We start from the raw sequence: 57,287 nt of genomic DNA, 5'->3' as shown, positions 1-57,287 counted from the left end.
CAAGGACATCTCGACCCTGATCTCCTCGTCGAACATGGAGGTCGGCGAGGGCGTCAAGCTCGTCCGCCAGGCCGGCGACCAGCTCAGCCAGATCCTCGGCCATTCGAGGAAGGTCGCCGCCACCATCGCCGACATCTCGTCGGCCTCGGGCGAACAGGCCAATGGCATCGACGAGATGAGCCAGGCGGTGGCGCATCTCGACGAGATGACCCAGCAGAACGCAGCCCTCTCCGAACAGAGCGCAGCATCCGCCGCATCCCTCTCCGCCCGCATCGGACAGCTCAACGACCTCGTCGCGGCGTTCAAGACCGGGCCGGACGCCGCTTACGCAGCGCCAGCGGTGACCAGCGCGCCGGTCTCAGAGCCCGCGCGCCTGCGCCAGCTGGCGGAGGTTGCCTTTGGGAAGACCAAAGTCCCCGCACCTCGGACGCAGGCACCTCGGACCGCCGCCCCGGCGCCCCGCCCAGCACCGGCCGCGCTCGCAAAGAAGGTTGCCAACACCCGCGCCAACGACGCGGGCTGGGAAGAGTTCTGAGCCACGCCTCTTCGTCCCAAGCAAAGACGAGATCCAGGGGCCTGGACCGGACACGGTCCAGGCCCCGTTCTTTGAAAGTCAGTCCAGCCAATCCGGGCGTGTTCCCCCTACTCGCCGCAGCCTCGGAGGCCGCATAGCTGGGAAGACGTTCGCCGCCGCCGCCGCCAGCGACGAGAGGCTAGGCTGCGAGGTGAAGTATCGTCCGCGCCTGGTCGAGCGCATCGGCCGGAAGCCAGTTACCTGGGTCACTGCTGGTGAGATCAAATTCCTCGCCCTAGACGTCTTCCCGAATGCGAAGAATTTGACCCGCACCCAACACACCCGCTCGCAAGATCCTGCGCTCGATCCACGAGGGCGCTCGCGACATGGCAAGGGACATCGCGCAGACCGACGCCTATGTCACCTCGCGGCGAGAGCGGAAGAAGGTCGAGATGCTCTTCGCCCATCTCAAGCGCATCCTGAGGCTCGATCGGCTGCGACTACGCGGACCGAGCGGCGCCAGGGACGAGTTCCACCTCGCCGCCGCAGCCCAGAACCTCAGGAAGCTCGCCAAGCTTCTGCCGAACGGGCCGCAGATCAGGGCCGCGTGAAGGGCGAAAGCGCTCGCCGGCAAATCGCAGCCTGTGACCGCCTCGCTCGCAGGCCGACTTTTTCAACGATATCCGCCAGGAGCGGACATTGAGCCGTCTGCAAGAAGCGGACGCTGGTCGTGTCCGTCTGCATAGGTCGGCCGCTTAACTCTCAGCGGCTCAATCAGCAGGCCCGTGGTCGGGCTCGGCGTACCTCGTTCGCGGCCGACGGGCCCCATTGACTTGTGACGCTTCGCTATGAAACATTCGTTTCGTTCAATCTCGAACGAGAAGTCATGCGTTCCAGAACTCAAGACACCGTTGCCCTTCTCACCGCCGCGCTGCGCCGCCTGCCGCCGCAGCAGGCCGATGCGGCGCGCTTCGTGATCGGGCGCAGCTTCGAGGCGGCGACAATGCCGATGCGCGGGCTGGCGCGGGCCGCGGGCCTTCCACCTGCAACGTTTACCCGGCTGGCCCAGTCTCTGGGCCTCCCCGGTTGGGAGGAATTGCGCGCTGGTTTGATCGCCGATGCTCGCGACGACCTCGGTGCGCGGCGGCCCTTCTCAGTCCGGCCCTTGCCAGAGGGAGGACCCGAGCCGCTCGCAGGCGCGATGATCGCGGCCGATCGGGCCATCCTCGACAATCTCGACGCAGCCCGTATCGAGCAGGCGGCGACGCTGCTGGAGGCCGCGCCGCGCGTTATCGTCGCTGGCTTCCGCAGCTGCCACGCCCCGGCGCTTCTGTTTCATTACCAGTATCGGCTGTTCCGTCCGGACACCACGCTGATAGGGGGCGGCGGCGGCGTGCTCGATGTCGAGCTCGGCGGTCTCAAGTCCGGCGACGCGCTCGTGCTCTTCGGCTTCGATCCCTATTCGCGCGATGGCCTGCTCTGCGCGGAGGCTGCGGCCGATGCCGGCGCGAAGGTCGTCGCTATCGTCGACCGCCCCGACGCGCCAGTGGCCGAGGGCGCCGCGGCGGTGCTCACCTTCGGCACGGATTCGAGCGGCTTCTTTCCTTCGCTCACGGGTTGCATCGCGCTGGTGCAGGCGCTCGCCGCGACGCTCTATTCCCGCGCGGGGGATGCGGGTCGCGAGCAGTTGCGCCGCACCGAGGCGCGCATCGCCGCCCATACGCCCTATCTCGAAACCGGGCCACGCCAGCGATGACACGACTGCTGCACCGTTCACCGGCCTTGCCGCCGCCAGTCGCCGCCGAAAGCAGCGGCATCCTCATTCGCACCGCCGACGGGCGCGCGATCATCGACGCCGCCGGCGGCGCAGCGGTCTCCTGCCTGGGCCATGGCCATCCTGCGGTCATCGCGGCGGTCCGGGAACAGGTCGGCAAGCTCGCCTATGTCCATAGCGGCGCCTTCAGCAGCGCGCCGGCGGAGGAGCTGGCGGAGTGTCTCGTCGGCCACGAACCTGGTGGGCTGAGCCATGCCTATTTCGTCTCCTCAGGCTCCGAGGCCTGCGAGGGCGCCTTCAAGCTGGCGCGGCAGTATTTTCTGGAGGTCGGCCAGCCAGGCCGGACGCACTTCATCGCGCGGCGCCAGAGCTACCACGGCAATACGCTCGGTGCCTTGGCGGCGGGCGGCAATGCGGGCCGCCGGGCACCCTATGCGCCGCTGCTGCCCGAGAGCTTCAGCCATGTCTCGGCGCCCAACGCCTATCGCCGCCCGGCCGGAACCAGCGAAGCCGATTTCGTCGATGTGCTGGAGGCCGAGCTCGAAGCCGAGTTCCAGCGCCTCGGCCCCGCCAGCGTCGCCGGCTTCGTCGCCGAGACGGTGATCGGAGCGACCGCGGGTGCGATACCCGCGCCAGCCGGCTATCTCGCCATGGCCCGTCGCCTCTGCGACCGACACGGCGCGCTGCTCATCCTCGACGAGGTGATGTGCGGCATGGGCCGGACCGGGACGACACATGCCTGGGAGCAGGACGGCGCGAGTCCGGACCTCCAGACCATCGCCAAGGGGCTGGGAGGCGGCTACCAGCCGATAGCCGCCGTGCTGATGCGCGAGCCGATCTTCGCCGCGATCCGCGCCGGCAGCGGCCGTCTCTGGCACGGCCACACCTATATGAACCACCCGGTCGCCTGCGCGGCGGCGCTCGCGGTGCAGCGGACCATCGCGTCGGAAGGGTTGCTCGACCGGGTCCAGGCGATGGGCGAGTGGCTCTCGCAGCGGCTCAACGCTCGCTTCGGCAACCATCCCCATGTCGGCGACATCCGCGGCCGCGGCCTAATCCAAGCGATCGAGCTCGTTTCCGACCGCTCGGCCAAGGAACCCTTCGACCCGGCGCTCAGGCTCAACGAGCGGGTCAAGCAGGCCGCCTTCGATCTCGGCCTTGCCTGCTACCCCTCCGGCGGCACTGTCGACGGCGTCCGCGGCGACCATGTGCTGCTCGCTCCGCCCTACATCGTCACGGCCGAAGAGATCGACCGAATCGTCGAGATCCTCGGCGAAGCGGTCGATCTGGCTCTTGCTTCCTGAAGGTTATCGCTGATGCCCCGCCTCGCCGTTGCCCGGTTCTCGCATGAAGGCAATTCCTTCTCGCCGGTGATGACCGGGCTCAACGAGTTCCGGCGTGAATGGTATCAGGGCCAGGAGGCCGAGGCTGTCTACCGCGGCACCACGACCGAGGGCGGCGGCGCCGTCGCGTTCCTCGACGCCCATCCAGAATGGCGCGGCACTTTCCTGCGCATGACGGGCGCGACGCCCGCCGGCCCCGTTACCCGCGAGGCCTACGACACGATCATCGACGAGATCGTCGCCGACCTTACGCAGGGCGAATGGGATGCGGTCTTCCTCTCGCTGCATGGGGCGATGGTGGTCGAGGGCATGGACCTCGCCGATTACGAGATCGTCCGGCGCGTGCGCGAGGCGATCGGGCCTGAGATGCCTTTCGGCGTTAGCTTCGACCTGCACGCCAATCTCGACACGCGCATCGCCGATCTCGTCACCTTCGCCGCCGGGTTCAAGGAACATCCGCATATCGACATGAAGGAGACCGCCGAGCGGGTGCTCGACGTGCTCGACCGCACGGTGAAGGGCGAGGTCCGACCCGTCGGCCACATCGCCAAGCTTGACGCGATACTGCCCAGCATCAACATGCGCACGGCGGAGGGGCCGATGGCGGAGCTGGAAGCCTTCGCGCGCGGCCTCGAATTCGATCCGCGCATCCTCGATGCTTCGCCCTTCGGCGGCTTCTCCTATGGCGACACGGTTGTCGCGGGTGCCGGCGCGCTGGTTTATGCCGATGGCGACCGGGAGCTGGCGAAGCGCGCCGCCGAGCGCATCGTCGAAGAGACCCGCAAGCGGCTCGACCGCTTCTATATCGCGCTGCCCGATGCGGCGGCAGGCATCGCGCAGGCGCTCCGGCTCGGGCCGGAGGCGCAACCCGTAGCGGTGATCGATTCAGGCGACAACCCGCTCTCGGGCGGCATCGGCGACACGCCGGAGATGCTGCGCGCGCTGCTGGATGCCGCCCCTCAGGTGCCGACCGTCTTCGCCTTCTTCGCCGATCCCGCGCTGGTCGAGCGATGTGTCGCGGCAGGCGAAGGCGCTGCGATCAGCGGCACGCTCGGCGGGCGGATCAGCACCGATTTCGGCTCGCCTGTGCCGTTCTCGGGGACTGTGCTCAAACTCACGGACGGCCATTACGCTAACAGCGGCCCGATGATGCGCGGCCTGCCGATGTCGCTCGGCCCCACTGCAGTGATCGGCATCGGGCAGATCAGGGTGATCGTCACCACTGCCTGCGGCTCGGCGCATGACCCGGCCTTCTATACGCTGCACGGCGTCGACTTCGCTCAGGTCGCGCTGCTCTGCGCTAAGGCCAAGAACCATTTCCGCGCCGCCTTCACCGCGATCTGCCCTACCATGATCGACATCGACGCGCCCGGTCCCGCTGCGCTCGATATCAACCGCTTTCCGTTCCGCCTGGCCCCGCCCACCCTCTATCCGCTCCGTATCAGGGAGGCTTCGTGATGAGACGCCGTGATTTCCTCGCCGCCGCTGCCGCGACCGCAATCGCTCGTCCGGCACTCTCACAAAGCCGCCAGCGGGTCCTGAGGTTCATTCCCCAGGCCGACCTCGCCAATCCCGATCCGATCTGGACGACCACGACCGTCGCCTACAACCACGGCTTCATGGTTTGGGACACGCCTTATGCGCTCGATGCAAACTACTTGCCCAGGCCGCAGATGGTGGCGGGCCATGAACTGTCCGACGACAAGCTGACCTGGCGCTTCACCCTGCGCGACGGCCTCGTCTTCCATGATGGCGAGCCGGTGCGCTCGATCGACCTTGTCACCTCGATCCAGCGCTGGGCCAAGCGCCGGCCGCTCGGCCAACTCATGATGAGCTTTGGCGCCGAACTGACCACCGAGGGCGACAAGGTCTTCACGATCCGACTGAAGAAGCCCTTCGGGCTGATGCTGAACGCGCTCGCCGATTACTGCTTCATCATGCCCGAGCGCATCGCCAAGACCGATCCATTCAAGCAGATCTCGGAATATGTCGGCTCCGGCCCCTACCGCTTCCTGCGCGACGAATGGAAGCCCGGGGCCGGCGCGGCCTATGCCCGGCACGAGCGCTACGTGCCGCGCCAGGACGAGACGAGCCTGCTGGCCGGAGCGCGTATCGCCCATTTCGACCGGATCGAATGGCTCGTCATGCCCGATCCTGCCTCGGCAGCCGCAGCGCTCCAGACCGGCGAGGCCGACTGGCTGGAGAGCCCGCTGCCGGACCTGCTGCCGATCCTGCGCGGCAACCCTGCGACCCGCGTGTTGCGCAACGACCGTATCGGCGCCATCGGCATGGCGGCGATCAACCACCTGCATCCGCCCTTCAACAACCGCAAGCTGCTGCAGGCGGTGCTGACTGCAGTCGACCAGAAGGAATTCATGCAGGCCGCCTTCAACAACGAGCCCGAGCTCTTCGCCACCGACGTCGGGGTATTCACAAAGGGCCTGCCGATGGACAATGACGAGGGCATCGGCATCCTCAAGGCGGATGTCGCGTTGGCGAAGAAGATGGTGGCCGAAAGCGGCTACAAGGGCGAGCGCGCCGTGTTGATGGCGCCGGGCGATCAGGCTGTGCTCGGGGCCTTCGCGCCGGTGATGGCGGCGACGCTGGAGCGCATCGGCATCAATGTCGACCATGTCACTACGGATTGGGGTACGCTGGTGCAGCGCCGCTCCAGCCAGGAGCCCATCGAGAAGGGCGGCTGGTCGATGTTCTGTACCTCCTATACCGGGCTTTCGGTGATGGACCCCGCCGTGCACCTGCCACTGCGCGGCACCGGCAAGGCCGGCTGGTTCGGCTGGCCGACCGATCCTGACATGGAGAAGCTGCGCGACAGTTGGATCGATGCGCCGGACCTTGCCGCCCAGAAGCAGATCGCCCGCAGGATGCAGGCTCTCGCCTTCGAAAACGTGCCGTTCATTCCGCTCGGCCAGTATTATTTCGCGACGGCGGCGCGTGCCGACCTTACGGGCTTCGTTCCGTGGCCCACGCCGATCTTCTGGAACGTCCGCCGCAGCGGCTGAGCGCGGGCACTCCAATGCAGTGCCGCGCCGCAAAGCTCTAGGCTGTCCGTAGCAGTGAGGCGCCAGGAGCTGACATTGGACGATTACCCGAAAACGGACGTTGCCAAGGGCTCTCCTGACTTCGGCTCCCGACCCGATCCAGTCAGAGGTGCATCGCTCGACATCACCGGTCACGATCGTTGCATGTGAAGCCTGAACGGTTGCAACTATAACAGTCTGCGAACCTTCGCGCTGGCTGCTTCGCAGCAGCTCGACAACCGACAGAGGTCTCGCGGAGCAGGATGAAGACCCTCATTGATTCCACCAATGCGCTGATCGGCGGAATGGCGGCGATACGCCGGCAATTCGGCGTGCCCGCGCAGTTTCCGCCCGCGGTCCTTGCGGCTGCGGAAACGGCTGCCCATCGCGCGCCGACCGCGCATGTCGATCGCACGGACCGGCCTTTCGTCACGCTCGACCCCGCGACCTCGACCGATCTCGACCAGGCCTTCACGATCGAGCGCAGCGGCAGCGATCTGCTGCTGCATTACGCCATCGCCGATGTCGCCTGGTTCGTCGACGATGGCGACGTGGTCGACCGGGAAGCCTGGCAGCGCGGCACGACGCTCTATCTGCCGGACGGCAAGGCCGGGCTGTATCCGCCGGTTCTCGCCGAGGGCGCAGCGAGCCTCCTGCCCGCTGTCCTGCGGCCAGCCGTGATCTTCACCACCCGGATCGACGCCGCTGGCAATGCCCATCTCGACGGTGCCGAACGGGCCGTCATCCGCAGCATCGCCAAGCTCGCCTATGACGGGGTCAAGGCGGCCGATCTGCCGGTTGATTTCGATGAGTTCGCCCGCCGTATCGAGGCTGCCGAGAGCCGGCGCGGCGCAGCGCGCGTGGACCCGCCGGAACAGGAGGTCGACGCTCTCGGCGACGGCCGCTACCAATTGCTCTTCCGCCCGCGCCTGCGCGCCGAGGAGCAGAACGCCGCCCTGTCTCTGGCCAGCAATGTCGCAATCGCGGCCGCGCTGCTGGCGGCCCGGACGGGCCTGTTCCGGGTCATGCCGGAACCGGATCAAAAGGCCGTCCAGCGCCTGCGCCAGACCGCGCGTGCCCTGGGATTGTCATGGCCGGACATGCAGTCGCTCGTCCAGTTCGAGAAGACGCTGAATCCCACCGACAGCAGCCACGCCGCCTTCATGCTGGCGGTGCGGAGGGCCAGCGGCGGTGCAAGCTATGTTCCTTATCGCGACGGCATCGTGCCCTGGCATGCGCCGATGGCGGCGACCTATGCGCACGCCTCGGCACCGCTGCGCCGCCTCGCAGATCGCTATGTGGTGCGCGCTGCGCTCGCGGTCGCGAACGGCCAGCCGGTGCCGCCGGCGGTATCGGCCGCATTCGAACAATTGCCCGCGGTGATGGCGAGGGCCGATGCGCGCGACGGGCAAATCGACCGAAACGTGATCGATCTCGCCGAAGCCCTGATGCTTCAGGGCAGCGAAGGAACCACGTTCGAGGCAGTGGTGACCGATGCGGACGAGCACGGCCTGCGCATCCAGCTCTGCGAGTTGCCCGTGGTCGCGCGGGTTCACGGGCAAGGCGGCAAGCCGGGCGATCGAATCCGGGTCAAGCTGACATCCGCCGATCCCCTGCAGCACACGATCACCTTCGAGCGAGCAGGTTGAGCCACTCTCGCCCGTTGGCCGGCGGCTACGCCGGAATGCCTGACAGCAGACGTTGTCAGAGTCTGGAACGGGCCAAACGCGGAACCTGGCGTGTTGCCTGGAAGCAGACTTTCAGGTCACGCCGATTACGGCCGTTAGAGAGCTCGCACGGGCCGACATCGCCGAGACATCACGCTTTCGAGAAGCATGTTTTCAGTTTCGATAGCTGCCCGCGAACGCTGCATCCCCCCTACCCGAGGCGAGCCGTCATTTCTGAGCGTGCTTGATCAGATTGTTGCGGAGCTTGACGACCGCCTTCTGCGTCCCGGCAAACTCATCGGCCTCCATGCCGGTCGCCTTGACCAATGTCCTCTGCGCGCCCTTCTCGCGTAGGCGGCGCCCCTCCTCGGTCAGGCTGACGATGACCTGGCGCTCATCGTCAGGGTCGCGACGGCGGCGCAGATAGCCCAGCTCCTCGAGCTTCTTGAGCATTGGCGTCAGCGTGTTCGACTCGAGGAACAGCTTCTCGCCCAGGCTCTTGACGGTCTGGTTGTCCTCCTCCCACAGCGCCACGATCGCGATCCACTGGGTATAGGTGAGGCCGAGCGCCTCGAGGATCGGCTTATAGGCCCGGCCATAGGCGAGATTGGCCGAATAGACCGCAAAGCACATGAAATCGGCGAGCTTCGGCGTTGCTGGGCCAGAGGCCTTTGATGTGGTCATGTTGGATTCGGTCATGGACGTCTCCGCGCCGGCATGGGCCGGACAGGAGCAATATAGATCGCATGCGATTAAATCGGAAGGGGTTGACAATCCGGGGCGTGTCGCCCATTTGTATCGTATCCGATTGAAGCGGATACGATCAAAATAGAAAGGACACCGCCATGACCACCAAGGTCCTCTATACCGCCAAGACCCACACCACCGGCGGGCGTGAAGGCGCCGCTCGCAGCTCCGATGGCCGTCTCGACATCGCCCTCTCCTCGCCCGGTTCCTCGGGCGCCGGCACCAATCCCGAGCAGCTCTTCGCCACCGGCTGGTCCGCCTGCTTCATCGGCGCGCTCGGCCTTGCCGCCGGCGCACGCAAGATCCGGCTTCCCGCCGACACGGCCGTCGATGCCGAGATCGATCTCGCCAATACCGACGGGGCCTATTTCCTGCGCGCCCGGCTCAACGTCAGCCTGCCCGGCATCGAGCCCGAGATCGCCCAGTCGCTGGTCGAAGCCGCGCACCAGACCTGCCCCTATTCCAAGGCCACGCGCGGCAATATCGAGGTGGAGACTACCGTCCTCTGACCAGATGCACGGCTCCGGCGACCGCACTCCCATCGCGGCAAGAGTGCGCGGCAAGGGTGCGGTGGCCGCCCGGCCTTGGCTTGCAACGCCACGCCGACGCAAATCTCGCATTAAGCAAATCTCACACTGAGAAAGAGGGCACCGATGTCCCTTTTCATCCCAGCCTATCTCGCAGGCGTGCTGACGATCCTCTCGCCCTGCATCCTCCCGGTCGTGCCGTTCATCCTGGCGCGGGCGAACCAGTCCTTCCGTCGAGATGGCTTGCCGATGCTGCTGGGGCTGGCTTTTGCCTTCGCCGCGGTGGCGAGCCTTGCAGCTGTCGCCGGGGGCTGGGCTGTCCAGGCGAACCGCTTCGGCCGCGCCGTCGCCTTGGTCCTGCTCGCCGGCTTCGGTCTCAGCCTGATCTTTCCAGCGCTCGCCGCCCGCCTCTCCTCGCCGCTGGTGGGGGCTGGATCGCGGCTGGCGGCATGGGCCGAGGGCGGACGGGCCCAGGGCGGACAGGCGGGCGTGCTCTCCTCGGTCGTCCTCGGCGTGGCCACCGGACTGCTCTGGACGCCCTGCGCCGGCCCGGTGCTGGGGCTGATCCTCTCCGCCGCGGCGTTGAGCGGGCCCGGCCCGCAGACCTGCGCATTGCTGCTCGCCTACGGCCTCGGCGCCGCCACCTCGCTCGCCGCCGCCCTTCTCGCCGGGCGGCAACTCCTCGCCCGCTTGCGGCCATCGCTGCTCTGGGTCGAGCGGGCCCGCCGGCTCGCTGGGGCCACTGTGGTCGGCAGCGTGGCGCTGCTGGCACTTGGCCTCGACACCAGCCTGCTGCAGCGCCTCTCCGCCGAACAGACCTCCAGGCTGGAGAACAGGCTCATGACAGGTATCGCAAATGTCGTTGGCGGCTTCGGGCAATCCGCCGGCGCTGCCGTCCCCGATGCGCTACCTGGTCCACTCGCTGCGCTGCTCGACAGGCAGGGCTGGATCAATTCGCCACCGCTGCGCACTGAGGCGCTGCGCGGCAAGGTCGTCCTCGTCAGCTTCTGGACCTATTCCTGCATCAACTGCCTGCGCGCGCTGCCGCATCTGAAGGCCTGGGCGGACAGGTACAAGGATCAAGGGCTCGTCGTCATCGGCGTCCACGCGCCGGAATTCGCCTTCGAGCGGGACCGCGACAATGTGGCCGGGGCCAGCATGGCGCTCGGCCTGGGCTATCCGGTCGTGCCCGACAATGATTTCCGCATCTGGCGGGCTTTCGGCAATGCCGGCTGGCCAGGCATCCATATCGTCGGCGCTGACGGCCGCATCCGCCATCAGGCGACCGGCGAAGGCCGCTACGACCAGTCCGAGCAGGTCATCCGGCGCCTGCTGACAGAGGCAAATGCGATCGACAGCGCCGGCCCCAGCCAGCCTGTCGAAGGCCAGGGCACCCAGAAGCAAGCGGATTGGAGCAATCTCCGCTCGCCCGAAACCTATCTGGGCCATGACAAGGCGGAGCGCTTCGCCTCGCCCGGCTCGCTCACTCCGGACGAGCCGCGCGAATACCGACACCCCGCCGCGCTGCCGGCCAATGCCTGGAGCCTGTCGGGCAACTGGACGGTCGGCCCCGAATTCGCCGCGCTGAACCAGGCCGGAGGCGGACTGCGCTACCGCGTCCACGCCCGTGACCTGCATCTCGTGCTGGTTCCGGGCTCGCCCGACCGCCCGGTCCGGTTTCGCGTCAGGATCGACGGCGCCGAGCCGGGAGCAAGCCACGGTTCAGACATCGACGAGCAGGGTTTTGGCACGGTCCGCGACGGGCGGCTCTACCAGCTCGTGCGCCAGGCCGGCCCGGTCACGGATCGGACCGTCGAGATCGAGTTCCTCGATCCCGGCGTGCGCGCCTACGCCTTCACCTTCGGCTGAGAACGTCGTCCCGGCGCAGGCTTCAAGACAACCGGACAATCCCAGCAAGACAATCCCAGGAGAATGACAATGCAGCCTTCCCGCTTCCCCCCGGTCGACCAGACCCGCCGCCGCCTGCTGGCAAGCGCAACTGCTGCTCTCGCGGCCATGCAGCTTGACCCGATCAGCCCAGCCATCGCCCAGCCGGCGGCGGCACCGCCGCGCGCCTCCGGCTTCCCCGCCCTCAAGCAGATCGAGGCCGGCGTTCTCACGATCGGCTATGTCGATGCCGGCCCGAGCGATGGTCCCGTCGTCATCCTGCTGCATGGCTGGCCCTACGACATCCACAGCTACATTGATGTCGTGCCCGTGCTGGCGGCCCGAGGTTACCGCGTGATCGTGCCGCATCTGCGTGGCTACGGGACGACCCGGTTCCTGTCGGATGCGACGCCGCGCAACGGACAGCAAGCGGCGCTCGCAGTCGACGTGATCGCGTTGATGGACGCACTCAAGATCGAGAAGGCCGTGCTCGGCGGCTATGACTGGGGCGCGCGGACAGCCAACATCGTCGCGGCGCTCTGGCCACAGCGCGTCAAGGCGATGGTCTCGGTCAGCGGCTATCTGATCGGCAGCCAGAGCGCCAACCGGATGCCGCTGCCGCCGAAGGCCGAGCAGGACTGGTGGTACCAGTACTATTTTGCGACCGAGCGCGGCCGGCTCGGCTATCAGCAGAACACGCATGATTTCGCGCGGTTGATCTGGCAGACCGCATCGCCGCGCTGGGCCTTCGACGACGCCACCTTCGCGCGCAGCGCGGCCTCTCTCGACAATCCCGATCACGTCTCCATCACGATCCACAACTACCGCTGGCGGCTCGGCCTGGTGGAGGGCGAGGCGCGCTATGACGATCTGGAGCAGCGGCTCGCCCAGGCTCCCAGCATCGCCGTGCCGACCATCACGCTGGAAGGCGACGCCAACGGCGCACCGCACCCGGACCCGGCGGCTTATGCCAGGAAGTTCTCGGGTTGGTATCAGCACAGGACCCTCTCCGGCGGGGTCGGGCACAACCCGCCGCAGGAGGCGCCCGCAGCCTTCGCAGAGGCGATCATCGCGGTCGATCGCGCTTGAACCCGGTTGGGGCCTTAAGCATTTTCGAGCGAAGTGGACACCGGTTTGCGTGAAGACAAGGCGATAAAACAAGGAGCTGGAGCATTTCCGCGCTTCGGAGAAGCGCAGGACATGCTCTGGTCTCGCCGGCGTCCCGACCCCATCATGTCTGCGGCACAGCCTTGAAGGAAACCGCCATGACCACGTCAAGCCAGACGCGACTGCTCGAGCTTCTCGGCATCGAGCTTCCGATCATCCAGGCGCCGATGGCGGGTTCCTCGACGCCGGAGATGGCGATCGCGGTCAGCGAGGCCGGCGGGCTCGGCTCCCTGCCGAGCGCCCAATATGACGAAAGCGGGCTGCGGGCGGCGCTGGACCGGGTGCGGGCCGGCACGCGCCGTCCAATCAATCTCAATTTCTTCAGCCACAGCAATCCGGCCGATGATCCCGGGCGCCAGGCCGCCTGGCTCAAGCGCCTCGCCGGCTATTATGGCGAGGCCGGGCTCGACCCCGACATGCCCAAGCCCGCCACGGGGCGCACACCCTTCGACGCGACGGCGGCAGGCGTGGTCGAGGATTACAGGCCGGAGGTCGTCAGCTTCCATTTCGGGCTGCCCCCAGCCGATCTGCTCGAACGCGTCAAGCGCAGCGGAGCGAAGATCCTCTCCTCCGCGACCACGGTCGCCGAGGCGCGCTGGCTCGCCGAGCGCGGCGTCGATGCGATCATCGCCATGGGCGCCGAGGCTGGCGGCCATCGCGGCAGCTTCCTGACCGATGAGATGTCGGAGCAGATCGGTACCTTCGCGCTGGTGCCGCAGGTCGTCGATGCCGTCTCCGTCCCGGTGATCGCGGCCGGCGGCATTTCCGACCGGCGCGGCGTCATAGCCGCCTTCGCGCTCGGCGCTGCCGCCGTGCAGGTCGGCACGGCCTATCTGTTCACGCCCGAGGCGAAGATCTCGCCGGTCTACCGCAAGGCACTCGGCATGGGCGAGCGGCCGACCGCGCTCACCAACCTGTTCACCGGCCGGCCGGCGCGCGGCATCGTCAACCGCGCCATGGCGGAGCTTGGACCGCTCAGCGATCTCGCACCGCCCTTCCCGACCGCCGGCACAATGCTGGGGCCGCTGCGCGGCGCCGCGGAAGCCGCGGGCCGCGACGACTTCAGCCCGCTCTGGGCCGGCCAATCCTTCCCGCTCGCCCGGCCGATGCCGGCGGCAGCATTGACCAGAATGCTCGCGGGCGTGGAGGTCTGAAGGGCCGTGCATGGGACCCGGCAGCCGGGCCGCGGCCCGCCGGCCGATCGTCCCGCTCGCTCGATGACGGCCCGGAAGCGGCTTTTGCCAAAGCCAGCTAGGCGCCATTTCCGGACATTGAGCGATTTCCTGCAAGCGGACACTCAGTTCAGCGCCATCCTATCGGTGTAGTGAAGTGACGGAGCCTGCGGGCCAAATCGCGAATGACAGCGAGTTGCGCTGTGCAATTGTTTCGCTCAGATGTTGATGATGCTTGGAAACGCCTCTCTGATTCCCCCACCTGCCGACGTCACCCAAGCGATTGCGCTTGCCTATTTTGAAGGTCTCGAAGCGATAAAAGGACGCTCAGCTCCTGCTGGCTTGCTGTACCATTATTGTGACGCGAATGCCCTGCTTAGCATCTTTCAGCATCGTCAAGTCTGGGCGACCGACGCGCGATATTTGAATGACAGCAAAGAACTGGTTTCGCTGTTCGGCAATGTCGCCCGGCATCTCGAATTGGCGAGTAGTGAAACTGAACGCTACGTTCGCACCCAGTTGATGAATGTCGCCGACTTCGCCCCAAAATTCGGTGTGAATGTCATTGGACTGAGTAGCTATGCCGCGTGCTTCTCCGAAGATGGCGACGTGTTGAGCCAGTGGCGCGCGTACGGCTCCGACGGCATGGGTTTCGCCATTGGTTTTGAGCCTCGCGAACTCGGGGCGCTATGCGATGGAGGCACCGGATCGCTCAAGCGCATGATTTACGGAGGGGTGGCCGAAGAGCAGATCATTACTGACTATTTCGGCAAGATCGTAAGGGCGCTCACGCCGATCGAAGGGGCCTTTGCTCGTTATGGCTATCCATCGATGACATTTGACGCTTGGCTTCAACTTCGAATGAGCGAGTTTCTCCACGAAGTGGCCTTTGAGTGCAAACATCCCGCTTTCCACGAGGAGCGCGAATGGCGAATTTTGGCTTCTGGCGGAGATATCCGCTTTCGTGCGTCGAATAATCGGATCGCACCCTATAAGTCGCTCGACATGTCGAGTAGCGTTACCCCCTCCCTTATGCCAGTAAAGCAAATCGTGATCGGCCCCCGTGCCGACAAAGTCGAGAGTCTAAAGGCACTTACTTTTCTGTCGGATGCGCTTGGATACGGCCACAGCGGCATTGCCATTCGTTATTCGTCGGCACCCTACCGCTAGAATGCAGCGTGTGCAGGTCCGGATGTTTCAATCTTGTCATTGCGCCAAGAACGGACCTTGGCCCAATGCCTAGAGCCGGACGTACGATGGCATACTTGCGAGAAGCTTCCTGGCACCTTACGTCGATATCTCCCGCCTCCGTGTTTTGATTGCCTTTATGACGGCGGCCTAAAACGACATCTCAGTATAGTGGAGCAAGCCGTTTGCCCCGAATAATTTAGGCTGTAGCCATGAGCTCGCCGACTTCCGAAAGGCATTTCCAGGCCCTCTGGCGCAGGGCCCAGAGCGCCCCTTCACTCAAAGATCTCACACCCGAAATCATGTTTTCTTGGGCCAGAGAACGCGGCCTTGAGGGGGCAATTGTGGAGGCGCGCCCGGTTGGCGCCTTCAGTCCGATCGACGGGGTCATTCTAACACTTGGTGCGAGGAAGGCGTTCTTCCCGCGAATCTCCCCGAGCGAGGACCCAACTTGGCTTGTTCGTCGCCAAACCGCAGATGCCGACGCAGCATTGTGGGAAAAGGTTGAATGGTTCACGCCTTTTTGGGTGCCGATGGGCGAGGCGCGGAAGGTGGTGGAGTCCGCGCGTCACGTCCCAAAGACTAGAGCGATCGAGCTCTTCAACTATCACATGTCGACGAGCTATACCTTGGCCTTTCAAGCCGTGTGCATTGCACAGCTCATGCCGAAGGCGCGCAGTCTCGAAGCCGCTTGTCCCCTCGCGCGCGAAGCCTATCTCGCGTTCTACAGCGGCTACCGCGCGTCGAGCATCGCGGCGCTTATCCCAGCAATCGAAGGCGCGATCACACGGATTTTGCCGGACGGCGGCGGCTCGCTTGCGGTCGCAGACAAGGTCGATCGCGCCATTGATCGCGCCATTGCGACTGCAGCCGGTCTGCATTTCGAGGGGATGTGGACGCCGGTCGAGTATCGGACCAAGGAATTTCTGTTCGGGCAGGATGAACGCGTCTTCGGGTTCGAGACCTTTCGACGTTGGCTTCACAGGTCGTTTTTCCGAAAGACCGGAGAGTATGACGGGATCACTTGGCTGAATCGCCATCTGTTCGCCCATGGCGGCACAACCGAGTGGCAACAGTCGTCAAACTTCAGCCGACTGGTCGTCGCTCTGGCGACTGTTGGCCTGATCGAGTCCTGGCACGACGAGTCACACCAGGTCTCGCTATTCCTCCCGGAGATGAACGCCGACAGCACCCTCTTGCATCAGCAGGCGCAACTGCGCGCCCAGACGCAGATGGCCGTGCAGCTCATAGAACAACAGCGCTATCAAGAGCACGGGCGCCTCGTCCCTGAAATGCCCACTGATGACGGTGCTATGCTTCGAAGGGCGATCCTCTCGGAAGATTGCATCAAAGACCTTGTCCGACCCTTGCGCGATGCCGGGTGGAGCGTGAAGGTCAGCGATCCAGAGGCGACGGGGCTCTACATGACAGTCGTCGCGACAGCAGACGGTCAAAGCCTCGGCGCAGCGCTGCTCTATAGCTGCGCGACGTCGAACGATATCTACCGGCAGCTCGCAGAGACCTGCTCAGTTATTCTATATCGCGGCGCACCATACCATGAAGATCAATACGCTTACGGGATCACCGCGCACGTCGGGTCCATCACAGGCTGGCAACCTCCTCTGGCCCCGGATCGAACTCGGCGAGTGCCACAAACCGTCAGTTGACATGTTGTAGGGACGCAGGGCGATCCCAGCTCTTCCCGAGCCAGCTTCAAATCCACCCCAAAACCAAACATTGGATCGACACCGGAAAGCAGACATTAGCCGCGGCTCCGACCAGTCCAACGGCGCGCTTCTCATCGGCAGTCACTGCTAGGCCGCTAATTCGAGTTCCTTGGCGGCGATGTTTCGCACCGCTTCGGTGTTTCGGCATCGACCTCGTCTCTCCACAACCGACTGGCGATTATCCGCGCCGGACGATGCTTCCTTAGCCCGCAAGGGCTTGGGCTTCGCCCTGGCGACTGGCTTAGGTTTTGGCCGCGGCCTTCTTCGCAGACGTCTTTTTGGGCGGCTTCGGCAATTGGGTTGGCCGCGACAAGTCGAGCACGACCACGTTAACCCGCGCCTTCAGCTCATCTGTCATCTTATCGACGATGCGCGCCTTCAGATCGCCGGCCGACGTGACGCTCGCATCAACCAGACCGTTGACCTTTTCGCCGTTGCCAAACCACAGCGCGAGATAGACGCCCTGACGCGCAGCGTCGGGATGAATCGCGTATCGCTGATCCAGCTGTGCGGCGGCAGCCGTATACAGCTCGTCGTTCCACTGGCCCTTCACCTCTGTCACGAGAAGGCGATTGCGTCCTTCCAGAATGGCGGACGCGGTGATGTCACAGCGATTGCCGCCTGCCATGTGACGCTCGATCACGATCGACAGGCCAAGGGCCTTCATCTGCCCTTGCAGTTGATCCACGATCCTATTGCGAGCGTTGTTTTCATCGACGCGCTTGTCGTCGTCATAGAAGGCATCGAGCGGATCGGTCTCCGAGCCGTTGAGCCAACGCTGTAGTTCTTCCAGCTGCTCGACCATCAAGGCCCGAAGGTCCTCGACCGACGCCACGTCGTTTTCTTCGAGAATCTTGCTGATCTCCGACGGACGCGGCGCTCTGAAATCCTGAAGCGCGAGTTTTCGCTGGGCTTCGGCCCGCATCGTCAGCATCGCCTCGCGGTAGTCCTCGAAACGCGCATCGGGAAGCATGCGGTCGAGCACCTCGATCCTGCGCTCCGGCGCATCCTCCGCGATCTTCCAGATGCAATCACGCAGGAAACGATATGCCGCCTGGTCTTCGGGATCTCCTGTGCCCCAGCTGCTCGACAGAGGAACCTTCGCCCAAAAGGGCACGAACGCATCCATGACCTCGTAGATGGTCTCCGCCGCTATCGGCGGATGGTCGTCGTCCTCCCGCTCGTACATTCGACCAAGGCGGCCTTCGAAACCGAAGATTGCCTTCGGATCAGTCTTGAGTTCCTGCCACGCGGCGTCATGATCGGGCGTCCGATAAAGCACGGCATTGAGGTGCCAGAATTTCCGGCAACCGCGTGCGCGTGTGTCGTCCTCTGTGTTCTTGCCGCTATCGAGAAGAGGATCGCCGCAACGCCTATCGATGAGCGCAATCAGATCTTCCCGCCGCCCGTACTTCGACGCCATACCGAACAACGGCCGCATCGCCTCCTCGGGCATCTGCGGGAAGCGCTCCAGCCATTCCATCGGGAGCCTCGCGCGCAAATCGTGGAACGCGGGCTTGTTGTCTGACCAATAGACACGCTGCGGCGCGTTCTCGGGCTGGGCCAGCTGAGGCTCGATGTAGGCGCGTAAGAACGTTTCCGCCGATCCCGACTCCTTGAACAGCGCTGCGTCGAGCGCCGCCTCGAACGCTTCGCCGTCGGCCTCACTGTCCTTGAACACAGGATAGGACGATGTTGCTTCGGTCTTCGCCGCCGCCAGCATACGCGGATCGAGGGTCGTTAGGTCGACACCGTCGCGATACAGGACAATCAGGGCCGCGAGCAAAATCTCGGCAATGTTGGTACTCTTGCTCTGGCCCAGCCGTTCGACGGTGGGGATGTGCGGCTCGACGAAAGGGAAACAGTTTCGGAGCGCGCGCAGCGGCGTTTCCGGATCGTCGACCATGCCCTCGAGTTCATGCGGGTGATAGAGAAAAGCGCGGGTAAATTCCGTGAGCCACCATCCATGTCGTCCCGCCTCGATTTCCGCGAGGTTGGCGCGAAGATGAGCACGGTTATTGGCCTCGACTGCCGCTTCCTTGTCCGCCCGTTTCTTCCGGCCGCGTATGTGGTTCAAGCGACGCTCGTCGCGCGAGTATTCGCGTCGAGCCCGCTCTCGTCTCGCCCACAGTCGCATGAAATCGGGCGAGAACTTGCTTTGCGCACGCTGCGTCGCGCGAAGCGCGTTCGGCCCTTTCTCCTTGCCCCAGAAGTTATGGCCGGAGAGCAGCGAACCCCAAACATCCACCGTGTGGTGGTCAAAAGCGTACTGGCTGAGCGCGTCCGGGTCGCCGACATACATATGCAGGCCGGAGTGCCCGTGGCTCGAATATAGGTCGCTCACCGCCTCCTGTGCCTGGTTGCCGCGTAAGCCTTTGACGGCGCGCCGCTGCAGCTCGCGCCTTAGCTTGTCATTGGCGACGAGATGCTTGACCGACGCGCTCCGCTCGGTCGATGCGTTGCCTTGGAAATGGAGCGATCTAATCCACTGCCAGATGCGAACCGGGTCGTGCGGTCCCGCTTCCGCCAGCTCGAAATACCGATCGAGAAGCCGACCGAGGATTTTGCTTTTCCCGTATCGGCACGTACACGCATAGGCGTGCTTGGGCGCACAGGTGCAGGCGAAGCCCGTCGTCAGGGCATCGAGAAAGTTCGTGACTTCGGCGAGTGTGAAAGACCGCACTAGGACGTCGATGAAATAGCGCGACGTCCCGTCGAGATGCCTGCGGTTTGGCGTGCCGTACAGCCTCGATAACTTTTCCAGAAGGCCTACAATCTTGTCCGCGCCGATCGATTCAACGCCGCGCTTGGTAACCCATCGCGCCACGATCTCAAGCGACGTCGCCGAGCCCTCCGCGAACAGTGCGTTGAACTCGACCGCAGGCTCAAAGGTGCCAGCGGCCAGCAGGATCGCACCGACCCACTTCCGGGTATCGCTATCGGTTGCCGTATCACGGACCAATAACGACAGTTCCGGTACCAGACTGTCCGAAGCGTCTGTGTCGATCAGCAGCTCAAGGACAAGCGTGCGAAACTGCCCGGGTTTCCTTAGGATCGCGCGAACCGGATCGAAAATGTCGGACGTAAAAAACTGACCGACATTAAAGCGTCGCCACGTGTCGCTGCGACGGAACAGCGGCTCCAAATCCGTGAGCTTGTCCAAGGCCGACAGCAGAGCGCGCTTCGCCGCCGTCGTCAGCTGGCTTGGATCGCCGTTCGCCAGCACCGCATAGGGATCAAGCTCGATCAGGCGCAACTGTAACGGCTGATGTCCCAGCGCCGCCATCCAGCCGACCATGCCGCGCAATTCGTCGCGGGTCACGCCATTCGGTGCGACGACGGCAAGGACCCTTTCCAAGGAAAGACGGTCCTTAGGATCTTCGATCCGACCCGCCAGATACGACGCCGCACAATATTCGGCGACGATGCGGTGAACGGGTTCGTGCTCTTCCGGATCGCCCGAGGGTCTCAGCAAACGCGTGTCGATCAGGAAGGGCGCGTTCGATGCGTCGCGGCACAAGCTGTTGATGTAGGGGAAATCGCGGTTGCCTAAACTTTCGACCGTGGCGATGCCCGTCGCGCCGGACAAGAGAAGCTTGGCGAACACCTCGCCTGCGACTGCGATGATGGCGTCAAGCGGCGGCTTCGATTTTGGCTTGGGCCGTTCGGTGTTCGCCTCGTGCGCGAGACGACGTATGGCGTCCGCGAAGATCTTCGCCTTCGACGTGAAGACGCACCCGCTCTCGATGTAGGCCTCGCCGAACAGGATCAGAAACTGTGGGTTGCCAAGCAACGGGCCTACCCCAAACCGATGAACCTCCGCCGCGAACGCCTCGAAGTCCTCGCGGGGAAACTTGCTCTCGAAGAGCTGGCGCCGCTCGTCCTCGTTGAAGGGCTGCAGATGCACGACGACGGGCTTGGCACCAAAGCACTGCTCGACGTAGGTCGTGCGGCTGCGGTCCCACTCCGCCGACCGGCCCGCGAAGACGACCGTCGCTGCCTGAGCCTCGCTCGCCATCGCGATGATCTTGTCTGTCGCGATGGTGTCGATTCGCGCAACCTCGTCCATCGCGTCGATAACTAGCGGGCCTTTTCCCGCGAGCTCCGGCTTGTTCTGGAAGATGCTGGCGCGAATCCGATTTGCCTGGAGCATTCCGGCGAGCGCCTTAAGCAGCTCGGTCTTGCCGGCACCCGGTTCTGCTAAGACGACGAATACCGTACCCACCTGAAGTAGCTCTTCTTCAGTGTAGGTCTTTTCGTCTACAATGAGGGCGCGGGAAATATAAACTGTTAACGCTCCCCGATGGTCGAATTGCGGGACCAACAGTACACTCGACCACCGCCCAATCTAAGGATTTGTGCTGGATCTCGCAAAAACGACCAGAAAAGAACAAGCGACCGACGCGCCGGCCACCTAGCCAAGCGATCACTGTGAAATTGGCCCCGATAGCGTGTTGCATCGCCGCATCGGTGACGAGCAATGGTCGATGGCAGGAAATGCATGCTGCGAACAGTTGGACAAAGGTTATACGGTGAGCACCTCAGAAAAGCAGGGATGAATTCTCGAGCCTGACGGCAGCATTCACGAAATCCAAAACGCGCTCCGAATGGCGGCAATGAGGGCGCAAAGCAAGCTTTGCGAAAAGAGCATTCGAAAGGCAGGTATGGGCCAGCTTCGAGCGCGGCATTGCCGAGCAAATTGGATCGCCGGAAAGCAGACGTTCAAGACGTCAGCTCCCGGCCAGGAGACGACGTTCCCGGGCCGTTACCGCAATCTGTGCTGATAAGCAACGATGCCTTCCTAGTCCATCCGCTCCATGATCGAGGCGGCGCGGTTGTCGCCGATCTGGAGGCGGTGCTGGATAGAGGAGGTCGAGGCCTTCTTGTCGCGCAGCACCTCCGCCACCGCCTGGTCGTATGGGCCGCCGATCTCGCCAGGAAACCTGGATCGCCCCGATCAGCTCAGCAGGATCGTGCGGATCTCCTGCCAGCTTTCCGCATCGGGGGCGCAGAGCAGGCCGAGCGTCGGCTGGGCCGGCCGATAAGGCTCTCCGTCCAGCATGCGGACATGGCCGCCGGCCTCGGCATAGATCAGCGATCCCGGCGCGTGATCCCAGGGGCTGAGCCGGCCATAGAGCAGGAAGTGGCCATTGCCCGCGGCGGCGAGCCGGTATTCATGGCCGCAGCAGCGCAGCGACGAGACATTGGCGAAGGCCGGCATGTGGCCGGGCAGCTTGCTGCGCAGCGGCTCCGGAAAATACTGCCAGCTCATCATGCCGGTCATCTCGCGCGCAGCCGCGGCCGGCGCCACCCGCAGGTCGCGGCTCTTGCCGGCGGCGGAGCCGAGCCAGGCGCCCTCGCCGCGCAGCGCCATCGCACTGTCCTCGACGATGGGATCGTGGATCACCGCTGCGACGACCTCGCCCCTGACCAGCACCGCGGCCATGACGGCGAAGAGCGGCAGGTCGGAGGCGTAGTTGAGGGTGCCGTCGATCGGGTCGATGACGACGGCGAGTTCGGCGTCGCCGAGACGCTCGACCAGCGCCGGATCGGCGGCGACCGCCTCCTCGCCGATCAGCACGGCGCCAGGAAAGGCCCGGGCGAGCTCGGCGCTGATGAAGCGCTCCGCCGCCTCGTCGGCCTCGGTGACGAGATCGGTCGCCGAGCGCTTCTCGCGGATCTCGCCCTCGGCCAGGTTGCGGAAGCGCGGCATGACCTCGCGGCGGCCGGCCTCGGCGAGGATCCCCGCGAGCGTCTCATGGTCCTGGCGTGTGAAGATCATCGTGGTCCAGTCGGTTAGAGCGTTTTGGATCTGAGTGAAACACGGACCCGTCATTGCGAGAAGCGAAGCGACGAAGCAATCCAGGAGGACGCAGAGCTCTGCCGTTCCTGGATTGCTTCGCTGCGCTCGCAATGACGGTTCAGTCAGATCGAAAACAGCTCACATCTAGAGCGTTTTCGAGCGAAGTGGATACCGGTTCGCGTGAAGACAATGTGATCAAATAAGGAGGTAGCCCGGCGCGGCGATCAGTCGAACTCGACGAGGATCGGCTGGTGATCGGAGACTTTCGTCTCGACATCGCAGGTGACGGTGCGGGCGCGCGCCGCGAGATCGGGCGTCGCCAGCACATAGTCGAGGCAGCTGGGCTCGCCATAAATCTGGTCGAACAGGTTCGCGGTCGGCGGATGCGGCGCCTCGCCCCTCACCGCGGCCCAGAGGTCGATGAGCGGCGGCTCGCCGCCGTCGAACGGCGCCAGCAATCGCGCCAGCACCGGATCATCCGGGCGCATGTTGAAGTCGCCGGTCAGCACGGCGCCCGCCGCGCTCGGCGTCATCCGGTAGGTGTGCGGCCCGGCCTCGCGCGGCCTGGCGTGGCGGGCGAACGCCATGCGATGGGCCTCGCGAATGCCGTCGACCTGCGCGGCACGCAGCCGCGATGACGAGTATTCGAGATGCGTCGTCATCAGCCGGACCGGGCCGAGCGGGGTCAGCGCCACCGCCTCGATCAGCATGCGCGGCATGTTGCGGGTCTCGGCCGCCTCCCAGGGCAAGAGATGGCGCAGCGCCTGGGCGACTGGATAGCGCGTCAGCACGAGATTGCCGAAGCGGCTGCGGCCGCCCCTGCCGTCATCGACATCGACGCCGATGCCCTCGATCGCGGTGAAGCCCGGCAGCAATTCGGCGAAGCGGCCGAACTGGTTGGTCTCGTCATTGCCGTCGAGCTCGGGGAAATTATCCGCGACCTCCTGCAGGCAGAGCACGTCGAAATCCGCCATCTGCCGGGCATGCGCGACGACGCGCGCCGGATCGACGCGGTTGTCCATGCCGCGGGCCCACTGAATGTTCCAGGTGATCAGCCGCATCTCACTTGATTCCCGCACGCATGAAGCTCTGTACGAACTGGCGCTGGAACAGCAGGAAGCCGACCAGCAACGGTGCCGAGGTCATCAGCGTCGCAGCGCAGATCACGGCCCAGTCGATGCCCTGATCGCTCGACGAGAAGACCTGGAGGCCGACCGTCAGCGGCCGCGACTCCACTGAATTGGTGACCAGCAGCGGCCAGAGGAAGTTGTTCCAGTGATAGCTCACCGAGACCAGCCCGTAGGCGATATAGGTCGGCCTGGCGAGCGGCACATAGACCTTCATCAACACCTGCAGCGGGCTTGCGCCCTCGACGCGGGCCGCGTCGTCGAGCTCCTTGGGCACAGTCTTGAAGGTCTGACGCAGCAGGAAGATGCCGAAGGCCGAGGCGATATAGGGCAAGGCGATGGCCGGGATGGTGTCGATCAGATTGACCCTGGCGAGGGTGCGGTAATTCTCGACGATCAGCGCGTCCGGCATGATCATCAGCTGCGCCAGGATCAACGCGAAGGCGAGGTCCCTGCCCCAGAAATCCTGCCGCGCCAGCGCATAGGCCGCCAATGTCCCCAGCACGAGCTGGAAGGCGAGGATCATGGTGACGAGGATGAAGGTGTTGAGGAAATAGCGTGCGAAGGGCGCGGCTGCCCAGGCGCGGGCGAAGTTGTCCAGCGTCAGCGGCGCGCTCAGCACGAAACGGGTCGTGTACTCGGCTGGATGAATCGCGGCCCAGACGGCATAGGCCAGGGGCAGCACCCAGATCAGAGCGAGCAGGATCGCGCCTGTCGATTCAAGCGTCAGCGCCAGGCCCTTGGGCGCATAAGGGTCGGGACGGGTGGTGGCCACCGGCTGCGGTTGAGGCGCGCCGCTCATTGATAATGCGTCCTGCGTTCGAGCCAGCCATATTGCACGAAGGCGACCAGCGCGAGCAGCAAGAGGAGCACGCAGGTCAGCGCCGCCGCATAGCTCGTATCCCAGAAGCCGAAGCCGACCTGGTAGATGTAGAACAGCAGCAGCGTCGTCGCATTGTCGGGGCCGCCGCGCGTCATCACGAAGATATGGTCGATCATGCGGAAGGCGTTGATCACCGCATTGATCAGCACGAACAGTGTCGTCGGCATCAAGAGCGGGAACTGGACACGCCGGAAGAACGTCCAGCGCGAGGCACCCTCGATCGCCGCAGCCTCTCCGAGGCTGGGCGGGATCGCCTGCAGCGCCGCGAGGTAGAAGATCATGAAGAAGCCGGCCTCCTTCCAGATCGCAACGATGGTGACGGCGTAGAGCGCGGTGTCCTGCGATCCCAGCCAGTTGGTGCTGCGCCCGCCGAAGGCAGCGACGATCTGCTCGAGCAGGCCGTATTGCGGGGTGAAGAAGAACAGCCAGATATTGGCGACCGCGATCATCGGCAGGATGGTCGGGGTGAAATAGGCCATCCGGACCAAAGTGCGGCCGGCGATCTTGTCGTTGACCCAGACCGCCATCAGCAAAGCGAGCGCGATCGAGGCCGGGATCGTGCCAGTGGCGAACCAGAGATTATTCGCCATCGCCTTCCAGAAGATCGGATCGGCCAGCATCTGCTGGTAATTGTCGAGCCCGACGAAACGCGCCGGGCGGCGCGCCCGCGGGGTCGACATGAAGCTGTCGACGAAACTCGCGAGCGCGGGCCAATGCGTGAACAGGGCCAGGCAAGCCATGGCCGGCAGCAGCAGCAGCCAGCCATGGATCGTTGCGGTCGCGCGGTTGTTCATCGGCTCAGCGATAGGCCTTCAGGATGCGCTCGGCTTCCGCCTGGGCGTCTGCCATCGCCTGCGCCGGCTGCTTCGTGCCGGTGAGGACCGCCTGCAGGCCGTCATTCAGCGCCTTGGCGACGCGCTGGTTCTCATGGGTCGAGAGCTCGGCGACGGCGGTCGGCAACTGGTCGCGGGCGACGAGGGCCTGGGGGAAATCGGCGACGTATTTCTTCATCGCCTCGGTCTCGTAGGCTGCCGGCGTCACCGCGACATAGCCGGTATCGGCGCTCCATTGCGCGGCCCGCTCCGGCGTGGTGATCCAGCGCACGAATTTGAACGCGGCCTCCTGCTCGGCCGGGCTCGCCTTCTTGGAGAGATAGAAATTGCCGCCGCCGGTCGGGCTGCCCGGCTTCTTGCCGGCGGGCAGCACGCCGACGCCGAAGGGAAACTTGGCGTTGGCCCTGACATTGGTCAGGTTGCCGGTGGTGGTCCACATCATCGCGACCTTCTTCTCGAAGAAGTCGCGCGGCGTGGTGCCCCATTCGACGATGCCGGGCGGGTGGACCTTGTACTTCTGCGCCAGGTCGACCCAGTACTGCAGCGCCTCGACGACGCCGGGATTGGCATAGTCGGTCTTGTCGCCGGCCGCATTGGCGAGAATGGCGCCGGCCTGCGTGGTCAGCCCCTGGAAGAGCCAATAAGGGAAGCCGGAAGACGGGATCTGGATGCCCCACTGGCTGGTGTTGCCGGCAGCATCGCGCTTGGTCAGCTTCTGCGCGAATTCGAGTTGCTGCGCCCAATTGGTCGGCGGCTTCTCGGGATCGAGCCCGGCCTCCTTGAACAGCTCTTTGTTCCAGTAGAGCACCACCGTCGAGCGCTGGAACGGAATGCCCCAGGTCTTCCCGCCCGTCTGGCTGTTCTCCATGAAGCCGGGAAAGAAGCCCGACAGCCACTTCTTGTCATCCTCGGTCTTGATGAAGGGGTCGAAGGGAACAATCGCTTCCTCGTCGATCAGGGTGAACATGTCGGTCGAGAGCAGGACCGAGAGCACCGGCGGCGTGCCGCTCTTATGCGCGGTCAGCGCCTTGACGATCGTCTCCTGATAGGTGCCGGCATAGATCGGCTTGACCTTGATGGTCGGGTTTTCCTTCTCGAAACCGGCGGCGTAGCTGTCGATCAGCTTGGTGATCGGCCCACCCACGGCGACCGGATAGAAGAAGGACAGCTCGGCCGATTGGGCCAGCGCCGGTTGCGCCACCGCAAGCGAGCCGGCCAGGGCGGCGGTGCCGCCAATGAATTCACGCCTGTCCATCTCTCTCATACTCCCCTTTGTACGGCGTCTTGAACGCCTTGGTTGTTCAGTCGTCAGCCGAGGACGAGCCTTTGCTCGGTCTTCAGGTCGAACCAGTGCACCGCCGCCTGTGACAACTTGATGTGCACCCGCTCGCCCGCCGCGGCGCGGACCTTGCCGGGCCGGCGCACGATGAAGGGCTGGCCGTCGATGCGGGTCTCGACCAGCGTGTCGGCGCCGAGATACTCGACCGCCACGACATCGGCCGCGATGCCGGCATCGCTGAGTTCGGTCATCTCGGGCCGGATGCCGACCGCGAGCCGGCTCGGCTCGGCATGGGCGGGGGCTGAGAGGCCGGTGTCGCCGCCGCCCGCCAGGACCGAGGCGAGCGGGATGACGTTCATCGGCGGCGTACCGACGAAGCGCGCGACGAAGATCGTCGCCGGATTCTCGTAGAGCTCGTCGGGTGGAGCATCCTGCTCGATCCGCCCGTTGCGCATCAGCACGACCTGGTCGGCCATCGTCATCGCCTCGACCTGATCATGCGTGACATAGACCATGGTGATGCCGAGGCGCTGCTGCAGCTCGCGGATCTCGCGCCGCATCTCGACGCGCAATTGTGCGTCGAGATTGGAGAGCGGCTCGTCCATCAGGCAGACCGGGGCTTCCGCGACGATCGCCCGGCCGAGCGCGACGCGCTGCTGCTGGCCGCCGGACAGCTGCGAGGGCTTGCGCTCGAGCAGGGTGGTGAGCCCCAGGATCGAGGCGGCGCGAGCGAGCCGCTCGTCGCGATCCGCGCGCGACACCTTCCGCACCCTCAACCCGAACAGGATATTCTCCGCCACGGACAGATGCGGGAACAGCGCATAATTCTGGAACACCATGGCGATGCCACGTTGCGAGGGCGCCGCGCGGGTGACGTCGCGCCCGCCAATCGCGATCGAACCATTGCTGCTGTCCTCCAGCCCCGCGATCAGCCTCAGCGTGGTCGACTTGCCGCAGCCGGACGGGCCGAGCAGTGCCACGAGCTTGCCGCCCTCGACGGTGAAGCTGACGTCATCGACGGCGGCGGCCCCGCCCCAGCTCTTCGAGACGGCTTTGAGTTCTACCGAAACCATTCGCGACCCGGCCCCCAAGCAAGGCGTCGTGAGCAGGACGCTTGCCTGCCGGTTACGAGCCGAGGCACGAGCATGATGCTAAAATTTGTGCCGAGACAAGAGCGTGCCGGTACAGCTTCGTCGAGCTCCAGTGCGATATTCGGCAAGCGGTCCACCTTCCTCCGCGCCGGTCCCTCACGCACACCCGAAACCCGCATGTCGCGAAGAGCCGGAATCGGCGTCATACGGATGGATCGAACGCGATGCCAAACGGACTGCGCGGAAGCTGACGTCAAGCGGTCGCCGGAAAGCGGACATCGAGCCCACGGCCTTCGGCTTGACGCTCCCGAGGCGAGGTTGAGTATTGTCCTGCCGCTAGAATGGCCTGTCATCTTTTGTCGGCGTTCAGTTCGGTGACAATGCCGGCCACTTCGCGCCAGATTTCAGACCGCGCCTGATCCCGGACGACCTGCTCGGTCGGATCAACTCGGCCTATCGGTTCTTCGCATGGGGAGCGATGCCGTTCGGTGCCCTCGGCGCGGGTGCCTTGGTCTCCTTGCTAGAGCCTACTGTCGGTCGCGCGGCGGTCCTTCATGGCCCTTACCTGTTTGGGACGATGGTGTGCGGTGGGCTACTCGTTTACGGGGTTCTCCGGCTGCGCTTCGATCGCTGACCCTCGCATCGGGTCCGCTTCTCACTTTCCAGCGACCTTCCTAACGTCTGCAAACGGGGTAGGACCGCGCCGCTCTTCCCCGAGCCGTGAGGACGCTCTGGCGGGTACCAAGCGTCCGATTCAATCCACTAGCGCGCAGGAGATGCGTGGCGATTACGCTTCGTGGCCGTGGCCTCAGCGATGCCCCGATGGCCGGCTATTCGCTGCGTGATCACGTGAGCGATATTGCCGCCGCGAGAGCGACGTTTGACCGCGAACAATCTGCCTTATGGCCTTTTCCCGAGGCGTCGCTTACGGGCCTACACCCCATCCGGGACACAGGCCCTACCGCAGAAGTTCCGCCAAGTGTGTGATGATGCGATCAGGGCGGATTTCGTTTCCCGCAGGCAGGCCGCGGCGAAGATGGTCGTGCCAAATGCCATAAATGCCGAGGCGCTGAGGAGCCGCTACTTCCCATTCGAGATTGTCGCCTACCATCCATGTTTCGCTCGGCTCAACCTCAAGGACCTGCATGGCATGCATGTAGGCTATTTCTTCGGGTTTGCCGAAGCCGTGCTCGCCTTCGATTTGGATATGGTTGAACAGAACGGCGAGATTGAAGCGGGCGATTTTGGCTCGCTGTATGTCAGTCGCGCCATTCGTAACGAGCGCCAACAGCACGCCTGCGGCTTTGAGACTTTCTATGGTTTCTCTTGCTCCTGGGAATATCCCCGTATTTCTTGCCCGGAGATCAGAGAAACGATGGCAAAACTGAACCGCAATGTCGGGCATACCCGTCAGGCCCAGAATCTGGAACGTCTGGGCAATGATCGATTCCCTGGCCTGTCGTATTCCGAACCCGGCCTTTCCCAATCGCGCTGCCTTTGCGCTCGATGTGCTTGACCAAAAAGCCTGCAATGCGGCATCGAGCCGATCGGCGACATCGGACGGGGGATGCGGCTTCAATGCCGCGGCGAACTCCTCAGCCACTTCCAACAGAATGGCCAGCCGATCACCTTCTGTAATGATCGTATCGTCGAGATCGAGAAGAATAGCCTTCGGCAACCGCATCGCAATAACTTCCTCCGAAGGCGAGAGCGATAGACGTAGATAGCCTGCGTCAATCCGCTAACCTTGGCTATGGCAGCGCGGTGGTCCGCGCCGAGTGTCCACTCTCTGGAAAGCCGCCAACGGGGAAGTTCGACCCATTGCAGACCAAGCGCTTGCTCGTTAGGCAGCATGAGCGGGGCGCCGCGTTGCTAACGGACAGGCGACGAACTTGATTGATATCGATAGTGTCAAAGCGGTTGCGCAAAAGGCAGCAATTGATGCTGGTCATGCGGTCGTAAGGCATTGGAATTCTTATCAACAAGACGTGCGTGACAAGGGCAAAACTGACGTGGTCAGCGCAGCCGACCTCGAAGCAGATCGCGTCATCTCGGCAGCTATACGCACCGCATTTCCGGATCACCGCATCCTTTCAGAAGAAGGCGCCCAAACCCATAGCTTCGACTACTCTGGTCCATTGTGGATCATTGACCCAATCGATGGCACAGCAAACTACGTCAGAGGCCACCCCTATTTTGGGATCTCCGTCGCTTTTGCGCTCGACGGCGTGGTCGTGGCAGGATGCGTCCATGCACCGGCACTAGCTGAGACTTTCGTGGCGACGAAACATGGTGGCGCGACCCTCAATGGCACGATCATCAGCCCATCTTCGCCGAATGGGCTCATCAGGTCCGTGGTCAGCACCGGCTTTCCCCATGACAAATCCGATATCGAGAAGCCGTTGCGACGCGTCAGAGCGCTCTTGGAGAGCTGCCAGGATATTCGCCGCTCCGCTTCGCCCGTGCTCGACATTGCCTACGTCGCAATGGGACGTTTAGACGCCCATACCGAGACTCTGTTTGCATGGGACGTCGCAGCAGCAGGCCTCATCGCGACCGAAGCTGGAGCGCAGCGGGGCAATCTTGAGGCCGTTCCGATCAACGTTCCGGTCGATCTCTTTGGAGGCGAAGTCGTATTCAGTGCTCCCTCCATCTTTCAGGAACTGATGGCGCAGTTGGCGTGAGCGTTATCGAGCGCAGGGCGGATGCCTGAAAGCCACCCACCGGCGACCTTCCGAGCGTCTGCAAACGGGGTAGGACCGCGCCGCTCGTCACCGAGCCGTGAGGACGCTCTGGCGGGTACCAAGCGTCCGATTCGATCCACTAGAACAATCGAACGATCCAGCTCGATCGGAAATTGCTCTGGCGGTAGCCTGGGCTGACCTGCCGGCGAGGAGACCGCTCCCTGAAAAGCAGGTTGAAGAGATAACCCTGTTCCCACCCAGGCCGGCCTGCACGCCTGTCACGCGCCAGGCTTCGCAAGCCCGACCGAATTGCGCAGGACGAGCTCGAAGGGCAGGATTTTCTGCACAGGTGCGGCCGCCTTGCCCTCGATCAGGTCGATCAGGATCAGCGCGATCTCTTCGCCGGCGCCCCGGATCGACGTCGCCGTCGCGGTGAGCGGCGGCGAGAGATCCATGGCGCTGCAACCCCTGACGCCATCATCATGGCAGGCGACGGAGATATCGCGCCCGACCACCAGCCCGTGCTGGGCGAGCGCGCGATAGACGCCGCGCGCCTGAAACACCGAGCCGCACAGAAAGGCCGTGGGCGGCGCGGGATCGCCCAGCCGCCGCATCGCGGTCTCGTAGCCGGTCGCCTCGGTCATGGAGACGAACTCGATGGCGCCGGGCGGCGGGGCAAGCCCACGCGCGGCGAAAGCGCGCTCGAAAGCGGCAGCCCTGGCGGCGACATAGCGAAACTGGGCGAGGCCGTTGATCACGACGATGCGGCGATGGCCGTAATCGAGCAGCAGGTCCGTCAACCGCTCGAAGGCGTTGTCGTTGTCGGTGTCGACGAAGGAGAAAGGCTCCTGCGCCTCCGTGCGGCCATGGACCACGAAGGGCAGGCGCAACGCATTGAGCAGGGCGATGCGCGGATCCCTGACCAGGGGGCGGGTGATGATCACGCCGTCGACCGATTTGGACGAGGCGAGCTTGCGCAGGACGCTGGCCTCGTCATCCTCGAAAGGCGACAGCAGCAGGTTGTAGTTGCGCGCGGTGACGGCCGTCGAGATTCCAGCCAGGACATCGACGAAGTTCGTTTCCGGGAGCTGGAGGCGCTGCAGCGGGAAGACCAGGCCGATGGTCTCCGTCCGGCCCGTCGCGAGGCCGCGCGCACGCGCATTGGGACGATAGCCCGCCGCCTCCGCCGCCGCGATCACGCGGCGGCGCGTCGCTTCGGGGATGCCGGGATGCGCGCGCAGGGCACGGCTGATGGTCGATTGCGAGAGGCCGAGCGCAAGGGCCAGGCTCTTCAGATCGGCGGTATCCTGATGCAAGCGCTTGCCTTTCGTCATCGCAAGGTTGGGCATCGAGAAGCCAAACCCCTGTGTTCAACGGCAAATCTAGCTTGAAATTACCACAATTGACAAATGCTATCGGCGCCTTATCATGCAAGCGCTTGCACAATACACTGGCCAACAGTGAAGCCTGGGAGGAATTCTGATGAGGTTTGCGACGATCGCCCGCCTGTGGCTGCGCCGGCCGCTGCTTGCCGCGACGATTGCGCTCGGCATCCTGTCCTCGGGCGCCAGCGGCGCCCGGGCGGTCGAGATTCAGTACTGGCAATATGTCTTCGACACCCGCGTCCAGGCGATGAGCGAGGTGATCAAGCAGTTCGAGGCCGAAAATCCCGGGATCACGGTCAAGCAGGTCACCTTTCCCTATGCCGACTATCAGACGCGCCTGATCGCGGCGAAGGCAGCGGGCCGCGGACCAGACGTGATGCAGCTCTTCTATGGCTGGCTGGACACCTTCATCGCCGGCAAGCTGGTGCAGCCTTTGCCGAAGGCCAGCTTCAAGGATGCCGAGATCGAGCGCGACTTCTTCCCGATCGTCTCGGCGATGAAGCGCGGCGGGCAGTATTACGGCCTGCCGACGGCGGTGCGCAGCATGGCGCTGTTCTACAACAAGGACCTGTTCCAGAAGGCGGGGCTCGATCCGGACAAGCCGCCGCAGACGCTGGACGAACTGGTGGCGGCCGCCAAGGCGATCACCAGGCGCGATGCGGCAGGTAACTTCCAGCAAGTCGGCATGGCGCTCGATATCGCACGCCAGGACCACAACTGGTGGCGCGAGATTCTCGTTCGCCAATATGGCGGCGAATCCTACAGCGCTGACGGCAGCAAGGTCGCCTACAACAGCGAGGCCGGCGCCAAATCGCTCGAATTCTACACCGGACTGCAGAAGCTCCATCGCATCGGGCAGGAAGGCTTCATGGATGAAGGCCAGGCCGCCTTCCGCGGCGGGCTCGCCGGCATGGTGATCGACGGCACCTTCCGCATCGCCTCCTACAAGACGATCCAGGGCTTCAAATGGGGCGTCGCGGAGCTGCCGACGCAGGACGGCAGGAAGGCGAATTTCGGCAGTTATTTCGCCAACGCCATCGGCGCTTCGGCGACCGGCGAGAAGCTCGCCGCCGCCGAGAAGTTCCTGGCTTTCGTCTCGTCGGAGAAGGCGATGACGGTCTGGCTCGACAAGGTCGGCGAATTGCCGGCCCGCCGCGCTGTGGCGCTGACGGAGGCCAACATCAAGGACCCGATCTATGGCCCGTTCATCCGCGGCCTGGAGTATGCCGCGACGCCACCGATGGTGGACGAGGCGGCCCAGCGCCAGGTCTCGATCGACATGATCAACGCCGTGCTCCTGAAGAATACGCCGATCAAGGAGGCGCTCTCGGCGGCCGCCACGCGCGAGCAGGCGATCCTCGACAAGTTCAAGGGCAAGTAAGGGGCCGATCGATCCGCGAGCAACAGGAGGACCGCGCATGACCGCGCTGCCATCGCCCCGGAGCGCCGGCCTCAGTGGCCCCTGGGGAAGGCTGTCGATCGCGACGAAGCAGATCGTCTGGGCCTGGACGTTCCTCGCCCTGCCCGTCCTGTTCTTCGCCGCCGTTCGCTTCTACCCGACGCTGCAGGGGTTCTATCTCTCGCTGACCGATTGGGACCTGCTCAACGAGGCCCGCTTCATCGGGCTCGACAATTACCGCAAGCTCTTCGCCGATCCCGTTTTTTGGCAGGTGTTCCGCAACACCTTCGCCTATCTCGTTTTCGGCACGCCGATCGCGATCGTCCTCTCCTTCGTCATCGCCTATTATCTCGACCGCGTCACCGTCCTGCACGGGCTGATCCGCGCGCTGTATTTCCTGCCCTATCTGACGACCGCCGCGGCGATGGCCTGGGTCTGGCGCTGGTTCTACCAGCCCCCGCCGATCGGCGTGATCAACAGCATCCTGGGCTCGCTCGGCCTCCCGGCCCAGCCCTTCCTGCGCTCGATCGAGCAGGCCCTGCCAGCGATCATGCTGACCGCGATCTGGGCGCATCTCGGCTTCCAGATCATCATCTTCATGGCGGGGCTGCGCGCCATCCCGACGAGCTATTACGAGGCCGCGCGCATCGACGGGCTGGGCGAAGGCGCGATCCTGCGGCGCATCACCATTCCGCTGCTGAAGCCGACGACGGTGTTCCTCGTCGTGTTCTCGTCGATCGGCTTCCTGCGGATCTTCGACCAGGTCTACAACATGACCAGCAACGATCCCGGCGGGCCGCTCAATTCGACCAAGCCGCTGGTGCTGATGATCTATCAGACCGCCTTTTCCTCCTACCAGATGGGCTATGCCGCGGCGCAGACCGTGGTGCTGTTCGTGATCCTGTTCTCGATCTCGATGGCGCAGCTCTGGATCCTGAGGAGCCGCTGAGATGAGCACGCAGACGCAGCCCCTGCAGGCCTATGGCAATCTGCGCCCCGGCCGCATCGTCGCCTGGACGATCCTGTTCCTCGGCGGCGTGGTCATGATCACGCCGCTGCTCTTCATGTTCTCGACCTCGCTGAAATCGGCCGGCCAAGTCTACGATTTGCGCCTGATCCCGGACCAGCCGACGCTTGCCAACTACGTCAAGGTGCTGTCCGACGGGCGCTTCGTGCGCTGGTTCGCGAACTCGACGATCATCGCCACCGTCGTCACCCTGTCCTGCCTGTTCTTCGACAGCCTCGTCGCCTACACCCTCGCCAAATTCGCGTTTCCGGGCCGGCGCCTCGTCTTCCTGGCGATCCTGTCGACGCTGATGATCCCGACCGAGATGCTCGTCATCCCGTGGTATCTGATGGCCAGCAAGCTCGGCTGGATCGACAGCTATCTGGGCATCATGTTCCCGGGCCTGGTCACCGCCTTCGGCGTCTTCCTGATGCGGCAGTTCTTCGAGACCGTGCCGAACGATTTCCTGGAGGCGGCGCGGGTCGACGGGCTCAACGAGTTCGCGATCTGGTGGAAAGTGGCGCTGCCGCTGGTCACGCCCGCGCTCTCGGCGCTGGCGATCTTCACCTTCCTCGGCAACTGGACGGCCTTCTTCTGGCCGCTGATCGTGACGACCGATCCCTCGCTCTACACGCTGCCGGTCGGCCTCTCCAGCTTCGCGGTCGAGCAGTCGATTCAGTGGGAGCTGATCATGACCGGCGCGGCGCTCGCCACCCTGCCGACGCTGGCGATCTTCCTGTTCTTCCAACGCTACATCGTGCGCGGCGTCATGCTCGCCGGAGTCAAGGGCTGATCCATGGGTTCACTGCAGATCAACGACCACTCGCGCTTTCCCGATCCGGTCTATCGCGAGACGGTGCTGAAGCCGCTCTTCGACGGCGCCCGCCATTTCCACGCGCAGGCGCTGCGCCGCATCGATCGCGCGCATCTCGTCATGCTGGTCGAAACCAGTATCCTCGATGCAAACCAGGGCGCGGCGATCGCGCGTGCGCTGCAGGCGATGGAGCGGGAGATCGATCCGGCCGCCCTCGCCTATGGCGGCGATGTCGAGGACTACTTTTTCTACATGGAGCGCGAGCTCAAGCAGCGCACTGGGGCCGATATCGGCGGCCGGCTGCACACCGCCCGCTCGCGCAACGACATCGACCACTGTTTTCTCAAGCTCGACCTGAAGCCGCGCATCGACGGCTTGCTCGCTGCATGCCGCCGCCTGCTGGCGGGGCTGGTCGCGGTGGCGACACGCGACCGCGACGTCCTGATCGTGGCCTATACCCATGGGCAGCCGGCCCAACCCACGACCTATGGACATTATCTCGGCGCGATCATCGAGGTGCTGATCCGCGATATCGAGCGGATCGAGGCGGCGCGCGCGATCGTCGATCTGAGCCCGATGGGCGCGGCCGCGATCACAACGTCGGGCTTCCCGATCGACCGGCATCGCGTGGCCTGGCTGCTCGGCTTCGCCGCTCCGCTGCAGAATGCCTATTCCTGCATCGCGGCCACCGACTACCTGACCTCGACCTACAGCGCCATCGGGCTCCTGTTCCTGCATCTGGGCCGGCCGATCCAGGATTTCCAGTTCTGGTCGAGCTTCGAGGTCGGCCAGCTCTATCTGCCCAACGCCTTCGTGCAGATCTCCTCGATCATGCCGCAGAAGCGCAATCCGGTGCCGTTCGAGCATTTGCGCCATCTCGCGAGCCAGACCTGCGGCCGTGCGCGCGCCGTCGTCGACGTGATGCACAACACGCCCTTCACGGACATGACCGACAGCGAGGCCGAAACCCATGAGATGGGCTACCAGGCTATAGACGCCGGGCTGCGCGTGCTCGACCTGATGACCGCGACGATCGAGGCGGGGCGGATCGACCCCGACCGGGTCGCCGTCAATCTCAGCCGGTCCTGTGCCACGATCACGGAGCTGGCGGATTGGCTGGTGCGCAGCGAAGGGCTGTCCTTCCGGCTCGGCCATGAGATCGCCGCCGATGTCGCGCGCGCCGTCGTGGCGATGGCGGGCGACCTTCCCACCGACGGCTTTGGCGCCTTCAAGACGGCCTTCGAGCATCATGTCGGCCGCTCGCCTTCCGCCGATGCGGCGCAATTCGCGCGGATGGTCTCGCCCGAGCATTTCGTCGCGGTGCGGGACCGTTTCGGCGGTCCCGCACCCGCAGCGCTCGACCGCGCGCTCGACGGTTATCGCGCGGCGTTAGTGGGTTTCGAGACAAAAGCCCAACAAATCGCCGCGCGTGAGGCGCAAGCCGCAGCCGAGCTCGACCGCCGCACATTCGAGATTGCGGAGGGTGCATGATGGCACGCATCGAGCTGCAACAGATCGTCAAGCGCTACGGCACCGTCACCACCGTCCGCGGCATCGACCTCACCATCGAGGACGGCGAATTCGTCGTTCTCGTCGGCCCCTCCGGCTGCGGCAAATCGACGACGCTGCGGATGATCGCGGGGCTGGAGCCGATTTCGGGCGGCACGCTGCGCATTGGCGGCGAGGTGGTCAACAACCACGAGCCGAAGCACCGCAACATCGCGATGGTGTTCCAGAACTACGCGATCTACCCGCATCTGACGGTGGCGCAGAATATCGGCTTCGGGCTCTACACGTCGAAGCTCTCCAAGGCGCAGAAGCAGGCCCGCATTCGCGAGACTGCCCGCACGCTCAGCCTCGAGCCTTATCTCGACCGGCGGCCGGCTGCGCTATCGGGCGGGCAGAGGCAGCGCGTCGCCATCGGCCGCGCCATGGTGCGCGATCCCGTGGCCTTCCTGTTCGACGAGCCGCTGTCCAATCTCGACGCCCAATTGCGCGGGCAGATGCGCCTGGAAATCAAGCAGCTGCATCAGCGCCTGGGCAGCACGATCGTCTTCGTCACGCATGATCAGGTCGAGGCCATGTCGCTGGCCGACCGCATCGTCGTCATGCGCGACGGCTCCATCCTGCAGGTCGGTTCGCCGATGGAGCTCTACAACCGGCCGGCGGACATCTTCACCGCGCGCTTCATCGGCACGCCCGAGATGAACATGATCGACGCCGTCGCGACGGGTGGCGGGCTTACGCCCGAGGCCAACGGCGCCGCAGTCGATCTCTCCCGCGTCACGGGGCTGCCGCCGCTCGCGCCCGGCCAGACCGTCATCCTCGGCATCAGGCCCCACGAGCTGCAGCTGCTGTCCGGGGGCGAGGCCCCCTTCCCCATCCGCATCGAAGGCAAGGTGCGGGTCTGCGAGCCGCATGGCCCGGAGACCTTCGTGCTGCTGGACCTGCCGCAGGGCAGCGTGGTGGCGCGCGCGCCGGCGACGGCCTCCTTCAGGCCCGGCGAGACAGTCGCCTTCGGAGCCCAGACGGCAGCCTTGCGTCTCTTCGACAAGCAGACCGGGATGCGGATCGGCAGCGCCTAGAGGCTTCTGTCCCGACCACCCATGCACCATCATTCCGGGCGCAGCCCTCGGGTCCGGAATGACGGCGCGGGCGATAGTGCGCGATCGGAAATCTTTGATATCGCTCGGTTCATTTGAGGCCAGGCTCCTCAGGATGAGGGCGGGCTCTAACCATCTCCGGCGTCAGCCCAGTGGTTGCCCAGGGCCAGCTCGCGTGATGATTTGCAGCTCGCACGATAGCTTGCCTGAAAAGCCGGCTTGCCCGATGCCGGCGATGCGCCACAACCAGACACTGGAAGATCGCCCGAAACCGGACATTCCTTGTGTGCCGCCGAAGGTCAGCTCCCGACCCATCTGGGACTGCGGCGAGGTCCGCTTCCAGGCGGGCCGATCGACCCGAAAGGTGAGGCCGCGACTGGACCGTCCGCTTGCCGGCGGATGTCCCGAAAAGCGGGATGATCTTCGGAGCGGCTGTTGCCGATCGTGTTACTTCGTCGGCAGAGTGCGCGCGGTGAGCTTGTTTCCGTCCGGATCGCGAAGATAGGCGACGAAGGCTCCGTTCGGGCGCTCGCTGGGTGGGCTCTCGATCGCCATCCCACCCTGCGTGGTGCCGGCCTTATGCCATGCGAGAACATGGTCACGGCTCGCAGCGGCGATACCGATAGTCCCACCGTTGGCCGCGGTCGCTGGATTGCCGTCGATCGGCTTCGTGATCATCAGCCGACCGCCCTTGTGGACATAGATCAGCCTGCCTCTGGCATCGATCTCGCCAGGCTCGCCTCCTAACGCGGCAAATGTCGCGTCGTAGAAATCTCGAGCCCGCTCCAGGTCGTTGCTGCCGATCATGACGTGAGTGAACATAGTTTTATCTCCAAAGAGGGCCTGTGCGAGATCATCGAGCGCGGAGACGAGCGGCTGACCGCATGGCTAGGCGGTCCATCCGCCGTCGATGGTCAGGCTAGCGCCGGTCATGTAGCCGGCTCCACGGCCCGTCAGCCAAGCGACCAAGTCGGCGATTTCATCCGGCTTGCCGATGCGGCCCAGCGGCAGCTTGGGAACGATATACGCCATCAGGTCAGCGGTCATATCCGTTTCCACCGGGCCGGGCTGAACGTTGTTGATGGTGATCTGGCGGGGTGCGAAGTCGAGCGCGGCGCCGCGCACCAACTGGGCCACGGCGGCCTTGGTCATGGCGTAGACGCTGGAACCGGGCGAGCCGATCCGGTCGGCGGTGTTGCTCCCGATGGTGACGATACGCCTCCCCTGCAACAGGTGGGGGGCAGCGTAGCGGATCGCGGCGAACACCCCGCGCACATTGATTGCCAGCATGCGGTCGAAGTCGTCCATGGCGAACTGATCGATGGCGCCGCCCATCAGCATGCCGGCGTTGACGACCAGCACCTCTGGCTTGCCGAAGCGCTCGACAGCGGCCTCGACCGCCAGGCGCACGGCCTCGGGATCAGCACTGTCAGCCCGAATGGCAAGCGCCGTCCCGCCGCCCGCTTCGATGTCCTGGATCAGCGCGGCGGCTCGATCCGGCGCGCTGACATAGGTGAAGGCGACGGGGCGTCCCTCGGCGGCGAGGCGACGCACGATGGCGGCGCCTATGCCGCGCGCGCCGCCGAAAATCAGGGCTGGCGCGGAGGGGGAGAAAGTGGCGGTCAAGTGCGATCCCCATTATTGACTGATTGGTCCTAAATTCATCCTTCATTCCGGACCGTTCAGTCAAGGGCATTCTGGACTGATCGATCAAAATTGGTAGAATGCGACCATGGCCAGACCTACCGAGTTCGATCGAGACGAGGCGATCGCCAGCGCGATCAAGGTGTTCGCGCGCCAGGGGTTCGAGGCGGCCTCGACCAGCGACTTGCTCGAAGGTATGGGCATCGCCCGGCAAAGCCTCTACGGCGCCTTCGGAGACAAGCGCGGCCTGTTCCTGGAGGCCCTGCGCCGCTACGCGGCCGGCTCAGTTGCGCAGATGCGCGAGGCCCTTGCGGAAGGGACGGCGGCCGAAGGCATCGAGGCGGCCCTGCTGGTCGGGTTGGGCTCCAGCGACGATGTCGAAAGCGGCTGCCTGGGGGTGGGGTCGGTTGTCGAGTTCAGCCGCTCGGACCCGGAGATCAACGCCCTCAATGACGCCGCCGGCGAGACGGTAGTCGCGGCCTTCTCTGCCAGAGTTCGCGATGGTGTCGAGGCCGGCGAACTTGACGCGGGGCTCGACACCGACGCTGTCGGCCGGATGCTGCTGGTCCTGCGTTCGGGCCTCAAGGTGGCGGCGCGTGGCGGCGCCAGCGAGTCTGAACTCCGCGACGCCGCCCGTCTGGCGCTGCGCGGCCTGACCTCAATAAGATCTAGCAGCGAGTGTCGCTCTCCACCCTAACTCGGCCCTTGGACGCGCGCTTCGGCGGCAGTCGGCCCTACGCCAACAGCGAAAGCTGGGCGATTGCCGCGAAGCGGACATGTGCATGCTGCACGCAGCTGCCGTTTACGAGAGCGATTGCTCCTCGCCGCCACGACAGCGCTGTACTTTACGCGCAGCTCGATTTCATCATCTCGGCCAGTCGCGCTACATCGGCCTGCACGGTTGCCGGCGCGACGCGCGATATGCCGAAAACCAGCCCCGGCCGCGCCGGCCCCAGATGGAAGCGCGACATCGGCTGCATCGCGAACCCATTTGCCTTCAAAATCTGTGCAAGAGCCTGATCGTCGACATCCGGGTCGCGGAACCACGCCGCCAATTGGAGCCCGCCGGATCCGTCGCTGATATGCAAGGCATCGCCGCAATGGTGCCGAAGGGCCGCGACGCTCGCCGCCATGCGAACGGCGTAAAGGGCTTTCATCTTGCGAATATGGCTACGCAGGCGGCCGTCGCGAATGAAGTCCGCCAGTGCCGCCTGGACATGGATCGGCACGACGGCGCCTCGAAGCTGCAAGGCGGCTGAAACCTCCCGCAGCAACCGCGGCGGGACGATCGCATAGGCAACCCGCACTCCAGGAGCCAAAATCTTCGAGAAGGTGCCTAGATAGACCACGATGCCGTTGCGATCGATACCCTGCAGCGCTGCGATCGGTCGCGAGCCATACTGGAACTCGCTATCGTAATCGTCCTCGATCACGATAGCGCTGCTTGCTTGCGCGACCTCCAGCAGGGCGAGGCGTCTCTGCAGGCTCATCGTCACGCCCGTCGGATATTGATGCGAAGGCGTCACATAGATCAGCCGTGGCGGCGGCCCGAGCGCCCTGGCGACGTCGATCCCGGCATCGTCGCAAGGGACTGGCACCATCTCTGCCCCGGCACTGCGCAGCAGCGCCTGTGCCGTGGGATAACCCGGCTCCTCCATCCAGGCCACGCTGCCGTTCGCCTCTCCGGGCCGCAGCAGAATGCAGGCCAACAGGTCAATGGCGGCGCGGGTCGAGGGCACGATCATGACCTGCTCAGGCCGCGCAACGACGCCCCGCGTATGGGCGACGTGCTCGAGGATAGCCTTCTGCAGTTCCCGGACGCCGTTCGCATCGCCATATCCGAGGTCGTGAATTCTCAGTGAGCGCGCGCGTGCCCCGAGATAGCGCGCCCAGCTCGCATGCGGGAAATCGGCCAGGTCGGGAACGCCGGGCTCGAAAAGCCTGGAAAGCGCAGGCTCGTTGGCTGTCTCGGACAGGCTCGGCGCCGGCTGTAGCGCGTGCGGGAGTGGTGCCGTCCCGACCTCGGCGACACGCGTTGCCGAGCCCGTCTGCGCCACGAGATAGCCGTCCGCCTTCAGGCGCTCATAGGCTTGAACCACGGTCGAGCGGGCGACGCCAAGCGTGCGGGCCAGAGTGCGCGAGGACGGCAGGCCCTGCCCCGCCCGCATGGTGCTGTCGAGGATGCGTTCCCGGATCCTGCGATAGAGCTGCCCTTCGAGGTCGCCCGCCGCTTTGTCCAGGGCCTGCCAGGCCAGGGCGTTTGCCGACACCGTTCAATCCCAAAGTGGTCTGACAAGAATGAGAGAAGTGGCAGTGTACGCCATACCATGCCACCGGCCAATGGTAGCTCGATGCGCTTTCGCCGCATTTGCAAACCCACTCGCGAAATCAGGACGTCACCATGGATCTGTCGGATTGGAAGGGCGTTCCCCGCCCCCAGAGGATTGTGCTGGAAGGGCGCTATGCGCGGCTCGAACCGCTCAATCCCGCCACGCATGGCGACGACCTGCTCGCCTCCGCCCGCGAGCCGGGTGCCGACGACCGTTTCCGCTACCTGTTCGAGGAGACACCCGTGGACATGGCCTCCTTCGGCGCCTGGCTCGAAAAGGCCTCGACCTCAACCGATCCGCTGTTCTTTGCGGTCATCGACAAAAAGACGGGACGGGCAGAGGGGCGGCAGGCATTGATGCGGATCGATGCCGTGAACGGCGTCATCGAGATCGGCAATATCTTGTGGGGGCCGGCGATCGCCCGCAGCCGCGTCGCGACGGAGGCGCTCCATCTTTTCGCGCGCTATGCCTTCGAGACGCTGGGATATCGGCGGTTCGAATGGAAGTGCAACAATCACAATGAGCCTTCGAAGCGCGCGGCCCAGCGCTTCGGCTTCACGGCCGAGGGTGTCTTCCGGCAGCATATGGTGCAGAAGGGCAAGAACCGTGACACCGCGTGGTTCGCGATGATCGACATCGACTGGCCACGTCTCAAGGCCGGCTACGAAGCGTGGTTGGCGCCCGAGAATTTCGATGAGAATGGCCAGCAGCGCACCAGGCTCAGTCTCGATTGAGAGCAGGGCAGCAAGACTGCCTGCGCTAGAGCCGGATGATTTCAGACGGCGTCACTTCGTGATCCCGTCTGAAATCTGAATCCGTCTCTCATCAATGAATTAGAGCAGGATCGATTGCGAAAAACCGGTTCCCACTTTTTCGCATCCTCCTCTAGCGGCTGACCAAAGTCGCTGGCGGGCGGCGGCGGCCATTGCTCGGTTGGGCAGCCTTCGACGCGGAAGGCCTGCTGGCTAGGCTGGCGCTCTGACGGCGCCCGGAACCGGGCCGCCTGGAGCATTTCCGCATTTCTGCGAATCGCGGAAATGCTCTAGCTCCTTGTTTTAACGCGTTTTCTCCGCGAAAACGCTCTAGCTCGTCGAGGCAGGACAGCGCGATGTTTCTTTTCGACGGTCCCGACCAGGCGGCTGTGACGATCCTCCTGGCGCATGGGGCCGGAGCTCCGATGGACACGCCATCGATGACGGCGACCGCAAAGGCGCTGGCCGAAGCGGGCTTTCGCGTTGCCCGCTTCGAGTTCGATTATATGGCGGCACGGCGGGCCGGAGATGGTCGCAGGCCACCGCCACGAGCTGAAAAGCTGAATCCGCAGTATATCGCCGCTGTCGACGCGCTCGGCGCCAAGGGGGCGCTCGTCATCGGTGGCAAATCGATGGGTGGCCGCGTCGCGAGCATGGTGGCTGATGCGCTGTTCCAGAAGGGCCGGATCCGCGGCCTTCTTTGCCTCGGCTATCCCTTCCATCCGCCTGGCAAGCCGGAGCAGTTGCGAACCGGGCACCTGGCCGATCTGAAGACGCCGACTCTCATCGTGCAGGGAACGCGCGATGAGTTCGGCACCCGGGAGGAGGTATCGACCTATAGGCTTTCGCCGCTCATCGACGTCCTATGGCTCGAGGATGGCGATCACGATCTGAAGCCGCGCAAGCGGATTTCCGGCTTTTCGACCGCTGACCATCTCAGGACCATGGCCGAGGCAGCTATCGCCTGGACTGAGCGCCCAACGCGTCACTCAGCGACCCGGTAGCCGGTCGCAAGCCGCGCAAAAATGACGCGCGGACCGGCCCCGTCATCGCCAAGCTTCGCACACCGAAGGTCGAAGGCAGCCCGCTGGAATGCGTGTCATCGAGATGCGCCAGACCCTCGATCGTCGCTGGCAGCTGGCGAGGGAACGCGAGCTTGCTCGCGAGCAGCGGCAGCAGAGCACCAGGAGCGGACATTGGCGCGCCAGCCTGAAGCGGACATTCAAACGAGCGCGCCTTGAGAGTGGTCAAGACGCGGTGTTAGAATTCGTGGAGCGATTTCTTGACGGAAAAGCGCGGGATCGAATGGAGCTGCACATCAGCATTTCCGGACGGGTTCAGGGAGTTGGCTACCGGCAATGGTTCCGCGGCCGCGCCCTCACAGCTGGCATAAGCGGTTGGGTGCGCAACTGCGTAGACGGCACCGTGGAAGCAGCGCTTTCCGGTCCAGCCGAAAGTGTCGAGCGATTAGTTCTTGAGGCGCGGCAAGGCCCTCGCGGCGCAGATGTCGAGGATGTTCGTCGCCTAGAAGCAGCACCGCCGCGGTTGGATGGCGGCGGCCAGACCTTCTTCATTGCCGCAACCGATAGCTTTCCACGACAAGGGCGCGATACTCCTCATTCGCCTTAGCCAGCCGCCCTTGAAGTCCGGAGAGTTCGAGGAATTCGCCGACCCTGTAGGGCAGGGCCTCGATGCGCCATAAGCGGACGTTGGCTTCTCGCCCGAAAGCGGAACTCACAAGCGCGACCGCGGCATCACCGAAGCCGACCCAAACCGTAACTCAACTGGAAAACGCGATGTCCAGAATCAACAGCTCTCGCGAGTGGCTAGCTCTGCTATCGTCCGGCCTCTGCTGGAGGGTTGACCTTGGACGAGCGCCCCACTCTCAATAATCCTGACGACGATCCACGCCTTTGGCTCGAAGGCGTCGAGGATCCGCGCGCAACCGCCTTCGCCGATCGTGAAACCCAGCGGACGCTGGCGGATTTCGGCGATCGGGTCTTCGAGCAGGACCGGGATGCGCTCGCTGCCATTTTCGATCGCGACGATCGATTGCCACTGGCAAACAGGCGCGGCGGGCTTCTCTACAATCTCTGGCAGGATCGCGACCATCCACGCGGGCTATGGCGGCGCACGACGTTGAACTCCTATCGTTCGGCTCGGCCGGATTGGGAGCTCCTGCTCGATCTCGATGCGCTGGCGGCTTCTGAGAGTGAGGATTGGGTTTGGCAGCACGCTGCCGCGGCTCCGGGAACGTCGATGCGTGTCCTGATAGGTCTGTCGCGCGGTGGCTCCGACGCCTGCGTTCTACGGGAATTCGACACTGCGGAAAAAGCCTTTGTCGAAGGCGGCTTTCACCTGCCCGAAGCGAAGCAGAGTGCCTCCTGGCTCGACAAGGACAGCTTGCTCGTCGCCTCGGCCCTCGGCGAGGGGCAGTCGACGAGCTCCGGCTATGCCCGCGCGATCAGGCTCTGGCAGAGGGGGCAGGACATCGCTCAGGCGAAGACTGTCTTCACCGTTCCAGAGAACCATATGCTCGCCTTCGCCTGGATCGACCGCACGGCGTCGCCCACGCGCGTGATCTATGGTGACCAGCGCGCCTTCTTCGAGGCAGAGGCACATCTTGGCGATGCCGAGGGGCCGCAGCGCCCCATTCCGATCCCGAAGGATTGCTGGTGGCTCGTGCGCAACGACCATGTCGTGATCAAGCCACGCACGGAATGGTCCGTCGCCGGGCACAACTATCCAGCGGATACGGTTCTGGCCGGGCAGTTCGGGGATCTGCTCGCCAATTCCTTCAAACCGGTCGTGCTATTCAAACCGGGGCTGCGGCGAACGCTGAAGGGCATGTTCTGGGCGGGAGACCGCTTGTTCCTGTCGATCCTCGACGAGCTCGTCCCGAAATTCCAGGCCTATCGGCCGACGGCGAAGGGATGGCTCCGAACCGATCCCGAAGCCATGCCGCGGCATCGGGTGGTCGATGTCTGGCGCGTCGACCTACGCGCCGAGGAAACGAATGGCGACGTATTCGTCTCGGCTCAGGACCCGGTCACGCCGCCGAGCCTGTTCTACATTGCGGAGGGCCGGCCGCCGGAGCGGTTGAAGCGAGCCTCGGCGAGTTTCGACGCGACCGGCCTACAAGTCTCCCATCACGAGGCGCAGGCCCTCGACAGAGAGCGGATCCCCTATCTTCAGATCGGCCCCCGGAACGCGCGGGGCGACGCACCGACGCTGATGTATGGCTATGGCGGTTTCGGCCATGCGCAGATGCCGTCTTACAACAGCGCGGTCGGTAAGCTCTGGCTGGAACGCGGCGGCACCTATGTGCTCGCCCAGATCCGCGGCGGCGGCGAGTTCGGCTCGCCCTGGCACCATGCCGGAATCCGCGAACACAAAGCGCGGTCACACGACGATTTCGCCGCAGTCGCCGGCGATCTGGTCGAGCGAGGCCTCACCCGGCCCGGGCGGATCGCCGCCGAGGGCGGCTCGAACGGCGGCCTGCTGATCGCCAACATGCTGACCCGATATCCCGAGCGCTTCGGCGCGCTGTTCTGCACGATCCCCCTGATCGACATGCGCCGCTACAGCAAGCTGCTCGCCGGCGCGAGCTGGATCGCGGAATACGGCGATCCCGACCTGCCGGAGGATTGGGCCTTCCTCCAGCACGTCTCGGCCTATCACGCCCTGTCGGCTGGCAAACCGCGCCCGCCCATCCTGATCGCGACGACGCGGCGGGATGACCGGGTCCATCCTGGCCACGCCCGAAAGATGTTCGCCAAACTGCGCGACTTGGGCCACGACGCCTGGCTCTACGAGCCGGTGGCGGGCGGCCATGGCTATGGCAAGGACAGTCGGGAGCGCGCCGCTTTCATTGCCCTCGGATATCGTTTCCTGCGCCAGAAGATCGGCTGGATGGAGTAAGATGCGCCAATTGCCGACATTCGAAAGCACCCAAAAAGCAGGCGCAGGTGAAACGCGCGGAACCACTTTCCAGGCGCACGGCCTGCCGAATAGCCTTTTTCATCTCAGCGACGGCTGCTCGAAACCCGCCCCTGATGCCCACTGGACAGGAACTGCATGAAAGCCGGCGGGAGCTCAATGAAGTCGAGCGCCTCCTGACGGATATCGAACTCCGCGATAGCCTCGGTCAGCATCTCGAATTCCCGCTCTCCGTCAGAATTCCTCGGTGACGAGATCAGCTGTGCAGCTCGCAGCACAGCAGCCTTCCGCTGCTCATAAGACGAGATCATCACGGCGTCGGCGTTGGGCATGACACCACCTCATCGCTACGCAACCTCACATCAACTAAGCTAGTGACCCAAGCGCTGGAATACGAGTCGCTTGTACGAGGTCGCTCGGTATCCGGCCCCTCCCCCTGGTGTCGCCGAGAGTGGCCGCACCGCCGCAATGACCGTGCGCCCCGCGTCCTACCCGCTCATCGGCGAGCACGCGTGATGATTTGCAGCTCGCGCCAGGATTTGCCTGAAAGCCGACTTGCCCGATGCCCGCGAAGCGCAGCCGACCTTGGATGATCGCTTACAAGCGGTCATTCGTGCGAGGCAGGCAAATCTCATGCGGCGCTATCGGCCCATTTCGGACTGGATGCCTGACCTGGCAAAGGTCCGAAAAGGGCCTTCACAAAAGCGGAAGCTCGCGAACTGCACGCAACCAGCCATTCAACAATTGGCTCTCAGCGGCTAGTCGAGCCATGTTTTAAGAGCTTTGATCGCTCGCGCCATATGCTTCTGACGGAAGCTTCACTAGCCGGTTGATGCGGAAGCAGTCCGGCAGTGCCCCCTCAATATACCCTGAATCTGCTTATTCGCTCTTAGGCATTGTGTGGCCATGTTGCCGGGGCGTGGAGGCCCAGACGCGGTAGCGCTCGGACGGCTCGACCTGTCCGCTGGCCATCAGTTCGGTCCAAACGCCGCAGGCGTCGAGGAAATGATTCACGCCGACGGGCCACATGATCAGGCTCAGCGCCTCGACCAACTGGTCCTCCGAGGCACGCTGGTTGTAGAGCGCCTTGATGTGGGCCGTGAGCCCCCAATGCCTGCCAAGCGTCGCCTGCAAGGCCGCGATGGCGAGGTGCGAAAGCGCACGAGGCAGCACCGCCTCATCGAGCAGGGCCTCGAAGGCGGCGAGATAGGCGCCCTCGCCGGCCAGGCCCGGAAACGACGCGCTCCAGTGGCGATCCATGAAGGCGAAGGCTTCCGCACCCAGCGCGAAGGCGCAGAGCCGGGTCAACAGTTCAGCCTGGGCTTGCGTCCCGGCCGCCTTGAAGAACAACTCGACGTGATGCGTGCCGATCGCTTCCTTGGCCGCGATCAGGATAGCGAGCCAGACGACTTCGCGCTCGAAGGGCGTCAGGTGCCGGTCCGTCTGGGTCAGGGCCGCATACATGCGGAAATAGGCATCCTGCAGATCGGGCGCCGCTACCGCCATGGCGCCGTGATGCGGCAGCAGGAAGCCGCGCGTCTTGCGCAACGCCTCGATCCGCTCCCGCAAGGCGGCGGGAACGCTATCGTCGTCCATGCTCATCGCGTTTCGATACCTCTTCCAAAGCCCCGCGCGTCAGGCCCGCCAGCGCAGCAGCCAGCCTTCGGTCGCCTTCAGGATGCTGTTGATGATGGCGCCGACCACGGCCAGGATGATGATCCCCGCGAAGACCGAATTGGTGTCGAACAGCCCCGTCGCCTGGGCGATGATGAAACCGATGCCGCGATTGGACGACATGAACTCGCCGATCACCGTGCCGACCAGCGCATAGGGCACCGAGACCTTCAGCCCGGTGATGACCCAGGCGGTGGCCGAGGGGATGATCACCGTGCGCATCACGCCCCATTGCGATGCACCCATGATCTGGGTGGCGTGGATGTAGATCGGGTTGACCTCACGCACGCCCGAAAAGGTGTTCAGGAACACGACGAAGAACACGATCGAAGCCGAAACCGCGATCTTCGACTCGATGCCGATGCCGAACCAGATGATGAAGAGCGGCGCGAGTGCCAGCTTTGGAATGCTGTAGAGCGCGGTGATGTAGGGGTCCAAAACCTCGGCCAGGAAGGCGAATTTGCCGAAAAGCAGGCCCATCGCAAAGCCGATCGTCGAGCCGATGATGAACCCGATCGCGGTCGCATAGAGCGTGATCGAGAGATGGCGGTAAAGCTCGCCATTCATCAGCCAAGTATAGAGCTTGCCGAAGACGGCGCTTGGCGAGGACACGAAGAACGGATCGATCAGCCGTCCCGACGCCCATTGCCAGAATGCCAGAAAGACGATGCCGAAGACCGCCTGGCAGACATAGACCATGACCTTGCGACGGACGAGGCCCGCTTCGAAGTCGCGAACCGCCCGGGATGGCGCGCCCGTGCCGACCGCCGCGCTTTCATCGACTTGCATGACGCTTCCACCGCTCACAGGTCTTCCCCTTTGGCGATCTCGGGGGAGAGTTCACGCCACAGATTATCGTAGGCGGTCTCGAATTCGCGCAGGAAGCGGACTTTGAAGACGTCGCGCGGATAGGGGATCTTGATCTCCTCGACATATTTGATCTTGCCCGGCCGGCCCGAGAACACGATGACGCGCGAAGCCAGCGCGATCGCTTCGGCCAGATCATGCGTCACGAAGACGATCGTCTTCTTCTGCTCCTGCCAGATCCGCAGCAATTGCTGCTGCATCACCAGCTTGAGCTGGGCGTCGAGCGCGCCGAACGGCTCGTCCATCAACAGCGTGTCGGGGCCATAGGCCAGCATCTGGGCCAGCGCGACGCGCTTGCGCATGCCGCCCGAGAGCTCCTTCGGGAAGGCCTTGTCGAAACCCTTGAGATCGACGAGCGCGAGCATCTCGGCCACGCGCTTCTGGCGCTGCGCCGCCGGCATGCCGCGATATTCCAGCGGCAGGCCGACATTCTGCTCGACGGTCCGCCAGGGCAGCACGCTGTCGGCCTGCGTCAGGTAGCCGACATGCCGGTTGATGGCGGTGACCTTGCGGCCCTCATGCATGATCGAGCCGGACGTCATCGGGATGATGCCCGCGATCATGTTGAGCAGGGTCGATTTCCCGCAGCCGGAAGGACCGACGAAGGCGACGAATTCGCCCTCCTCGATCTCCAGCGAGACATGGTCGAGCGCGACGACCTCGCGGCCGCGCCCGATATAGCGCTTGTCGACGCCGTCGATGCTGATCGCCGCGCCGGCCATCACAGGCCCTTCATGGCCGCGGCCGCGATCGAGGGATCGCTGACGTTTGCGAAGGTCAGGGTATCCTGTAGCGGGGCCGCGCCCATCTGCTTGTTCACCGTGTTGATGAAGGCGATGTTGCCGTCGAGCAGCGCCTGCTTCGGGGTTGGATCGTCGAAATAGATCGCGCCGTTATTGGCGAAGGCGAGCTCGAAGGTCTCGGGCTCCAATCCTTCAAACCAGTCCTTGGCCCAGGCCTTGAACTTTTGCGGCTCGGATTTGATCGAGCGCAGCGCCAGGGCGATGCCGCGTGCATAGCGCTCCAGCGCGTCGCGCTTGCTGGCGATCGTCGCCTCGCCGGAGGAGGCGACGATGTACTGCACCTCCTTGAGCTGTGTCGGCGGGTTCAACGCCATCTGAAAGAGATAGCCGCAATTCTGCCGCTGCACCGCCATGTCGGCTGTCGGCGACGACAGGCAGAAGCCTTCGATGACACCCTGCTGCAGCGCCGCCAGGATCGCGGGCCCACCGCCCTGGATCGGCACGAGCTGGAAGTCGCGATTGGCGTCCATGCCCGCCAGCGAGGCGAGATAGCGGAACAGCGCGTCAGGCGCTGCGCCCGGGCCCGTGGTGCCGAGCTTCAGGCCCTTCAGCGCCTCGATCTTCTTGGCCTCGGGCGACTTCTCGTCGACGCCGCGCTTGGACAGGATGTCGTTCTTCAGCATGACATGGCTGGCATAGCGGCTGACCGTCGCGATGAAGGTGCGGATCTGCAGGTTCTGCGCCCGCGCCCGTAGCACCTCGCCGGGATCGCCCAGCACGATGTCGACGCCGCCGCCCTGCAGGGCCGCGACATTGGTGCCGCGATTGGAGGCGTTGGAATTCACCTTGACCCGCGCTTCGGTGAAGAACGCAGCCGAGCTCGCATAGTCCTCCGCCGCCCAGAGCCAGGATTTGGAGGTCGAGCGCAATGTCGTCAGCTCCGGCATCGAAGCCTGGGCATGGACGATTTTGGGAAGGAAGGCGCCGGCGGTGGCGCCCGAGGCTGCCACGAGCAGCGAACGGCGGGAGAAAGCGGTCTTGTCGGTCATGATCCTGTTCCCCGGTTTTTTAGATCTATGATTATTCGGCTTCGACGATGGCGCGGACGCCCGCCATGATCAGGCTGTGGTCGTCCTCATGCGGCAGCCCTGAGACCGCCAGCGCGCCGACGACCTGGCCATGCGCGAACAACGGCACGCCGCCGCCGACATCGACGACCGCGCGCGGATCGGCCCAGGCGACATCGGCGAGCGTCCGCCCCGTGCCGCGCAGGTGATGATGCCACCACAGCGAGCTATGGCCGCAATTGAAGACCGTATTGATCTTGAGGTCGAGGAAGCGCTCATTGTCGATGCTGGTGCCGGCGCCGGCCAGGAGCAGAACCGTCCGCCGCCCCAGCACGATTTTCACGGCAAGCGGCGCGGGGCTGTTGGCCAGGAGGTCGCGGCCGAGCGCGTGCAACGTCGTGGTATCGAGCGGCAACCGGGCCAGGACCTGCTCGTTGGCCTCGATGGCCTTCTTGGCGGCTGCGTGATCCATCGTCGCTGCGCCCGTTTCACTCATGCCGCAAGTCGCTCATGCTGCAAGTCGCTCATGCTGCAAGTCACTCATGCCGCAAGAACGATGCCGCCGGTGACGTTCAGGATCGTCCCGGTCATGTAGGATGAATCCGGACCGCACAGGAACCGCACCGGCCCCGCCACATCCTCCGCCGTACCGACCCGGCGCAGCGGGATTGTAGTCGGATCCGGCTTCGAAAACGCCGCCGTCATCTCCGTGGCGATCACGCCCGGCGCCACGGCATTGCACAGGATGCCGTGCTGGCCGCCATTGCGGGCGATATGCCGCGCCATCGCGACGACCGCGCCTTTCGTGGCGGAGTATTCCGTCCCGACGATCACGCCGCCCTGATAATAAGCCATGGAGCTCACCAGCACGATCCGGCCATAGCGACGCTCGACCATGTGACCCCAGACGGCGGCGACGCAGTGCTGGGTGCCGTGAAGATTGACATCGATCACGCGGTCCCACTGCGCCCAGTCACCCGCCACGGTTCCAGGCGGGCAGATGCCGGCATTGCAGATCAGGATATCGAGCCGGCCTGAACTGGCGATGATCTCATCGGCGAGCGCCTTGCAGGCGGAGCGGTCGGTCACGTCGAGGACGCGGCCATGAGCGGTTCCCCCCGCTGCCACAATGCCGTCAACGGTTTCGTCGCAAGCCAGGATGTCGGCGACATGGATCCTCGCGCCATCGGCTGCCAGCGCCCGGCAGATCGCGGCGCCGATCCCGCGCGCACCACCTGTCACCAGGGCGACCTGCCCCGAAAGCGGCCGAGCGGCCGGGCTTGCCTGCATCGCGACTCTCCCCCGCGCCGGCAAGTGGAGCTTCTTTGTCCCCAAATTACCGCTAGGCTTTCATCTTATGATCTGGTTGTTATAAACAAAGTACAAGTTAGCTGTCAAACGAGGTAAGCGCTTGGAATTCGACTTTATCATCGTCGGAGCAGGCTCTGCAGGCTGCGTTTTGGCCAATCGCCTCTCGGCCGATCCGGCCCTCAAGGTCCTGCTTCTGGAGGCTGGCGGCCCGGATTGGAATCCGCTCTTCCGGGTGCCTCTGATGACAGGCGTGCTGCTGCGCAGCCGCTACGCCAACTGGTTCTATCGCACCGAACCCGAGCCGCATCTGCAGGGCCGGCGTCTGTTCTGGCCGCGCGGCCGTGTACTCGGCGGCTCCTCCGCGATCAACGGCATGGTCTACACCCGCGGCACGCCGATGGATTATGACGGCTGGAGCCAGATGGGCCTGCCCGACTGGTCCTTCGACAAAGTGCTGCCCGCCTTCAAGCGCAGCGAAAGCTATCAGCCGGGCGGCAACGGCTTGCGCGGCGGCAACGGCCCGCTGCCGGTCTCGCGTCCCAATACGCCAAACCCGCTGTTCGATGCCTTCGTGGAAGCGGGCCAGCAGGCCGGCTATCCGTATAATCCCGATTTCAACGGCGCGACCCAGGAAGGGTTTGGCCGCTACGACTTCACCACCAAGGACGGAGAGCGCTGGAGCGCGGCACGCTCCTTCCTCGATCCCGTTCGCAACCGCCCCAATCTGACGATCAAGACCAAGGCACGCCTGCTGCGCGTCGCATTCGAGGGCGAGCGCGCGACGGGCGTGGAGATCGTGAGCGGCACCGGGCGCGAGACGATCAAGGCTTCACGCGAGATCATCCTGTCCTGCGGGACCGTCAATTCACCTGCGGCATTGCTGCATTCCGGCATCGGCGACGCCGATCTGCTGCGCCGTTACGGCATTCCGGTCATTGCCGATCTCAAGGGCGTCGGCAAGAATCTGCAGGATCATCTGCTCGCCCGCGTCGAGCATGCCTGTCTCGAACCGATCACGCTCTACGGCACACTGCGCGGCGACCGGGCCGTGCTCGCGCTGCTGCAGGCGATAGCCCTCAAACGCGGCCCTGCCGCCTCCTTCCCGCTCGAAGCCGGCGCCTTCTTCAAATCGGACCCGGCACTCGACGAGCCCGACCTGCAGTCGCATTTCCTGCCGGGCCTCTCGACGGCGGCGCTGCGCCTGCCTTTCCTGGCGCGCGCCGGGAACCGCTATGAGGGGCATGGCTTCTTCGCCAATGTCTATCAGCTGCGTCCCCACAGCACCGGCGAGATCTCGATCGGCAGCGCCGATCCGCTCGCGGCGCCGCTGATCCGGCCGAACTACCTGTCCGACCCGACCGATCTCAGGGTTCTGCGCGAGGGCGTGAAAGCGCTGCGCCGCGTCTTCGCGCAGCCCGCCTTCGATCGCTATCGCGGTCCCGAACTCTCGCCCGGTCCCGAGGTCGTCACGGACGCCGAGATCGAGGCCTGGCTGCGCGCCACGGCCGACACGGTGTTCCACCCGGTCGGCAGTTGCAGGATGGGGACCGACACCATGGCGGTCGTCGATCAGCACCTGCGCGTTCGCGGTCTCGCGGGCTTGCGCGTGGTCGATGCCTCGGTGATGCCGCGCATGCCCTCGTCGAACACGCACGCACCGACGATGATGGTCGCGGAGCGCGCGGCCGAATTCATCCTCGGGGCAGCGGCATGATGCGCCGCCGGCCCCAGCGGATGCGAGCCTCCTCAGCGTTTCGCGCGGCTGGCTTCGTCGAAGCCGCCCTGGCCCGACAGGTTCGCCCAGTCCAGGAAAGGTTGGGAGGCGGAAACTTTTCCAGCCACGATCAGTTCGCGCCAGACCCGCGCAGCCTCGACGAAATGCGGCACGCTGCCGGGGAACATGGCCAGCGAGATCGCCTCGGCAAGTTCGAGTTCCGGCACGGCGTCGTCATAGGCCGCCACGATCTGCAGCGCGAGCGCGTCCCAGCCCGCCTTGCAGACGAAGACGGAGGCGACGGCCATGTTGACGAGGCGCATCGGCACATCGCCGGCGCTCTTGCGCAAGGCGCGCAGATAGATCGCCTGCGGGTCGCAGTCCGGCAAGTGACCGAGCCAGTTCCTGGCGACGAAGCGATAGGATTCGAAGCCCAGCGCGAGCGCCGTGATCGTCAGGATGACCTCGAGTTCGGCATCGGTGCCCCCAGCCGCCTTGAACTTGGCGATGTGATGGGTCGCGATCGCCTCATCGGTGGCGATCAGGATCGCCAGCCAGACGAATTCGCGGTCATGATGGCTCAGCACGCGATCGGCGAGCGCGATCTGGGTATAGGCTGCGTCATAGGCATCCAGCAGCGCCGGCGAGGTGATCGCCATCAGCCCGTGATGCGGCAGCAGATAGCCGCGCTTGGCGCGGACGCCGGCAAGCAGCTCAACCAGGTTCGGGGGCGTGGTCATCGAGACAGATCTCCTGGGCTCAGGTCACGCCAAGGATTGCAGATATGACAAGTAATACAAGTTTGGCCGGCCGCCGCCTGCTGGTGACGGGAGCCGGATCGGGAATCGGGCTGGCCTTCCTCAAGCTCGCTCTCGCCGATGGCGCCGCCTGCTTCGCCCTGGTGCGCGACGAGCGCGAACGCGAGGCTCTGCTGCGTGAGGTCGATGGGACGCTCGGCAACACCATCGCAGCCGCCGATCTGACCGATTTCGCGCGCTCGGCGGAGCGGGTGGAGGCTGCACGCGCGCAGCTCGGCGGCCTCGACGGACTGGTCTCCAGCGCCGGCATCTTCGACCATCGGCCGGGCCTCGAAACAGGCCTCGCCGATTGGCAACGCGTGCTCGACATCAACCTGACCGCCGGCTTCTCGCTCGCTCGCGATTCTGCACTCGCAATGGCTCCGGGCGGGGCCATCACCTTCGTATCGAGCCAGATCGGCATCGTCGGGCATCCACGTGCTGCCGCTTATGCGGCTTCCAAGGCCGGGCTCAACGGCCTGACCAAGGCACTGGCGCTTGAACTGGCGCCGCGTGGCATCAGGGTCAATGCGGTGGCGCCGGGGCCGATCGCGACACCGATGACTGCTGTCGCACGCGCCGATGCAGAGCGGGCCGAGCGGCTTGTCACCAGCATTCCGCTCGGGCGTTTCGGCGAACCCGGCGAAGTCGCCGAAGTCCTGCGCTTCCTGACCTCGCAGGCGGCCTCTTTCATCACCGGGCAGGTGCTGTGCGTCGATGGCGGCGTCACCGCCGCTTGAATGACCCGGATGGCTAATGTTGCGCGCGGGAATCGCTGTATCGAGATTGAGCGGGCCGGCAGCGGCGGCGGGCAAAGCAGTGACGAGCGGAGTTGAAGGATGATGACGATCGGCATGAGCAGGCGAGGCGGCGAGGTGCGCCAGGAGATCGCGGCGCCGCTGCATCATCAGGTCTATGTCGTCCTGCGCCAGCAGATCATCGATGGCCAGTACCAGCCCGGCAAGGCGCTGCCCTCGGAACACAAGCTCGAGGAGCTGTTCAAGGTCTCGCGCATCACCGTGCGCCGCGCACTCGACCGGCTGGCCTCGGAGGGCCTCGTGGTACGTCGGCATGGCAAAGGCAATTTCGCCCAGCCGGTGATCACGCCGCCGCCGATCGACACCAATCTGCGCGGCATGCTCGAAAATCTGCTCGCCATGGGGCTGCGTACGCGCGTCGACCTGATCGAGTTCGACTATGTTCCAGCCTCGCCCGAAGTCGCGACGCGGCTGGAATTGCAGCAAGGCGCCATCGTCCAGCGTGTCGTGCGCGTCCGGCACCATGAGAACACACCGTTCTCCTTCCTGACGACCTATGTGCCGGAAACGGTCGGCCGCACCTACGGTCCCAACGATCTCCTGGAGCGGCCGTTGCTCAGCCTGTTTGAGAAAGCCGGCATCAAGGTCGCGAGGGCCGATCAGACCATCACGGCCAAGCTCGCCGATACCCGCGTCGCCCCCCTGCTGGAGGTCGAGATCGGCGCTGCGCTGCTCGGCATCCGCCGGCTCGTCCGCGACGAGAAGGGTCGGCCGGTGGAACTGCTCGAAGCTCTTTATCGCCCTGACATCTACGAATACCAGATGGCGATGACCCGCAAAGGCAAGAAGCCCGAGTTCATCTGGTCGGACAGTTCAACGATGACGCGCTGACTGAGGTCTAGGCGCCGCTCTGATTGAAGGCCCACACGATCAGTGAAACCAAGTTTAGCGCCCGCATCTGCGGTGCAGGTACAGCACCAGCGACCTTCCAAACCTTTCGCCCTCCGTCCGACATCCCGACTGACGAAGGCGGGGCAAACCGCCTCGCGCTTCCCCGTTCGTATGAACCACGTGCCTGCAGGCCGGCGCGACAACCAGACCGTCCAGAAGCAGACTTATTGGAAGTCCGCATTGGGCCTATTCCGGTGAAAAAGTCGTCGTTGCTGCGGCTGTGAAGTCCTGATTCAGTCGTCCTTGGATGGCGGGCAGCGCGATGATGGGCGAGCGGCAGGTGGCGCAGGAGGCGTTGTTCTACGAGTTCAGCCTGGAGCGCCACGTGCCGGCCGATCATTGGGTGCGCGCCATCCGTGGCCGCCCCCTTCTGCGTCTGCCCCATGGCGATCAGAGAGGGCAGGCAGGGGCCGCGACAAGCAGCAGACCACGCAGGCGGCACATCGCATGTAATCCCATATCGGCAGCGAGCCTCTATTAACGCCCGGAGGAACACATTTGAGCCATTCCGCCACCACCGCCGAAGCAGATATAGGCTTGATCGAAGCGCGGATCCGCATTGACCATGCCGGCGCCGGGATCCAGCGTAGCAAAGACGGGCTTGGCGGCATCCGGCAAGGCCGGCGGATCGAACCCGTCGATCGCGGTCCTGTTCACCGGCCGGGCAGGCTCGACGCTCGGAGCGGCCGTCACAGTCCAGATGCCGGCGATGCGCGTGGTAACGGTGTAGTTCGGATTGCTCAACACGCCGACGACGGTCAACATATACGGACTGTCGGCAACACTTGAGGAGCTGGTGATGCCGAACGAGTTCGAAAGCCCCGTCAGCACGCCGACATTCTCGCCGTTTTGCAGGCCCGTTGCCGAAAGCCCAGGATTTGCCGGTTGTGATCCATACACCGAGGTTCCGCCCATCGCAGTAACGATGATGGCGGCCGGATTGATTTGCACGGTCCCGCTGCCGCCAGTCACGGTGTAGTTACTGTTGCTGACCGACAGGCCCGCCAGGTTCAGCGCCTGCGCTCCAGCGCTGACATTCGCCGAGGCGACCGAGCCCGCCCCGGCGAGCCCGATCGAGGCCG

The 57,287-nt window shown here is 64.6% G+C and carries 48 protein-coding genes and 2 pseudogenes (1 of these 50 running past the window's edge); 27 read left to right on the top strand and 23 right to left on the bottom strand.

Annotation, left to right across the window (positions count from 1 at the left end):
• The 7 genes and pseudogenes from BMZ97_RS26370 to BMZ97_RS26340 all read left to right on the top strand — a co-directional run.
• Window positions 1–535: the end of a methyl-accepting chemotaxis protein gene (locus BMZ97_RS26370; RefSeq protein ID WP_092176990.1), read on the top strand. The gene continues 1,967 nt to the left of window position 1, outside the view; the window shows 535 of its 2,502 coding nt (coding positions 1,968–2,502); its start codon lies off the left edge, out of view; the stop codon is at window positions 533–535.
• Between the two features lie 311 nt (window positions 536–846).
• Window positions 847–1,125, top strand: a pseudogene (locus BMZ97_RS26365) (transposase); the annotation flags it as partial.
• 275 nt (window positions 1,126–1,400) lie between these two features.
• Complete coding sequence (locus BMZ97_RS26360) at window positions 1,401–2,270, top strand: MurR/RpiR family transcriptional regulator (protein ID WP_092176987.1); 870 nt, start codon at window positions 1,401–1,403, stop codon at window positions 2,268–2,270.
• A complete protein-coding gene (locus BMZ97_RS26355) occupies window positions 2,267–3,592 on the top strand; it encodes an aspartate aminotransferase family protein (RefSeq protein WP_092176984.1) in 1,326 nt (441 codons plus the stop codon). The genes BMZ97_RS26360 and BMZ97_RS26355 overlap by 4 nt, the downstream gene beginning before the upstream one ends.
• Window positions 3,593–3,604: 12 nt before the next feature.
• Window positions 3,605–5,089 (top strand): M81 family metallopeptidase, encoded by a 1,485-nt coding sequence (locus tag BMZ97_RS26350; RefSeq protein ID WP_092176981.1) that lies wholly within the window; start codon window positions 3,605–3,607, stop codon window positions 5,087–5,089.
• Window positions 5,089–6,651, top strand: a complete 1,563-nt coding sequence (locus BMZ97_RS26345; protein WP_092176978.1) for an ABC transporter substrate-binding protein — start codon at window positions 5,089–5,091, stop codon at window positions 6,649–6,651. Before BMZ97_RS26350 ends, BMZ97_RS26345 begins: the two co-directional genes overlap by 1 nt.
• A gap of 281 nt (window positions 6,652–6,932) precedes the next feature.
• Window positions 6,933–8,318 (top strand): RNB domain-containing ribonuclease, encoded by a 1,386-nt coding sequence (locus BMZ97_RS26340; RefSeq protein WP_092176974.1) that lies wholly within the window; start codon window positions 6,933–6,935, stop codon window positions 8,316–8,318.
• 246 nt (window positions 8,319–8,564) lie between these two features.
• Here the strand turns inward: BMZ97_RS26340 and BMZ97_RS26335 are convergent, their stop codons facing one another.
• Window positions 8,565–9,035 carry a MarR family winged helix-turn-helix transcriptional regulator gene (locus tag BMZ97_RS26335; RefSeq protein WP_210188340.1) on the bottom strand — a complete coding sequence of 157 codons (471 nt, stop codon included), beginning with the start codon at window positions 9,033–9,035 and terminating at the stop codon, window positions 8,565–8,567.
• A gap of 146 nt (window positions 9,036–9,181) precedes the next feature.
• Here BMZ97_RS26335 and BMZ97_RS26330 point away from each other — a divergent pair, with 146 nt between their 5' ends.
• The 6 genes from BMZ97_RS26330 to BMZ97_RS26305 all read left to right on the top strand — a co-directional run bounded on the left by BMZ97_RS26330 (window position 9,182) and on the right by BMZ97_RS26305 (window position 16,691).
• Entirely contained in the window at window positions 9,182–9,592 is a 411-nt protein-coding gene (locus tag BMZ97_RS26330) for an organic hydroperoxide resistance protein (protein ID WP_092176971.1), read from the top strand.
• A gap of 144 nt (window positions 9,593–9,736) precedes the next feature.
• On the top strand, window positions 9,737–11,479 hold the full coding sequence (locus BMZ97_RS26325) for a redoxin domain-containing protein (protein ID WP_092176968.1): 1,743 nt from the start codon (window positions 9,737–9,739) through the stop codon (window positions 11,477–11,479).
• 69 nt (window positions 11,480–11,548) lie between these two features.
• On the top strand, window positions 11,549–12,586 hold the full coding sequence (locus BMZ97_RS26320) for an alpha/beta fold hydrolase (RefSeq protein WP_092176965.1): 1,038 nt from the start codon (window positions 11,549–11,551) through the stop codon (window positions 12,584–12,586).
• A gap of 176 nt (window positions 12,587–12,762) precedes the next feature.
• Window positions 12,763–13,818: an NAD(P)H-dependent flavin oxidoreductase gene (locus tag BMZ97_RS26315; RefSeq protein ID WP_092176963.1), complete on the top strand. Its 1,056-nt coding sequence runs from the start codon at window positions 12,763–12,765 to the stop codon at window positions 13,816–13,818.
• A gap of 249 nt (window positions 13,819–14,067) precedes the next feature.
• The gene (locus tag BMZ97_RS26310) at window positions 14,068–15,006 is read left to right on the top strand and encodes a DUF2971 domain-containing protein (protein ID WP_175525752.1); all 939 of its coding nucleotides are present in this window, start codon (window positions 14,068–14,070) and stop codon (window positions 15,004–15,006) included.
• 230 nt (window positions 15,007–15,236) lie between these two features.
• Window positions 15,237–16,691: a hypothetical protein gene (locus tag BMZ97_RS26305; RefSeq protein ID WP_092176957.1), complete on the top strand. Its 1,455-nt coding sequence runs from the start codon at window positions 15,237–15,239 to the stop codon at window positions 16,689–16,691.
• Between the two features lie 301 nt (window positions 16,692–16,992).
• Here BMZ97_RS26305 and BMZ97_RS26300 read toward each other — a convergent pair whose 3' ends face one another.
• The 9 genes and pseudogenes from BMZ97_RS26300 to BMZ97_RS26255 form a co-directional block, all read right to left on the bottom strand.
• Window positions 16,993–21,075, bottom strand: a complete 4,083-nt coding sequence (locus BMZ97_RS26300) for an NACHT domain-containing protein (protein WP_244546602.1) — start codon at window positions 21,073–21,075, stop codon at window positions 16,993–16,995.
• Window positions 21,076–21,552: 477 nt separating this feature from the next.
• Window positions 21,553–21,687: pseudogene (locus tag BMZ97_RS26295) on the bottom strand (DNA translocase FtsK); the annotation flags it as partial.
• A 21-nt stretch (window positions 21,688–21,708) separates the two neighbouring features.
• Complete coding sequence (locus BMZ97_RS26290; protein ID WP_092176954.1) at window positions 21,709–22,533, bottom strand: inositol monophosphatase family protein; 825 nt, start codon at window positions 22,531–22,533, stop codon at window positions 21,709–21,711.
• Window positions 22,534–22,778: 245 nt separating this feature from the next.
• Complete coding sequence (locus BMZ97_RS26285) at window positions 22,779–23,615, bottom strand: endonuclease/exonuclease/phosphatase family protein (protein ID WP_092176951.1); 837 nt, start codon at window positions 23,613–23,615, stop codon at window positions 22,779–22,781.
• 1 nt (window position 23,616) lies between these two features.
• Window positions 23,617–24,483, bottom strand: coding sequence for a carbohydrate ABC transporter permease (locus BMZ97_RS26280; RefSeq protein WP_210188339.1), 867 nt, complete (start codon window positions 24,481–24,483; stop codon window positions 23,617–23,619).
• Complete coding sequence (locus BMZ97_RS26275; RefSeq protein ID WP_092176947.1) at window positions 24,480–25,358, bottom strand: carbohydrate ABC transporter permease; 879 nt, start codon at window positions 25,356–25,358, stop codon at window positions 24,480–24,482. The genes BMZ97_RS26280 and BMZ97_RS26275 overlap by 4 nt, the downstream gene beginning before the upstream one ends.
• A gap of 4 nt (window positions 25,359–25,362) precedes the next feature.
• Window positions 25,363–26,652 (bottom strand): ABC transporter substrate-binding protein, encoded by a 1,290-nt coding sequence (locus tag BMZ97_RS26270; RefSeq protein WP_092176944.1) that lies wholly within the window; start codon window positions 26,650–26,652, stop codon window positions 25,363–25,365.
• Window positions 26,653–26,705: 53 nt separating this feature from the next.
• Complete coding sequence (locus BMZ97_RS26265) at window positions 26,706–27,749, bottom strand: ABC transporter ATP-binding protein (protein ID WP_092176941.1); 1,044 nt, start codon at window positions 27,747–27,749, stop codon at window positions 26,706–26,708.
• A gap of 976 nt (window positions 27,750–28,725) precedes the next feature.
• Window positions 28,726–29,451 carry an HAD family hydrolase gene (locus BMZ97_RS26255; protein ID WP_092176938.1) on the bottom strand — a complete coding sequence of 242 codons (726 nt, stop codon included), beginning with the start codon at window positions 29,449–29,451 and terminating at the stop codon, window positions 28,726–28,728.
• A gap of 208 nt (window positions 29,452–29,659) precedes the next feature.
• Here BMZ97_RS26255 and BMZ97_RS26250 point away from each other — a divergent pair, with 208 nt between their 5' ends.
• On the top strand, window positions 29,660–30,451 hold the full coding sequence (locus tag BMZ97_RS26250; protein WP_092176935.1) for an inositol monophosphatase family protein: 792 nt from the start codon (window positions 29,660–29,662) through the stop codon (window positions 30,449–30,451).
• Window positions 30,452–30,729: 278 nt separating this feature from the next.
• Here the strand turns inward: BMZ97_RS26250 and BMZ97_RS26245 are convergent, their stop codons facing one another.
• Window positions 30,730–31,800 (bottom strand): substrate-binding domain-containing protein, encoded by a 1,071-nt coding sequence (locus tag BMZ97_RS26245; RefSeq protein WP_092176932.1) that lies wholly within the window; start codon window positions 31,798–31,800, stop codon window positions 30,730–30,732.
• 133 nt (window positions 31,801–31,933) lie between these two features.
• Between BMZ97_RS26245 and BMZ97_RS26240 the strand changes: the two genes are divergently transcribed.
• From BMZ97_RS26240 to ugpC, 5 genes are read left to right on the top strand one after another with little or no spacing between them, the layout of a single operon-like run.
• Window positions 31,934–33,217, top strand: coding sequence for an extracellular solute-binding protein (locus BMZ97_RS26240; protein WP_092176929.1), 1,284 nt, complete (start codon window positions 31,934–31,936; stop codon window positions 33,215–33,217).
• A 37-nt stretch (window positions 33,218–33,254) separates the two neighbouring features.
• Window positions 33,255–34,184, top strand: a complete 930-nt coding sequence (locus BMZ97_RS26235) for a carbohydrate ABC transporter permease (RefSeq protein ID WP_092176926.1) — start codon at window positions 33,255–33,257, stop codon at window positions 34,182–34,184.
• 1 nt (window position 34,185) lies between these two features.
• On the top strand, window positions 34,186–35,034 hold the full coding sequence (locus BMZ97_RS26230; protein WP_092176923.1) for a carbohydrate ABC transporter permease: 849 nt from the start codon (window positions 34,186–34,188) through the stop codon (window positions 35,032–35,034).
• 3 nt (window positions 35,035–35,037) lie between these two features.
• On the top strand, window positions 35,038–36,546 hold the full coding sequence (locus BMZ97_RS26225; RefSeq protein WP_092176920.1) for an argininosuccinate lyase: 1,509 nt from the start codon (window positions 35,038–35,040) through the stop codon (window positions 36,544–36,546).
• Window positions 36,546–37,640: an ABC transporter ATP-binding protein gene (ugpC, locus tag BMZ97_RS26220; protein WP_092177172.1), complete on the top strand. Its 1,095-nt coding sequence runs from the start codon at window positions 36,546–36,548 to the stop codon at window positions 37,638–37,640. Before BMZ97_RS26225 ends, ugpC begins: the two co-directional genes overlap by 1 nt.
• 465 nt (window positions 37,641–38,105) lie before the next feature.
• Here the strand turns inward: ugpC and BMZ97_RS26215 are convergent, their stop codons facing one another.
• Together BMZ97_RS26215 and BMZ97_RS26210 are read right to left on the bottom strand one after the other, a co-directional pair.
• Window positions 38,106–38,480 (bottom strand): VOC family protein, encoded by a 375-nt coding sequence (locus tag BMZ97_RS26215; RefSeq protein WP_092176917.1) that lies wholly within the window; start codon window positions 38,478–38,480, stop codon window positions 38,106–38,108.
• Window positions 38,481–38,546: 66 nt separating this feature from the next.
• On the bottom strand, window positions 38,547–39,284 hold the full coding sequence (locus BMZ97_RS26210; protein ID WP_210188338.1) for an SDR family NAD(P)-dependent oxidoreductase: 738 nt from the start codon (window positions 39,282–39,284) through the stop codon (window positions 38,547–38,549).
• A gap of 106 nt (window positions 39,285–39,390) precedes the next feature.
• Between BMZ97_RS26210 and BMZ97_RS26205 the strand changes: the two genes are divergently transcribed.
• Window positions 39,391–39,999, top strand: coding sequence for a TetR/AcrR family transcriptional regulator (locus tag BMZ97_RS26205; protein ID WP_092176913.1), 609 nt, complete (start codon window positions 39,391–39,393; stop codon window positions 39,997–39,999).
• Between the two features lie 148 nt (window positions 40,000–40,147).
• Here the strand turns inward: BMZ97_RS26205 and BMZ97_RS26200 are convergent, their stop codons facing one another.
• Window positions 40,148–41,572: a MocR-like pyridoxine biosynthesis transcription factor PdxR gene (locus BMZ97_RS26200; RefSeq protein WP_092176910.1), complete on the bottom strand. Its 1,425-nt coding sequence runs from the start codon at window positions 41,570–41,572 to the stop codon at window positions 40,148–40,150.
• A gap of 131 nt (window positions 41,573–41,703) precedes the next feature.
• Here BMZ97_RS26200 and BMZ97_RS26195 point away from each other — a divergent pair, with 131 nt between their 5' ends.
• The 4 genes from BMZ97_RS26195 (at window position 41,704) to BMZ97_RS26180 (ending at window position 46,305) form a co-directional block, all read left to right on the top strand.
• On the top strand, window positions 41,704–42,366 hold the full coding sequence (locus BMZ97_RS26195) for a GNAT family N-acetyltransferase (protein ID WP_092176908.1): 663 nt from the start codon (window positions 41,704–41,706) through the stop codon (window positions 42,364–42,366).
• A gap of 374 nt (window positions 42,367–42,740) precedes the next feature.
• Window positions 42,741–43,388, top strand: a complete 648-nt coding sequence (locus BMZ97_RS26190) for an alpha/beta hydrolase family protein (RefSeq protein ID WP_092176905.1) — start codon at window positions 42,741–42,743, stop codon at window positions 43,386–43,388.
• Window positions 43,389–43,476: 88 nt separating this feature from the next.
• Entirely contained in the window at window positions 43,477–44,013 is a 537-nt protein-coding gene (locus BMZ97_RS31650) for an acylphosphatase (protein ID WP_244546601.1), read from the top strand.
• 231 nt (window positions 44,014–44,244) lie between these two features.
• Window positions 44,245–46,305, top strand: a complete 2,061-nt coding sequence (locus BMZ97_RS26180; RefSeq protein ID WP_092176902.1) for a prolyl oligopeptidase family serine peptidase — start codon at window positions 44,245–44,247, stop codon at window positions 46,303–46,305.
• A gap of 104 nt (window positions 46,306–46,409) precedes the next feature.
• Here the strand turns inward: BMZ97_RS26180 and BMZ97_RS26175 are convergent, their stop codons facing one another.
• From BMZ97_RS26175 to BMZ97_RS26145, 7 genes are all read right to left on the bottom strand, one after another.
• Window positions 46,410–46,655, bottom strand: coding sequence for a hypothetical protein (locus BMZ97_RS26175; protein ID WP_092176900.1), 246 nt, complete (start codon window positions 46,653–46,655; stop codon window positions 46,410–46,412).
• A 547-nt stretch (window positions 46,656–47,202) separates the two neighbouring features.
• Window positions 47,203–47,919, bottom strand: coding sequence for a carboxymuconolactone decarboxylase family protein (locus BMZ97_RS26170; protein ID WP_175525751.1), 717 nt, complete (start codon window positions 47,917–47,919; stop codon window positions 47,203–47,205).
• A 39-nt stretch (window positions 47,920–47,958) separates the two neighbouring features.
• On the bottom strand, window positions 47,959–48,786 hold the full coding sequence (locus BMZ97_RS26165) for an ABC transporter permease (protein WP_092176895.1): 828 nt from the start codon (window positions 48,784–48,786) through the stop codon (window positions 47,959–47,961).
• A gap of 14 nt (window positions 48,787–48,800) precedes the next feature.
• Window positions 48,801–49,586, bottom strand: a complete 786-nt coding sequence (locus tag BMZ97_RS26160) for an ABC transporter ATP-binding protein (RefSeq protein WP_092176892.1) — start codon at window positions 49,584–49,586, stop codon at window positions 48,801–48,803.
• Entirely contained in the window at window positions 49,586–50,656 is a 1,071-nt protein-coding gene (locus BMZ97_RS26155; RefSeq protein WP_092176889.1) for an ABC transporter substrate-binding protein, read from the bottom strand. Before BMZ97_RS26155 ends, BMZ97_RS26160 begins: the two co-directional genes overlap by 1 nt.
• Window positions 50,657–50,687: 31 nt before the next feature.
• Complete coding sequence (locus BMZ97_RS26150) at window positions 50,688–51,170, bottom strand: heme-binding protein (protein WP_092176886.1); 483 nt, start codon at window positions 51,168–51,170, stop codon at window positions 50,688–50,690.
• Window positions 51,171–51,214: 44 nt separating this feature from the next.
• Window positions 51,215–51,964 (bottom strand): SDR family NAD(P)-dependent oxidoreductase, encoded by a 750-nt coding sequence (locus BMZ97_RS26145; protein WP_092176883.1) that lies wholly within the window; start codon window positions 51,962–51,964, stop codon window positions 51,215–51,217.
• A gap of 121 nt (window positions 51,965–52,085) precedes the next feature.
• Between BMZ97_RS26145 and BMZ97_RS26140 the strand changes: the two genes are divergently transcribed.
• Window positions 52,086–53,699 (top strand): GMC family oxidoreductase, encoded by a 1,614-nt coding sequence (locus BMZ97_RS26140; RefSeq protein ID WP_092176880.1) that lies wholly within the window; start codon window positions 52,086–52,088, stop codon window positions 53,697–53,699.
• Window positions 53,700–53,731: 32 nt separating this feature from the next.
• Here the strand turns inward: BMZ97_RS26140 and BMZ97_RS26135 are convergent, their stop codons facing one another.
• Complete coding sequence (locus BMZ97_RS26135; protein WP_092176877.1) at window positions 53,732–54,439, bottom strand: carboxymuconolactone decarboxylase family protein; 708 nt, start codon at window positions 54,437–54,439, stop codon at window positions 53,732–53,734.
• 44 nt (window positions 54,440–54,483) lie between these two features.
• Between BMZ97_RS26135 and BMZ97_RS26130 the strand changes: the two genes are divergently transcribed.
• Both BMZ97_RS26130 and BMZ97_RS26125 read left to right on the top strand, forming a co-directional pair.
• Entirely contained in the window at window positions 54,484–55,236 is a 753-nt protein-coding gene (locus BMZ97_RS26130; protein WP_092176874.1) for an SDR family NAD(P)-dependent oxidoreductase, read from the top strand.
• Window positions 55,237–55,350: 114 nt separating this feature from the next.
• Complete coding sequence (locus tag BMZ97_RS26125; RefSeq protein WP_175525750.1) at window positions 55,351–56,145, top strand: GntR family transcriptional regulator; 795 nt, start codon at window positions 55,351–55,353, stop codon at window positions 56,143–56,145.
• Window positions 56,146–56,682: 537 nt separating this feature from the next.
• On the opposite strand, the gene BMZ97_RS31405 is transcribed toward BMZ97_RS26125, so the two are convergent.
• Window positions 56,683–57,287, bottom strand: a 605-nt coding sequence (locus tag BMZ97_RS31405; protein WP_210188337.1) for an MBG domain-containing protein, incomplete at its 5' end; no start/stop codon positions are given.

It is taken from the genome of Allobosea sp. OK403 (assembly GCF_900113835.1).
GTDB lineage: Bacteria > Pseudomonadota > Alphaproteobacteria > Rhizobiales > Beijerinckiaceae > Allobosea.
This window is presented reverse-complemented; position numbering and strand designations above follow the sequence as displayed.

Coding starts and splice junctions, on each gene's coding strand:
- BMZ97_RS26350 (WP_092176981.1), top strand. CDS start 3,605: ATGCCCCGCCTCGCCGTTGCCCGGTTCTCGCATGAAGGCAATTCCTTC.
- BMZ97_RS26225 (WP_092176920.1), top strand. CDS start 35,038: ATGGGTTCACTGCAGATCAACGACCACTCGCGCTTTCCCGATCCGGTC.
- BMZ97_RS26230 (WP_092176923.1), top strand. CDS start 34,186: ATGAGCACGCAGACGCAGCCCCTGCAGGCCTATGGCAATCTGCGCCCC.
- BMZ97_RS26335 (WP_210188340.1), bottom strand. CDS start 9,035: ATGACCGAATCCAACATGACCACATCAAAGGCCTCTGGCCCAGCAACG.
- BMZ97_RS26190 (WP_092176905.1), top strand. CDS start 42,741: ATGTTTCTTTTCGACGGTCCCGACCAGGCGGCTGTGACGATCCTCCTG.
- BMZ97_RS26205 (WP_092176913.1), top strand. CDS start 39,391: ATGGCCAGACCTACCGAGTTCGATCGAGACGAGGCGATCGCCAGCGCG.
- BMZ97_RS26240 (WP_092176929.1), top strand. CDS start 31,934: ATGAGGTTTGCGACGATCGCCCGCCTGTGGCTGCGCCGGCCGCTGCTT.
- BMZ97_RS26175 (WP_092176900.1), bottom strand. CDS start 46,655: ATGCCCAACGCCGACGCCGTGATGATCTCGTCTTATGAGCAGCGGAAG.
- BMZ97_RS26270 (WP_092176944.1), bottom strand. CDS start 26,652: ATGGACAGGCGTGAATTCATTGGCGGCACCGCCGCCCTGGCCGGCTCG.
- BMZ97_RS26265 (WP_092176941.1), bottom strand. CDS start 27,749: ATGGTTTCGGTAGAACTCAAAGCCGTCTCGAAGAGCTGGGGCGGGGCC.
- BMZ97_RS26150 (WP_092176886.1), bottom strand. CDS start 51,170: ATGAGTGAAACGGGCGCAGCGACGATGGATCACGCAGCCGCCAAGAAG.
- BMZ97_RS26165 (WP_092176895.1), bottom strand. CDS start 48,786: ATGCAAGTCGATGAAAGCGCGGCGGTCGGCACGGGCGCGCCATCCCGG.
- BMZ97_RS26215 (WP_092176917.1), bottom strand. CDS start 38,480: ATGTTCACTCACGTCATGATCGGCAGCAACGACCTGGAGCGGGCTCGA.
- BMZ97_RS26360 (WP_092176987.1), top strand. CDS start 1,401: ATGCGTTCCAGAACTCAAGACACCGTTGCCCTTCTCACCGCCGCGCTG.
- BMZ97_RS26160 (WP_092176892.1), bottom strand. CDS start 49,586: ATGGCCGGCGCGGCGATCAGCATCGACGGCGTCGACAAGCGCTATATC.
- BMZ97_RS26135 (WP_092176877.1), bottom strand. CDS start 54,439: ATGACCACGCCCCCGAACCTGGTTGAGCTGCTTGCCGGCGTCCGCGCC.
- BMZ97_RS26125 (WP_175525750.1), top strand. CDS start 55,351: ATGAGCAGGCGAGGCGGCGAGGTGCGCCAGGAGATCGCGGCGCCGCTG.
- BMZ97_RS26285 (WP_092176951.1), bottom strand. CDS start 23,615: ATGCGGCTGATCACCTGGAACATTCAGTGGGCCCGCGGCATGGACAAC.
- BMZ97_RS26290 (WP_092176954.1), bottom strand. CDS start 22,533: ATGATCTTCACACGCCAGGACCATGAGACGCTCGCGGGGATCCTCGCC.
- BMZ97_RS26245 (WP_092176932.1), bottom strand. CDS start 31,800: ATGCCCAACCTTGCGATGACGAAAGGCAAGCGCTTGCATCAGGATACC.
- BMZ97_RS26195 (WP_092176908.1), top strand. CDS start 41,704: ATGGATCTGTCGGATTGGAAGGGCGTTCCCCGCCCCCAGAGGATTGTG.
- BMZ97_RS26275 (WP_092176947.1), bottom strand. CDS start 25,358: ATGAACAACCGCGCGACCGCAACGATCCATGGCTGGCTGCTGCTGCTG.
- BMZ97_RS26305 (WP_092176957.1), top strand. CDS start 15,237: ATGAGCTCGCCGACTTCCGAAAGGCATTTCCAGGCCCTCTGGCGCAGG.
- ugpC (WP_092177172.1), top strand. CDS start 36,546: ATGGCACGCATCGAGCTGCAACAGATCGTCAAGCGCTACGGCACCGTC.
- BMZ97_RS26325 (WP_092176968.1), top strand. CDS start 9,737: ATGTCCCTTTTCATCCCAGCCTATCTCGCAGGCGTGCTGACGATCCTC.
- BMZ97_RS26330 (WP_092176971.1), top strand. CDS start 9,182: ATGACCACCAAGGTCCTCTATACCGCCAAGACCCACACCACCGGCGGG.
- BMZ97_RS26315 (WP_092176963.1), top strand. CDS start 12,763: ATGACCACGTCAAGCCAGACGCGACTGCTCGAGCTTCTCGGCATCGAG.
- BMZ97_RS26320 (WP_092176965.1), top strand. CDS start 11,549: ATGCAGCCTTCCCGCTTCCCCCCGGTCGACCAGACCCGCCGCCGCCTG.
- BMZ97_RS26255 (WP_092176938.1), bottom strand. CDS start 29,451: ATGCGGTTGCCGAAGGCTATTCTTCTCGATCTCGACGATACGATCATT.
- BMZ97_RS26145 (WP_092176883.1), bottom strand. CDS start 51,964: ATGCAGGCAAGCCCGGCCGCTCGGCCGCTTTCGGGGCAGGTCGCCCTG.
- BMZ97_RS26280 (WP_210188339.1), bottom strand. CDS start 24,483: ATGAGCGGCGCGCCTCAACCGCAGCCGGTGGCCACCACCCGTCCCGAC.
- BMZ97_RS26170 (WP_175525751.1), bottom strand. CDS start 47,919: ATGGACGACGATAGCGTTCCCGCCGCCTTGCGGGAGCGGATCGAGGCG.
- BMZ97_RS31650 (WP_244546601.1), top strand. CDS start 43,477: ATGCGTGTCATCGAGATGCGCCAGACCCTCGATCGTCGCTGGCAGCTG.
- BMZ97_RS26130 (WP_092176874.1), top strand. CDS start 54,484: ATGACAAGTAATACAAGTTTGGCCGGCCGCCGCCTGCTGGTGACGGGA.
- BMZ97_RS26155 (WP_092176889.1), bottom strand. CDS start 50,656: ATGACCGACAAGACCGCTTTCTCCCGCCGTTCGCTGCTCGTGGCAGCC.
- BMZ97_RS26340 (WP_092176974.1), top strand. CDS start 6,933: ATGAAGACCCTCATTGATTCCACCAATGCGCTGATCGGCGGAATGGCG.
- BMZ97_RS26355 (WP_092176984.1), top strand. CDS start 2,267: ATGACACGACTGCTGCACCGTTCACCGGCCTTGCCGCCGCCAGTCGCC.
- BMZ97_RS26345 (WP_092176978.1), top strand. CDS start 5,089: ATGAGACGCCGTGATTTCCTCGCCGCCGCTGCCGCGACCGCAATCGCT.
- BMZ97_RS26310 (WP_175525752.1), top strand. CDS start 14,068: ATGCTTGGAAACGCCTCTCTGATTCCCCCACCTGCCGACGTCACCCAA.
- BMZ97_RS26235 (WP_092176926.1), top strand. CDS start 33,255: ATGACCGCGCTGCCATCGCCCCGGAGCGCCGGCCTCAGTGGCCCCTGG.